58 protein-coding genes and 3 pseudogenes are annotated in these 52,144 nt (G+C 66.9%); 32 read left to right on the plus strand and 29 right to left on the minus strand.

The features are described from left to right. Positions 1-1,162: glycoside hydrolase family 3 C-terminal domain-containing protein (locus WA944_RS12230; RefSeq protein WP_526646985.1), on the plus strand; the 1,162-nt coding region annotated here is incomplete at its 5' end. On the opposite strand, the gene WA944_RS12235 is transcribed toward WA944_RS12230, so the two are convergent. Beyond that, positions 1,147-2,184, minus strand: a complete 1,038-nt coding sequence (locus WA944_RS12235; protein ID WP_526368940.1) for a YhjD/YihY/BrkB family envelope integrity protein — start codon at positions 2,182-2,184, stop codon at positions 1,147-1,149. The genes WA944_RS12230 and WA944_RS12235 overlap by 16 nt on opposite strands. Between WA944_RS12235 and WA944_RS12240 the strand changes: the two genes are divergently transcribed. The 3 genes and pseudogenes from WA944_RS12240 to WA944_RS12250 all read left to right on the plus strand — a co-directional run bounded on the left by WA944_RS12240 (position 2,141) and on the right by WA944_RS12250 (position 3,315). Further along, positions 2,141-2,296, plus strand: a complete 156-nt coding sequence (locus WA944_RS12240; protein ID WP_526368992.1) for a hypothetical protein — start codon at positions 2,141-2,143, stop codon at positions 2,294-2,296. The two genes, WA944_RS12235 and WA944_RS12240, sit on opposite strands and share 44 nt — an antisense overlap. Further along, a pseudogene (locus WA944_RS12245) lies at positions 2,297-2,491 on the plus strand (cytochrome P450); the annotation flags it as partial. It lies immediately after the preceding gene. A 170-nt stretch (positions 2,492-2,661) separates the two neighbouring features. Continuing rightward, positions 2,662-3,315 carry an SDR family NAD(P)-dependent oxidoreductase gene (locus WA944_RS12250; RefSeq protein ID WP_526368942.1) on the plus strand — a complete coding sequence of 218 codons (654 nt, stop codon included), beginning with the start codon at positions 2,662-2,664 and terminating at the stop codon, positions 3,313-3,315. Here the strand turns inward: WA944_RS12250 and WA944_RS12255 are convergent. Continuing rightward, positions 3,312-3,971, minus strand: coding sequence for a class I SAM-dependent methyltransferase (locus WA944_RS12255; RefSeq protein ID WP_526368944.1), 660 nt, complete (start codon positions 3,969-3,971; stop codon positions 3,312-3,314). The two genes, WA944_RS12250 and WA944_RS12255, sit on opposite strands and share 4 nt — an antisense overlap. Before the next feature lie 78 nt (positions 3,972-4,049). On the opposite strand from WA944_RS12255, the gene WA944_RS12260 reads away from it, so the two are divergent. The 5 genes from WA944_RS12260 to WA944_RS12280 all read left to right on the plus strand — a co-directional run bounded on the left by WA944_RS12260 (position 4,050) and on the right by WA944_RS12280 (position 7,404). Next, on the plus strand, positions 4,050-4,613 hold the full coding sequence (locus WA944_RS12260) for an RNA polymerase sigma factor (RefSeq protein ID WP_526368946.1): 564 nt from the start codon (positions 4,050-4,052) through the stop codon (positions 4,611-4,613). Then, a complete protein-coding gene (locus WA944_RS12265) occupies positions 4,610-4,888 on the plus strand; it encodes a zf-HC2 domain-containing protein (RefSeq protein WP_179475375.1) in 279 nt (92 codons plus the stop codon). The genes WA944_RS12260 and WA944_RS12265 overlap by 4 nt, the downstream gene beginning before the upstream one ends. Next, entirely contained in the window at positions 4,885-6,318 is a 1,434-nt protein-coding gene (locus WA944_RS12270; protein ID WP_526368948.1) for a dihydrolipoyl dehydrogenase family protein, read from the plus strand. The genes WA944_RS12265 and WA944_RS12270 overlap by 4 nt, the downstream gene beginning before the upstream one ends. A gap of 97 nt (positions 6,319-6,415) precedes the next feature. Next, the gene (locus WA944_RS12275; protein ID WP_526368950.1) at positions 6,416-6,979 is read left to right on the plus strand and encodes a hypothetical protein; all 564 of its coding nucleotides are present in this window, start codon (positions 6,416-6,418) and stop codon (positions 6,977-6,979) included. A 110-nt stretch (positions 6,980-7,089) separates the two neighbouring features. Next, positions 7,090-7,404 carry a DUF427 domain-containing protein gene (locus WA944_RS12280; RefSeq protein ID WP_526368952.1) on the plus strand — a complete coding sequence of 105 codons (315 nt, stop codon included), beginning with the start codon at positions 7,090-7,092 and terminating at the stop codon, positions 7,402-7,404. On the opposite strand, the gene WA944_RS12285 is transcribed toward WA944_RS12280, so the two are convergent. The 14 genes from WA944_RS12285 to WA944_RS12350 form a co-directional block, all read right to left on the minus strand. Continuing rightward, positions 7,392-7,943 carry a peroxiredoxin-like family protein gene (locus WA944_RS12285; RefSeq protein ID WP_526646986.1) on the minus strand — a complete coding sequence of 184 codons (552 nt, stop codon included), beginning with the start codon at positions 7,941-7,943 and terminating at the stop codon, positions 7,392-7,394. The genes WA944_RS12280 and WA944_RS12285 overlap by 13 nt on opposite strands. 115 nt (positions 7,944-8,058) lie before the next feature. Further along, on the minus strand, positions 8,059-8,277 hold the full coding sequence (gene nrtS, locus WA944_RS12290; protein WP_526368954.1) for a nitrate/nitrite transporter NrtS: 219 nt from the start codon (positions 8,275-8,277) through the stop codon (positions 8,059-8,061). 52 nt (positions 8,278-8,329) lie between these two features. Then, complete coding sequence (locus tag WA944_RS12295; protein WP_526368956.1) at positions 8,330-9,190, minus strand: haloalkane dehalogenase; 861 nt, start codon at positions 9,188-9,190, stop codon at positions 8,330-8,332. After that, positions 9,187-9,576: a hypothetical protein gene (locus WA944_RS12300; protein WP_526368958.1), complete on the minus strand. Its 390-nt coding sequence runs from the start codon at positions 9,574-9,576 to the stop codon at positions 9,187-9,189. Before WA944_RS12300 ends, WA944_RS12295 begins: the two co-directional genes overlap by 4 nt. Next, complete coding sequence (locus WA944_RS12305) at positions 9,573-9,911, minus strand: DUF427 domain-containing protein (RefSeq protein WP_526368960.1); 339 nt, start codon at positions 9,909-9,911, stop codon at positions 9,573-9,575. Before WA944_RS12305 ends, WA944_RS12300 begins: the two co-directional genes overlap by 4 nt. Positions 9,912-10,153: 242 nt before the next feature. Further along, positions 10,154-11,152: an Rv1681 family radical SAM protein gene (locus tag WA944_RS12310; protein WP_526609184.1), complete on the minus strand. Its 999-nt coding sequence runs from the start codon at positions 11,150-11,152 to the stop codon at positions 10,154-10,156. Beyond that, complete coding sequence (locus WA944_RS12315; RefSeq protein ID WP_526368964.1) at positions 11,146-11,967, minus strand: Rv1680 family SBP-like protein; 822 nt, start codon at positions 11,965-11,967, stop codon at positions 11,146-11,148. The genes WA944_RS12310 and WA944_RS12315 overlap by 7 nt, the downstream gene beginning before the upstream one ends. A 14-nt stretch (positions 11,968-11,981) precedes the next feature. After that, entirely contained in the window at positions 11,982-13,109 is a 1,128-nt protein-coding gene (fadE16, locus tag WA944_RS12320) for an Rv1679 family acyl-CoA dehydrogenase (protein WP_526368966.1), read from the minus strand. A gap of 3 nt (positions 13,110-13,112) precedes the next feature. After that, positions 13,113-14,024 carry an Rv1678 family membrane protein gene (locus tag WA944_RS12325; RefSeq protein ID WP_526368968.1) on the minus strand — a complete coding sequence of 304 codons (912 nt, stop codon included), beginning with the start codon at positions 14,022-14,024 and terminating at the stop codon, positions 13,113-13,115. A 129-nt stretch (positions 14,025-14,153) separates the two neighbouring features. After that, positions 14,154-15,524: an MFS transporter gene (locus tag WA944_RS12330; protein ID WP_526368970.1), complete on the minus strand. Its 1,371-nt coding sequence runs from the start codon at positions 15,522-15,524 to the stop codon at positions 14,154-14,156. Between the two features lie 248 nt (positions 15,525-15,772). After that, on the minus strand, positions 15,773-16,819 hold the full coding sequence (locus WA944_RS12335) for an ABC transporter ATP-binding protein (RefSeq protein WP_526368972.1): 1,047 nt from the start codon (positions 16,817-16,819) through the stop codon (positions 15,773-15,775). Continuing rightward, on the minus strand, positions 16,816-17,607 hold the full coding sequence (locus WA944_RS12340) for an ABC transporter permease (RefSeq protein WP_526646987.1): 792 nt from the start codon (positions 17,605-17,607) through the stop codon (positions 16,816-16,818). Before WA944_RS12340 ends, WA944_RS12335 begins: the two co-directional genes overlap by 4 nt. Further along, positions 17,604-18,455, minus strand: coding sequence for an ABC transporter permease (locus WA944_RS12345; RefSeq protein ID WP_526368976.1), 852 nt, complete (start codon positions 18,453-18,455; stop codon positions 17,604-17,606). The genes WA944_RS12340 and WA944_RS12345 overlap by 4 nt, the downstream gene beginning before the upstream one ends. Further along, the gene (locus WA944_RS12350) at positions 18,436-19,647 is read right to left on the minus strand and encodes an ABC transporter substrate-binding protein (protein WP_526368978.1); all 1,212 of its coding nucleotides are present in this window, start codon (positions 19,645-19,647) and stop codon (positions 18,436-18,438) included. Before WA944_RS12350 ends, WA944_RS12345 begins: the two co-directional genes overlap by 20 nt. 182 nt (positions 19,648-19,829) lie before the next feature. On the opposite strand from WA944_RS12350, the gene WA944_RS12355 reads away from it, so the two are divergent. The 3 genes from WA944_RS12355 (at position 19,830) to WA944_RS12365 (ending at position 21,521) form a co-directional block, all read left to right on the plus strand. Next, the gene (locus WA944_RS12355) at positions 19,830-20,582 is read left to right on the plus strand and encodes a TVP38/TMEM64 family protein (protein ID WP_526368980.1); all 753 of its coding nucleotides are present in this window, start codon (positions 19,830-19,832) and stop codon (positions 20,580-20,582) included. Positions 20,583-20,634: 52 nt separating this feature from the next. Further along, the gene (locus WA944_RS12360) at positions 20,635-21,189 is read left to right on the plus strand and encodes a CDP-alcohol phosphatidyltransferase family protein (RefSeq protein ID WP_526368982.1); all 555 of its coding nucleotides are present in this window, start codon (positions 20,635-20,637) and stop codon (positions 21,187-21,189) included. Positions 21,190-21,257: 68 nt separating this feature from the next. Continuing rightward, a complete protein-coding gene (locus WA944_RS12365; RefSeq protein ID WP_526368984.1) occupies positions 21,258-21,521 on the plus strand; it encodes a hypothetical protein in 264 nt (87 codons plus the stop codon). A 393-nt stretch (positions 21,522-21,914) separates the two neighbouring features. Here the strand turns inward: WA944_RS12365 and WA944_RS12370 are convergent, their stop codons facing one another. From WA944_RS12370 to WA944_RS12385, 4 genes are read right to left on the minus strand one after another with little or no spacing between them, the layout of a single operon-like run. Next, entirely contained in the window at positions 21,915-22,382 is a 468-nt protein-coding gene (locus WA944_RS12370; RefSeq protein ID WP_526646988.1) for an SRPBCC family protein, read from the minus strand. Between the two features lie 15 nt (positions 22,383-22,397). Then, positions 22,398-23,555 carry a dihydrolipoyl dehydrogenase family protein gene (locus tag WA944_RS12375; protein WP_526372180.1) on the minus strand — a complete coding sequence of 386 codons (1,158 nt, stop codon included), beginning with the start codon at positions 23,553-23,555 and terminating at the stop codon, positions 22,398-22,400. Between the two features lie 58 nt (positions 23,556-23,613). Continuing rightward, a complete protein-coding gene (locus WA944_RS12380; RefSeq protein ID WP_526372200.1) occupies positions 23,614-24,447 on the minus strand; it encodes an IS5 family transposase in 834 nt (277 codons plus the stop codon). A 49-nt stretch (positions 24,448-24,496) separates the two neighbouring features. Further along, on the minus strand, positions 24,497-24,703 hold the full coding sequence (locus WA944_RS12385) for an FAD-dependent oxidoreductase (RefSeq protein WP_526372202.1): 207 nt from the start codon (positions 24,701-24,703) through the stop codon (positions 24,497-24,499). Positions 24,704-24,921: 218 nt separating this feature from the next. Between WA944_RS12385 and WA944_RS12390 the strand changes: the two genes are divergently transcribed. The 11 genes from WA944_RS12390 to WA944_RS12440 all read left to right on the plus strand — a co-directional run bounded on the left by WA944_RS12390 (position 24,922) and on the right by WA944_RS12440 (position 34,638). Continuing rightward, entirely contained in the window at positions 24,922-26,499 is a 1,578-nt protein-coding gene (locus WA944_RS12390) for a radical SAM protein (protein ID WP_526372204.1), read from the plus strand. Beyond that, positions 26,496-27,284, plus strand: coding sequence for a class I SAM-dependent methyltransferase (locus WA944_RS12395; RefSeq protein ID WP_526646989.1), 789 nt, complete (start codon positions 26,496-26,498; stop codon positions 27,282-27,284). The genes WA944_RS12390 and WA944_RS12395 overlap by 4 nt, the downstream gene beginning before the upstream one ends. A gap of 177 nt (positions 27,285-27,461) precedes the next feature. Further along, a complete protein-coding gene (gene lysE / locus WA944_RS12400; RefSeq protein ID WP_526372208.1) occupies positions 27,462-28,070 on the plus strand; it encodes an L-lysine exporter in 609 nt (202 codons plus the stop codon). A 46-nt stretch (positions 28,071-28,116) separates the two neighbouring features. Then, on the plus strand, positions 28,117-28,671 hold the full coding sequence (locus tag WA944_RS12405) for a hypothetical protein (protein WP_526609172.1): 555 nt from the start codon (positions 28,117-28,119) through the stop codon (positions 28,669-28,671). Positions 28,672-28,693: 22 nt separating this feature from the next. After that, the gene (locus tag WA944_RS12410; protein ID WP_526646990.1) at positions 28,694-29,650 is read left to right on the plus strand and encodes an ABC transporter substrate-binding protein; all 957 of its coding nucleotides are present in this window, start codon (positions 28,694-28,696) and stop codon (positions 29,648-29,650) included. A 12-nt stretch (positions 29,651-29,662) separates the two neighbouring features. Then, entirely contained in the window at positions 29,663-30,352 is a 690-nt protein-coding gene (locus WA944_RS12415) for a queuosine precursor transporter (RefSeq protein ID WP_526372214.1), read from the plus strand. Positions 30,353-30,437: 85 nt separating this feature from the next. Continuing rightward, positions 30,438-31,106 (plus strand): 5-oxoprolinase subunit PxpB, encoded by a 669-nt coding sequence (gene pxpB / locus WA944_RS12420; RefSeq protein ID WP_526372216.1) that lies wholly within the window; start codon positions 30,438-30,440, stop codon positions 31,104-31,106. Positions 31,107-31,126: 20 nt separating this feature from the next. Next, positions 31,127-32,032: a 5-oxoprolinase/urea amidolyase family protein gene (locus WA944_RS12425; RefSeq protein WP_288077088.1), complete on the plus strand. Its 906-nt coding sequence runs from the start codon at positions 31,127-31,129 to the stop codon at positions 32,030-32,032. Positions 32,033-32,088: 56 nt separating this feature from the next. Next, entirely contained in the window at positions 32,089-32,643 is a 555-nt protein-coding gene (locus WA944_RS12430; protein ID WP_288077091.1) for a GNAT family N-acetyltransferase, read from the plus strand. Between the two features lie 115 nt (positions 32,644-32,758). Next, positions 32,759-33,901: a uroporphyrinogen-III synthase gene (locus tag WA944_RS12435; RefSeq protein ID WP_526372218.1), complete on the plus strand. Its 1,143-nt coding sequence runs from the start codon at positions 32,759-32,761 to the stop codon at positions 33,899-33,901. Continuing rightward, complete coding sequence (locus WA944_RS12440) at positions 33,898-34,638, plus strand: sirohydrochlorin chelatase (protein WP_526646991.1); 741 nt, start codon at positions 33,898-33,900, stop codon at positions 34,636-34,638. Before WA944_RS12435 ends, WA944_RS12440 begins: the two co-directional genes overlap by 4 nt. Positions 34,639-34,644: 6 nt before the next feature. On the opposite strand, the gene fdxA is transcribed toward WA944_RS12440, so the two are convergent. From fdxA to WA944_RS12460, 4 genes are all read right to left on the minus strand, one after another. Then, the gene (gene fdxA / locus WA944_RS12445; protein WP_526369790.1) at positions 34,645-34,998 is read right to left on the minus strand and encodes a ferredoxin; all 354 of its coding nucleotides are present in this window, start codon (positions 34,996-34,998) and stop codon (positions 34,645-34,647) included. A 129-nt stretch (positions 34,999-35,127) separates the two neighbouring features. Next, positions 35,128-35,475: a nitrite reductase small subunit NirD gene (nirD, locus tag WA944_RS12450; protein ID WP_526369792.1), complete on the minus strand. Its 348-nt coding sequence runs from the start codon at positions 35,473-35,475 to the stop codon at positions 35,128-35,130. Then, positions 35,472-38,030: a nitrite reductase large subunit NirB gene (gene nirB, locus WA944_RS12455; RefSeq protein ID WP_526369794.1), complete on the minus strand. Its 2,559-nt coding sequence runs from the start codon at positions 38,028-38,030 to the stop codon at positions 35,472-35,474. Before nirB ends, nirD begins: the two co-directional genes overlap by 4 nt. Positions 38,031-38,247: 217 nt before the next feature. Then, positions 38,248-39,006 (minus strand): isocitrate lyase/PEP mutase family protein, encoded by a 759-nt coding sequence (locus tag WA944_RS12460; RefSeq protein WP_526369796.1) that lies wholly within the window; start codon positions 39,004-39,006, stop codon positions 38,248-38,250. Positions 39,007-39,113: 107 nt separating this feature from the next. On the opposite strand from WA944_RS12460, the gene WA944_RS12465 reads away from it, so the two are divergent. Genes WA944_RS12465 through WA944_RS12485 form a run of 5 tightly spaced genes read left to right on the plus strand, consistent with a single transcriptional unit; the run spans position 39,114 to position 43,230 of the window. Continuing rightward, the gene (locus WA944_RS12465; RefSeq protein ID WP_370329105.1) at positions 39,114-39,410 is read left to right on the plus strand and encodes an Rv0250c family protein; all 297 of its coding nucleotides are present in this window, start codon (positions 39,114-39,116) and stop codon (positions 39,408-39,410) included. A gap of 60 nt (positions 39,411-39,470) precedes the next feature. Next, on the plus strand, positions 39,471-40,289 hold the full coding sequence (gene sdhC / locus WA944_RS12470) for a succinate dehydrogenase subunit SdhC (RefSeq protein WP_526369798.1): 819 nt from the start codon (positions 39,471-39,473) through the stop codon (positions 40,287-40,289). Between the two features lie 48 nt (positions 40,290-40,337). Further along, positions 40,338-42,257: a fumarate reductase/succinate dehydrogenase flavoprotein subunit gene (locus WA944_RS12475; protein WP_526609165.1), complete on the plus strand. Its 1,920-nt coding sequence runs from the start codon at positions 40,338-40,340 to the stop codon at positions 42,255-42,257. 2 nt (positions 42,258-42,259) lie between these two features. Beyond that, the gene (locus WA944_RS12480; protein ID WP_526609163.1) at positions 42,260-43,015 is read left to right on the plus strand and encodes a succinate dehydrogenase/fumarate reductase iron-sulfur subunit; all 756 of its coding nucleotides are present in this window, start codon (positions 42,260-42,262) and stop codon (positions 43,013-43,015) included. Further along, positions 42,982-43,230, plus strand: coding sequence for a hypothetical protein (locus tag WA944_RS12485; RefSeq protein ID WP_526371456.1), 249 nt, complete (start codon positions 42,982-42,984; stop codon positions 43,228-43,230). The genes WA944_RS12480 and WA944_RS12485 overlap by 34 nt, the downstream gene beginning before the upstream one ends. A gap of 9 nt (positions 43,231-43,239) precedes the next feature. Here the strand turns inward: WA944_RS12485 and WA944_RS12490 are convergent, their stop codons facing one another. Then, a complete protein-coding gene (locus tag WA944_RS12490; RefSeq protein WP_526371444.1) occupies positions 43,240-43,698 on the minus strand; it encodes an Lrp/AsnC family transcriptional regulator in 459 nt (152 codons plus the stop codon). Between the two features lie 61 nt (positions 43,699-43,759). On the opposite strand from WA944_RS12490, the gene WA944_RS12495 reads away from it, so the two are divergent. Then, the gene (locus tag WA944_RS12495; protein ID WP_526371446.1) at positions 43,760-45,514 is read left to right on the plus strand and encodes an acyl-CoA dehydrogenase family protein; all 1,755 of its coding nucleotides are present in this window, start codon (positions 43,760-43,762) and stop codon (positions 45,512-45,514) included. 79 nt (positions 45,515-45,593) lie between these two features. Here WA944_RS12495 and WA944_RS12500 read toward each other — a convergent pair whose 3' ends face one another. After that, entirely contained in the window at positions 45,594-46,835 is a 1,242-nt protein-coding gene (locus WA944_RS12500) for an IS110 family RNA-guided transposase (protein WP_526371448.1), read from the minus strand. 448 nt (positions 46,836-47,283) lie between these two features. Here WA944_RS12500 and WA944_RS12505 point away from each other — a divergent pair, with 448 nt between their 5' ends. Continuing rightward, complete coding sequence (locus WA944_RS12505) at positions 47,284-47,739, plus strand: rhodanese-like domain-containing protein (RefSeq protein WP_526371450.1); 456 nt, start codon at positions 47,284-47,286, stop codon at positions 47,737-47,739. A gap of 59 nt (positions 47,740-47,798) precedes the next feature. Then, entirely contained in the window at positions 47,799-47,960 is a 162-nt protein-coding gene (locus WA944_RS12510; RefSeq protein ID WP_200845907.1) for a hypothetical protein, read from the plus strand. Positions 47,961-48,002: 42 nt separating this feature from the next. Here WA944_RS12510 and WA944_RS12515 read toward each other — a convergent pair whose 3' ends face one another. Then, positions 48,003-48,506, minus strand: coding sequence for a flavin reductase family protein (locus WA944_RS12515; RefSeq protein ID WP_526371452.1), 504 nt, complete (start codon positions 48,504-48,506; stop codon positions 48,003-48,005). 70 nt (positions 48,507-48,576) lie between these two features. Then, positions 48,577-49,404: pseudogene (locus tag WA944_RS12520) on the minus strand (NAD(P)H-dependent amine dehydrogenase family protein); the annotation flags it as partial. A 279-nt stretch (positions 49,405-49,683) separates the two neighbouring features. Between WA944_RS12520 and WA944_RS12525 the strand changes: the two are divergent. Then, positions 49,684-51,519: an acyl-CoA dehydrogenase C-terminal domain-containing protein gene (locus tag WA944_RS12525; RefSeq protein WP_526371454.1), complete on the plus strand. Its 1,836-nt coding sequence runs from the start codon at positions 49,684-49,686 to the stop codon at positions 51,517-51,519. A 301-nt stretch (positions 51,520-51,820) separates the two neighbouring features. On the opposite strand, the pseudogene WA944_RS12530 reads toward WA944_RS12525, so the two are convergent. Continuing rightward, a pseudogene (locus tag WA944_RS12530) lies at positions 51,821-52,144 on the minus strand (LLM class F420-dependent oxidoreductase); the annotation flags it as partial.

Consider the following 52,144-nt stretch of genomic DNA (forward strand, 5'->3'; position numbering starts at 1 on the left):
CAGCTCGGCTTCCGACGTCTCGACCGAGGAGTCCGCCCGGCTGCGGCACGAGGCGCTCACCGCAGCCGACTCGGCCGACACCGCCGTCGTGTTCCTCGGACTCCCCGCGCGCTTGGAGTCCGAGGGCTACGACCGCGACGACATCGACTTGCCGGTTCGACAACTGGAGCTCCTCGCCGCCGTGCTGGAGGTCAACCCGAACACGGTGGTGGTGCTGTCCAACGGCGGTGTGGTGACGCTGCCGTTCGCGGCCGAGGTGCCCGCGATCGTGGAAGGGTGGCTCCTGGGACAAGCCGGCGGCGGCGCGATCGCCGATGTGCTGTTCGGAGAGGTCAATCCGTCGGGAAAGCTCACCGAGACCATCCCCGTCCGGCTCGCGGACAGCCCGGCCTATCTGGACTTCCCGGGAGAGTTCTCGCACGTGCGGTACGGCGAAGGCCTGTTCGTCGGCTACCGCTGGTACGACACCCGTGACATCGAGGTCGCCTTTCCATTCGGTCACGGCCTGTCCTACACCACCTTCGAGTACGGGACCGCCACGGCCGGCATAGACGACCACGGGGACATCGAGGTGCGCATCGTTGTCACGAACACCGGCGCCGTAGCGGGACGTGAGGTCGTTCAGGTGTACACGGCGTTACCCGGCAGCAGGGTCGCCCGGCCGCGGCGGGAGCTCAAAGCGTTCACCTCGGTGGCGCTCGACAGCGGTGAGTCCCGTGAGGTCGCCTTGACCGTCCGTCGAAACGACCTGGCGTACTGGGATACCCGCGTCGACCGCTGGGTGGTCGAGGCCGGACCGTACACCGTCGGCGTCGCCGCGTCGAGCAGGGACATCCGCTCGTCGGCCCAGGTCGATGTCGACGGTGATCCGGTGACCATCCCGCTGTCACGGTCGTCGTCGATCGGTGAGGTGCTCGCGCATCCGGTCGCAGGCCCGATCCTGCAGTCCGCGATGGCGTCGGCGATGGCCGGGGCGGGCGAGGCCGCCGCCATCATGCCCGACGGTGTCGACCTCACCCGGTTACTGGATTCGTTTCCGATCGGGCAGATCGGGATGCTGGCCGCCGGCAGCGGAGCCGAAGTCGACCCGGCGATGATCGACGCGCTGCTTGCGGCGGCAAATGCGCCAGACGAGGGGCCAACCGCTCATGCACCGGGCTGACCCGGGTCGTCTCGCTCGCGAGCGGTGCCGGTACCTGGTCTGATCTCGTCCTCGGGTTCGTCGGCAGGGTGCGGATCGTCGAAGCTCACTTGGACACGTTGAAATCCCTTGGCGCGCTGCGCCTCACTCTGTCCGGCGTACATCTTCCGGTCGGCCGCGGTCAGGTCGACATCGTCGGTGAAGGGGGTGAGCAGAGCCCGGGGGTGCAGCCGATCGACGCGCACCACGTTGATCTCCGCACACACCAGCAGTGACGTCGAAACCAGGTAGAGGAACGCCAGTAGTCCCAGAACGATGGCGAACACACTGTTGGTGACGCTTGCCGACGCGGCGACGCGAGCGACGAAGCTCGCACCGAACCACTGCAGCATCTGCCATATAAGCGCGGCGACCACCGCCCCCGGCAATACCTGCGCGTAGGTCAGGGACCTCTCGGTGGTGAGTCGGAACGCGGCCATACAGACCGCGGTGTTCAGCACGAAGGACAACACGACCACACCGCCGGTGCCCAGCACGCCCAGTCCGGTCGAGACCCTGCCCAGCGCGGTCAGCAGCGTCGTGGCGATCAGCGCCGAGCCCAACACCGTCAACAGCTTGAGGCTGCGCAGCCGGGACTTGAACGGATCGGGCCGGACATACCGGGGAACCGCCCACACGGTGTTCATCGCGTTCTGCAGGGCCTGGCCGACGCCGAGCGCGCCGTAGAGCGCACCGGCTATGCCGATCGCTACGCCGACGGCGCCGCCGCTGAGCGCTTCGGGCTGGCTGAGCTGATCGCTGAGCAGGGGAAACTGATTGACCGCAGAGTTGACGATGCTCTCCCGCCACTCCGGCCGGGCAGACAGCACCACCCCGAGCAGGGTGGTGAGCAGCAGCAACAACGGGAACAGCGAGACGAAGGCGTAGTAGGTGATGAGCGCCGCCAGGAAATGGGCCTGGTCGTCGACGAACTTGTAGACCACCGCGATGACGAAGCCCATGACGCGGCTCCTCTGCTGCAGACGATCCAGCCAGCCCACCATCGCGACCTCCAACCAGCCCCGCGGCCCGATGCCGCAGCCGGTGGAATACCCGGGGTTCGCCTACTTCAACATGCTGCCCGCGTCGACGGTGACCGGGAGACCGGTGACGTAGCGTGATCCGCACAGTTGCCCCGGTGCCCCACTCGCTCGTGCCGAGGCGAAGGTCAGCCTCAACCGCCTGCTGGACCGGACCTCCGCCATCTGGATCGATGCGGACAAGCACGGACCGCCCGGGGCCCGGCGCTACCGATACCTGCCCACGTTCATCCTGCGCGGACTCACTCGTCTGCACATCGAGTTCTCGTAGGAGTTCCGCAACAATGCCTTTCGAGAACACCACGGCGATCGTCACAGGCGGTGCGCAGGGCCTCGGCCTCGCGATCACCGAGGCGCTCGCCGTCCGCGGCACCAAGGCCGCCCTCTTCGATCTCGCCACCGCCCAGATCGATGCCGAGGTCGAGCGATTGCGAGGCCAGGGTGGCACCGTCACGGTACACCGTCGACGTTTCCGACCGCAGCCAGGTCAGGGCAGCAGTCGACCGGGTGCGGACCGACCTGGGTCCGGTGCTCATGCTGATCAACAACGCCGGAATCGAGCAGTTCGGCAAGTTCACCGAGATCACCGAGATCACCGACGAGCAGTGGGATCTCGTGATGGCGGTCAACCTGAGGGAGCCGTTCAAGCAGGGGGTGCTCGACGCAGCCCTCGCGCGCTACGAAGACGGAATGAGCGGCATCATCGCTGACCTCGAATCACCTCGCCGCGGTCTACCCGACATCGAACGGTTCGTCCGCCGGGTGCGCGCCGTGCTCGAAGACCCCAACTCCCCACGGGGCTGCTTCATGGTCAACACCATGGTGGAGGTCGGCGACGGTATTCCCGAGGTGCAGCAGCGCGTGGCGGCCTACCGCCGCAGGATCGAGCGAGCGCTCAACGGCGCTCTCGAGTTGGCGGAGGCCGACGGTGACATCGAACCGGGATCATCGCAGGACCGCGCCCGGCTGATCCAGGCAGCGCTGTTCGGCGCATTCGCGGCCTCCCGTGCGGGCGACGACGCCGCCGCAGCCCGCGCGGGCCTGCACGCGATCAGTCGCGAGCTTCGCCGATGGTCAGCAGCGGTGCGCGGCTAACACCCGTCCGAGCACGCATCAGTCGTCCGCGTCGGGACCGACCCGACCCGGATCTGAATGTGCGCCCCCCGGACCGACCGTCGTCGCACGTCGACAAGGGCCGACTCCATCGGAACCCACGGGTGTGCGTCGATGTCCGAGCCACCGAGTAGGCACGCCAACTGCGCGAGCGGACTCCACAGGCGGGCGCGCCCGACCGGCCGCTGCATGTCCACCACTGCCACCCGGCCACTCGGGCGCGTGACCGCCACCATCGTCGACAGTGCCCGCGGCCAATCCGCCATGAGAGACAGGGCATAGGTGCTGATGACGGCGTCGAAGCCGCTTGCCATGTCCAGCACGTTTGCGTCCAGTGCGGAAGCGTCGGATTCGACGAGTCGGACATTCGTCCAACCAGCGGAGCACGCGCGGCGTCTGGCCTGTTCGAGCATCTGCGCACTGGCGTCGACGGCGGTGATCGATCCGCTCGGTCCGATTCGGTTCTGAAGAAGGGGGAAGTTCAGCCCGGTACCGCAGCCGATGTCGAGGACATGGTGGCCCGGTCGCAGCGCCATGAGGTCGATCGCGGCCACGCGCCCGGCCCGGTACACGGGCCACTCCGCGGAGATCAGGTCATAGAACCTCGCCGAAGAGCGATAGCGGCCTGTTCTTGGCATCGGGGCTCCGTTCGTCAGAATCTCTGGCAAGTTGTCCGATACGGGAACACTGTCAGCCCCCCGCCGGGTTCCCTCACCGTGGACCCACCGCAGATCGGCGAGCACGACATGCAAGCGGACGCATTCCGACGCTACGTCGAACCCGAAATCGAAGTGCTGCTCAGAGTCGCGCGCACCCTCGTGGGGTCCTCAGACGTGGATGACCTGGTGCAGGAGACCCTCATGCGAGCATGGCGCGCCATGGACCGATTCGACGGCCGCTACCCCCGGGCGTGGCTGTTGACCATCTTGCGGAACACCAACATCAACATGGGTCGACGGATGCGCCCAGACAGCGTGGATGACATCGCGTCCTACACCGACGCGAAGCCGGCCTTCGGAATCACCCCTATGAGCACCGAGGAGCAGGTGATGGCCGCCTTCCTGCCCGATGATCTTGAACGTGCCGTGCAGAGCCTGGACACCAAGTTCCAGACCGTACTGCTCTTGGTCGACGTCGACCAACTGACCTACGCCGAGGCCGCCGAGGCCCTGGGTGTGCCCGTAGGAACGGTGATGTCGAGACTCAGCCGGGCACGCGAACGTGTCCGCCGGCATCTGCAGCCGAATTTCGAAGCAGCGAGCGCGGGGAGGCAACAATGATCAGGGCCGTTCGGATGATGGTGACGTGCCACTGGTCAGCACGCCGAATCCAGCGCTACCTGGACTCCGATCCCGCCGCACTGCTGGACCCGAGCGAAATCCGACGACTGGAAGCGCACCTGGCCCAATGCGACAAGTGCAGCACCGCCGCGGCCGAATTCCGTCAGATCAATTCGGCGCTGTCACGCTGGGCGCTGCGACGGATGCCCGATCGGCAAAGCGTGTCCCACATGCACGACGTCGTTGACCGCCTCGTCCGCGGTGAGCTGCAGTGACTCGTGCAGCCCACCCTGACTTGTTGGTGGTCGGTGGCGGAACCGCGGGCATCGTCGCGGCGAAGACGGCCGCCGGCTTCGGTGCAAGAGTCGTTCTGGTCGAACGCGATCGCACCGGCGGGGACTGCCTGTGGACCGGGTGCGTGCCGTCGAAGTCGTTGATCGCCGCGGCAGCCGCGGCCACAGCCGTCCGCCGTGGATCCGCATTCGGAGTCACCGCAACGGACGTGACCGTCGATTTCAACCAGGTGATGCAGCACGTGCGGGAGGCCATCGCCGCCATTGCCCCGGTCGACTCCCCGAAGGCCCTCAACGACGCCGGCGTGACGGTCGTCAAAGGATCGGCCCGATTCACCGACGACCGCACCGTCGCGATCGGGGAGCACGTCATCGCGTTCGCTCAGGCGGTGCTCGCCACCGGAGCCCGCCCGACCGTGCCAGGCATACCGGGTCTGGAGACCGTCGACTACATGACCAGCGAAACGGTCTGGGACCTCACCGAACTTCCGCGCCGGCTCCTGGTGCTCGGCGGCGGCAGTGTCGGCTGCGAACTCGCCCAGGCCTTTGCGCGGCTGGGGTCTGCGGTCACGCTCATCGAGTCAGCGCAGACCCTCGTCCCCCGCGAGGACCCGGCCGCGGCCGCCGCGCTGACCGCGTCAATGTGCTCCGACGGAGTCGAGGTGCTGACCGCTGCCACCGCGGAGTCGATCTGCGAGCACACCGTCACCCTCACCGACGGTCGCCGCGTCGAATTCGACCGTGCGCTCGTCGCCGTCGGTCGCACACCCAGGACCGATGCACTCGGCCTCGAGACGGCGGGAGTGACGCTCGATGAGCGTGGCTACGTCCACGTCGATGCTCAGCTGCGCACGTCTAACCCACGGATCTGGGCCGCCGGCGACCTCACCGGCCACCCCCAATTCACCCACACGGCGGGAATGCACGGCAGCATCGCCGCCACCAACGCGATCCTGGGCCTGCGCCGCACCGTCGACACCACCGGAGAACCCCGCGTCACGTTCACCGACCCCGAGATCGCCGTCGTCGGAATCGACCCCCGAACCGCCCGGCGCATAACAGGATTGCGCGTGCAGACCCTGTCGAACAGCCACCTCGATCGCGCCATCGCCGAGGCTGACACCGGCGGACTCACCCAACTCGTCGTCGACCGCAAGCACCGCATCGTCGGCGCCAGCATCGTCGGACCGCGGGCGGGCGAGTCGATCGGTGAAATGGTCCTGGCAGTCAAGCACGGAATGCGCACGCGCCACCTCGCCGGCGCCACACACCCATACCCGACCTACAACGACGGACCGTGGAACGTCGCGATCGCCGACGTCCGATCACAACTGGGACGGCCGACGACAGCCCGGCTGATCGGGATCCTTGTCCGGCTGCGACGGACCTGGCTCCGCTTCCGAAGCAACTAGCGAAAAACACTGGGGCCAGTCGGGAAGGGCCGGCAGCCATCACCGGGTTTCCTCCACAAGGGGATGAATTCCCCCGACACCACGAGGGAGCACCACCATGTCATCCACTACCTCAACACAGGCCGAGATCAAGGCCGGATTCGGCCGCACGCTCATCGTCGGCGCTGTCGCCGGTGTGATCGGTTCTCTGGTCATGGCGATGTTCGCCATGATGGCCGCCGCCACCTACCAGCACACCGGCTTCTTCACCCCGCTCTACCACATCGGTTCACTGCTCTTGGAACCCTCGACGATGATGGCGTCGATGGAGCAGGGCATGGCTGGTTCGAACTTCTACTTCGTGTTCGGTCCCGCCGTGGTGGGCGCACTCATCCACATGATGGTGGGCGCGATGTACGGCGTCCTGTTCGCAGTGATCGTCCGAGTGGCGAAACTACGCGGCATGACGCTGCTCCTGGCCGGAATGATCTACGGTGCCGTTGTTTTCGCCGTCAGCGCGTGGATCGGACTCCCCCTGGCCGCGACGATCTTCTCCGCCGGGGACCCGATCACCAACATGGCCGCCATGGTGGGCTACCCCACCTTCCTCGTCGAGCACATCATGTTCGGTGTCGCGACGGCGCTCGCGCTGCTGCCCTTCACACGGAGCCGCAGCGCCTAGCCGGATCTCGGGGTAGAGGGTCGGGGCGGGGGTCGAAGCCCGCCCCCTTCCCCGCCCCCGCTCTTGCGTTGAAAACCACTCGCCCACAACGAATGAGGAAGAGGACACCCGTGACCAGCGCCACCGCACGTGTCGGAGACACCGTGATAGCCAGCACTGACGATCCTGTGATCGTCGAAGGCAACGTGTACTTTCCCGAAAGCGATATCGCCGAAGGCATTCTCGTCGCGAACAAAGCCAAGAGTCTGTGCTTCTGGAAGGGGCTCGCCAGCTACTACGACGTGGCCGCAGGCGGCACCACGCTGCGTAGCGCAGCATTCACCTATCGGCACCCGTCCCCGTTGGCGCGGAGAATCAAGGGCCGAGTCGCGTTTTGGAATGGCGTCGAGGTCAGCACCGACCGGTCCGCGCGTCAGACCCCGTGACGCCGAGCCTGGTCGAGTACCTCGTCGAAGGTCCATTGGTCGTTGGCGTGAGAGCCGTACTTGCAGGCAAGGACTCGGCCGTTCGGGGGGATGAGGAAGTCGGCCGGCAGCCCGGTATGGCCACCGTCTCCGGTGTCGGACTGCGGTGGGAGATGGCGATTCCAGCCGCGGGCCGCAGCGGCCCAGGCGCGCGGATCGGCGATTGATCGCAGTGATCTCTCCACCCCGAATTCGCGGTACAGCTTCCGTTGCGGGTCAGCGATCAGTACGAAGGGCAACGTGTCCTGATATGGCGTCATCGCCTCGGTCGTCGAATGGAATACCGCGATCTCCCGCACCCCCGCGGCCTCGAGTTCGTCGTGGCGTTGGCCGAATGAGCGCAGGTGCAGATTGCAGATCGGGCAGCCCGCGTACCGCCGGAATTGCAGATGGGTCAGACGTTGCGGGTCGGGTAGCGTCACGGGCCCGGAGCTGACCGTGTCCACTTGGCGCACGTCAACGCTGTCGCCCGGTGCGATCCTGCTCGGATTTCGCGGCATCACTGACCTTCCTCTAGCACTTGTCCTGAGCGTCCAGACAATCAGCGTGGTGACCCTGACGGCTACACAATGTCAGCCCGCAGACATTCTCTATCACGGCTGGTCCGAGATCGGCCTATGAAGTGCCACCGCCGGGCGGCACACGCCGCGCGGAGAGGTATCCGACGCTGGCGACGCAGAACGGCACCAGGAAATTCACCGCAACCCGAATCCACGTCCCTCCGTCGCCGTCCCCGTGCGTGATGACCGCACCTTGGTTGACCAAGGACAGGACCGTCCCGACGAACAGCGCGGTGGGTCCAGCTGTTCGTACCGTAGACCCGCGCAGGAACATCGCCACAGCATCGCGCGGCCGACTCCACGTGCGACCGGCCGACACCGCCACGTCAGCCGAAACGGTCGATGATCGCTGCGGCGATCCGGCCGGGTTCGTCTTCCTGCATGAAATGGTTGGCTCCAGGTAGCTCGACGACCACGTGATCGGGGAAGGTGGCGCGCATCCGCGGCAGCGTCTGCGCGGGCGGAAACGCGAAGTCCTTCATGCCCCAGACGAACAGCGCCGGTTTGGACCCCAGCGTCTCGGGCACTTCGTGTTCGAGGCGTTGCAGCAGCGGTCGGGCGGCCAGGATCTGCTTGGGCAGTTCGGCTACACCCCGTCGCGCCTCCGGTGACGGTTGAACGGCCCGGTAGTGCTCCATCTCCAGCGGGGTCAGCGTTCGACTCGTCCCCACCGGAATCAGCCTCTCGACGAAGAAGTTCCGGTTCAGGATCGCGCGCTGCATCGGACGGCTGGACATCACCCTGCTGAACGCCTTCATCCGCAGTGTGTCAGCCGGCCAGAACCACGTGTTGCCCAGTACGACTCCACGCACCCGGTCAGCGCGGGCCGTGTCGACCGCCATCGTGACCGGGCCTCCCCAGTCCTGTCCCATCGACAGATAGCCGTCCAGATCCAGGAAGTCCACCAGTTCGCCCACGATGCGGGCGTGTTCCTGCACGGTGTAGCCGTATCCACTCGGGCGTTCCGATAGTCCGAAGCCCAGATAGTCCGGGGCGATGCACCGGAACCTGTCGCGCAGGCCCACGATGACGTCCCGGTAGAGAAAGCTCCACGTCGGGTTGCCATGACAGAGCAGCAGCGGTGGACCGCTGCCCTCGTCGAGGTAGTGCACCCGACCCTGCGAGCTGTCGAACCATCGCGATGTGAAGGGGTAGAGGTCGCGGTCCGGTGAGAAATCGAGTGTCATGCGAAGCCGCCGAGCCAGGTGGTCACGGCGTACAACGCTACGTACGTGCCGACCGCGACCGCGAGCACCCCCAGCAGTCGCCACCGCCGTTGACGCACGCCGGCGAGGCTGCACTGATTGCGGCGCCTCAGCGATACCCAGACGAGCAGGCCGAGGACGGCGACGCCGCCGAGGCGGAACCACCACGCGTAGTTGTCGTACAAATCGTTCGCCCACACGAACGCCGTTCCAGCACTGATGATTCCGAACACCGCGAGGACGGTGGGGCCGACACAGCACAGAATGCCCACCAGCCCGCTTGCGAATCCGATGCCCCACATCGGCAGCCCGTCCGACTTGACGAGTCGTTGCCTTCGGACAGGTACGCTCAGCGACGCTTTGCTCACGGCTTGCCGCGCAGCCATGCTCGCGCTCGGTCGGCGACCGAAGCGGCCTCGTCCCCCTCGATCCGCACTCCGCGCCAGAACGCGACGTGATCTTTGATCTGGCGTGCACGGCGACTCGGACTCGGATAGTACCACCCTGTCTCTGGGTTCACCTCACCGCTGACGGTCACCGTGTAATAGTGGGCCGTACCCTTCCACGGACACACGGTAGTCGCCGAACTTTCCGTGAGGTATTCGCGGCGGAGCGCCTCGGGCGGAAAGTAGTCGTTGCCTTCGAGGCGCACGGTGTGCACCGCCTCGGCCAACACTGCGTCGTTCCACACGGCTCGGATCATCGCGGCGACCCCCTTGGTTCGGATCCTCTGCACATCAGACGGCACGCGAGAGCCGGCGCGCGGGCAATTGTCAGCACGGTGACAGACCCGCCCGACCGCGCACCAACTCCCATTCGTCGCGACCGGATGCGCGATTCATCCACCCTGTTCAGCGCGAGCCTATGTCGGTGAAGGATCACCGTCTGGCCGGAAACCGTGAAGGGAGGCGAACGTGCTCCCGGCCTGTCGTCGCCGAGGCTGTGTCAGGCGCAGGGAAACAGTTGCGCGGCGCTGGCCTTGCGGGCCCAGAGTTCGGCGAAGGCGCGGGAGATCTCGTCCAGCGCAGGGGCGAGGGGCTCGATCCGGCGGGTGACCAAGGCGCCGTCATCGGTTGCCGCCACCGGATGCCAGTAGACGCCTTCGGCGGTGACCGTGACCTCGGGCACCAACGACTCGCGGGTGATCATCACGCCCTCGGATGCCACGCCCTCATGGGCGACCGGGCGCACCACCTGATCGTCGGGCGCGATACCGAGCTCATCGAGGATCCGGTGGAAGGCAGCCAGCTCGCCGGGAGCCGGCGCGGCCACGGTGGCGGCCACCCGCACGCGAAAACCCAGGCCGAGCGCCAGCCGGATTCCTGCCACCGCCTTGGCCCAGCTTCCCTGTCCGCGATGCGAGTCGTGCAGCTCCGGCGTCGCGGAATCGAGACTGATCTGCAGCGCCACATTGTCCCGCGGGATGGCCTCGAGCTCGCGTAACCCCCTGCCCCGAAACACCATTGCGTTGGTCAGCACGGTGGTCGGCAGCAACGCGGCGCAGCTGGCGACAATGGTGGCGATATCGGGCAGCAGGAACGGCTCGCCGCCGGTGAGAAAGATCTCGCGCACCCCCCAGGCGGCCGCCTCTTTCGTCAGCCGGGCGATCCGGTCGGCCCCGAGCTCGCGCCGCGGGGTCTGCGGCGAGGATTCCACGCAGCAGTAGTCACACGCGAGGTTGCAGTGGAAGTTGGTGTACATCCACAGCCGCGCGCCCGGCATCCGATCCGGGCCCAGAACCAGCACCGGATCGGCGGGGCGGCCGCGCCGCACCGTCAGTGTGCCCCTCCCCGACCCGTCCAGGTTGGCGTCCACCACGGTGTTACCGCTTCGTGCGCACCACTTTTCGGCGAGCTCTCGTTCCGCGGCGGACGCGACGGTGATCTCGCCGACGGCTCCGTCGGCCAAGGAGGCCATCAACCTCATCAGGTCGAGGATCACCACCGAGGGTCGACCCCCTGCTCCTCCACCGCGGCGAACAGTGGCTGGTACCCGTCCAGGTGCGGCCTCACCCAGCGCCGTAAGCCTTCGAGTTCGAGGATCCTGCGGTGTTCGGGGTTGTCCCAGTCCATCGCCAACAGCTTGTCGACCCACGGGGTGTAACGCTCGGCCGGCAGGGTGTCGAGCGCGGTGAACATGCAGTGGCAGTACCCGTCGGTCCGCCATACCTCGTCGAGGGTGCCGGGCATCAGCTCGTCGCGTCCCATCGCTTCCCAGGTGCTGCTGCCGATCGCGGCGACGTCGGCCTCACCGGCCAACACCGCCTCGATGGCGTCGAGCTCGCTGCGACCGGTGTCGCCGTGCTTCCCGATATCGGTGTCGAACCGGACGACCTGCATGTCCGAAGCCGGCACACCGGCGCGGGCGAGATAGTGCAGGGGCAGGATCGCCGCATGCGCGGAGTCGGCCGAGCCGAGCGCAAGCCGCTTGCCCGCGATCGACATCGGGCCGGACAGCCCGCTGCCCGACGCCGCGACGAAGACGGTGGTGAATCCCACGTCGGTGTCGCGCTGCGCCAGGGCGACACAATGGCCGTTCGTCTGCATCACCGTCCGTACGTAGGCCAGGTTCGTGTTCCACGCGACGTCGATGTGCCCGGCGATCAACGAGGTCACCAGCCGCCCGTAATTCGAGTAGAGGACGAAGTCCATGGCGGTGTCGGGTGCGCCTGGATCGTCGAAGTACTCGCGGATGCCCTCCCAGATCGGGACGACGTTCGGGGTGTAGGCCACGGCCCCGACGATCAGTGGGTTGCTCATCTTGTCCTCCCGCGTCAGAAGAGTGGCAGGCCGGTGGCGACCTTGCCGTAGAAGTCGTAGAGCACGTCGGCGGTCGGCGCCATCACCGCGCCCGCCCTCGCGTCCCGGAAGGCCCGTTCGATGGGCAGGTGCTTGGAGAACGCGGCGCCGCCACACACCCGCATGGCGGATTCGGTGATGGCCAGAGCGGCGTCGTTGGCGGATGCCTTGACACCGAGAACGAAGTCGAGCGTCTCCTCACCCGGTGCGCTGACGCTGGCGGCGGCGCTGTGCAGATAGGCGCGCTGCGCCGCGAGAGTCGTTCCCATTCTTGCGATCTGCGCGCGAATCGTCGGCAGCGCCGACAGCGCCTCGTCGCGGTGCTCCAGCCTCGCACCGCCGACATGCGAGACGGCGGCGGCGTAGGCGGCGCCGGCGAGTCCCAGCGAGACGGCGGCGTTGCCGAGGTTGAACCACGGCAGCACCGTCTGCATCATCATTCCGAACCCGGCGGCCTGTTCTCCGAGCCGCAAACCGACAGGCAGCGTCGTATCAACCGCCATCGGCGAGGATGCGTTACCGCGCAGGCCCATTCCGGTGAACGGCGCGACGATGGACAGTCCGTCGACGGACTCAGGTACCGCAAAGAGGTCGACCTCGCCGGCGACTCCCGAGGTGGATCCTGCGGACACGACGTACACGTCGGCGTAACCCGCCGACGTGACCCAACTCTTGTCGGCGCGCAGCTTCACCGAGTCACCGTCGTCGGACATCGCGCCTATCGACACCGGCGCCCAGAAGTGCGAACGGGAGCCCTTCTCGCTGAACGCCAACGTCCCCAACGCCTCGCCAGAGGCCATGCGGGACAACACCTCCGGAGCTCCAGGGGGCGGCGCGGCGGCGATGCACACGGCCGCGGCTGTGTGCATGAGATAGATCATCGCCGTGGATCCGCAGGCGGTCGCCAACGCGCCCACCACATCGACGAGCTCCGTCGGGCCGGCGCCGAGTCCGCCGGCCTCCTCGGGAAGGACCAGTCCCAGCAACCCGCTGCCGCGCAACGCATCGACTGTTGCCGAGGGAAACGAACCCTCGGCGTCGACGTGATCGGCATTTGCCGCGGCGACCGTGGTGACCTGATTCAACGCGTTGGTCGAATACATGACTCAAGACGATACGCGAAGAGGGCGCGCGCCGACGGCGATTACCGAAGCGCACACGAAAACTGCTGCAGTACTTGGATTTCCGCCCAGCCATACCGCGGTGCGTCCGAGTTGCACGTAGATGGACAACGCCGCGAGCGCAGCGAGGACCGCCGCTACCAGAGCCAGCACCGGCATGCGGGTGATCGCCGCGGCGAGCATCAGACCCGCGACGCCGAGCAGCACCAGTGCGGCGAGCATGTTGTAGTCGCCGAGGAACAACTGCAGTGGCGGGTAGCCGACCCCCTGGCCGCGCGGCGCGAGAAACTCCTCACCGAGCGACTTGACTGCGGCGATGATCGCGATGAGCGCGAGGATCACACCCCACCCGCCGAGTAACCGCCTGGCCACCGGCGCCGGGTCTCCGCCGATCCGGGCGGCGCGGACCGCGTCCACCGCGGCGTACTGCGCACTCGGCGCCAGCAGCAGCACCAGGTGGATGCCGAGCATCATCGCGTACGCCCAGGGCCATTCGTTGGGCGCCTGCGCCACCGACAACCCGATCGCCAACGACTGACCGATGCCGATCAACGCAGCCAGCCGAACAGCGGTTCCGGTCAGCAGCAACACCGGCAGCAGCGTCTCCACCACCAGCACCAGCCACCCGAACGGAGTGAAGTTCGGCAGCACAAGGTGTTCGACCAGCCAGCTGTACGGCGGGAACACCGGATGATCCACCGCCAGGTGCGTCCAGAACCAGAGCCCGGTGCGGCGCCCTTCGCCGAAATCAGGGGGCACCTTCCACCACACGTGCGCCAGCCACAACAACCCCGCCACGACCCGCAGCACCGCAAGGCCGACACCGCCGGCCCTGGCGGGTGGGGGTATCGGCGAGAAGACTAGGTCAAAGGCCCTGCGCGGGCTCGCTATGGTCATACGATCAGTCTCACCTTCGTTCGCGGCTCGCGGGCAGGTTTGGCACTGACACCCTTCTGCCCACTCAAGCGGTCTCCAGCCGCCGCGGGCCGTCAGACTGTCATCGCGATGACAGTGTCCGTGTGCGATTCACCTCAACCAACCACCGCGCGCCTCGGCGCTCCGCACGCCAAGGACATCGACCGACAGCCCGCGTGCCTCGATCCCCTTGACCCACCACAGTGCCCCGGCGACCGCGCCGATCAACCAGAACAGTCCGAGCACGACGAACACCGTAGTCAGGTTGAAGACCACCGCGACCTCGGCGAGCAGGATCTGCCCCATGACCGCGCCGATCCGGCCGACGGCGACCGAGGCGCCGATCCCCGTGGCCCGCAGCTCGGTGGGAAAGATCTCCGAGAAGGTGGGATAGGCAGACACCCACGCGCAGGTCGCGACGAAGGCTGCAACGGTGAAGGCCACCAGGACAAGGGTTTTCGAGCCCGTCGAGGCGGCTGCCGCGCATCCCAACATGCTTGCGGCCGCAGCGGCGTAGGAGACCGTGACCGTGGGGCGCCGCCCGACGGCGTCCAGCGCCCACGACACCAACAGACCGCCGAAGAAGGCTCCAACGTTGGCGGTCAGAAAATAGTACGGCAGTGCGCTGTCACTGATCGGAACCGCACCGGTGGCCGAGGAGAACACGAAAATGCTCATCGCGGTGAACAAGCCGTAGTAGCCGGCCGCCTCGGAGAAGTCCAAGGCCATCCCGAAGAACAACTTCGGCCTGTGGTTGACCCACAGTTCGCTGAGCGCCGAACGGGTCCCGCGAGGCGGACCGGCCACGATGTAGCCATCCGCACTCGTCACGCCGGTGATCGCGGTGACCACCGTGTCGGCCTCATCCAGGCGCCCTTGTGCGGCGAGCCAACGCGGCGACTCGGGTATGAGCCTGCGGGCGATGACACCGTAGACAGCGCTCAGCACCCCGAAGAGCATCGTGTAGCGCCAACTCAGTCCGAAGGTGGAGATGACGAGGATGGAGACCAGGCTCGCGAGGATCCCGCCGATCGCCCAGAAGCTCATCACGAGCCCATTGCTGCGGCCCCGACTGCGGGACGGGGTGAACTCGGCGATCGCCGAGGTGATGGCCGAGTACTCACCGCCCACGCCTAGCGCGGTGATGAAGCGGAACAACACGAAGATCTCGTAGGACGGGGCGGTAGCGGTCGCCACCGCGGCGAGCGAGTACAAAATCAGGGTGGCGACAAACAGTTTGCGCCGTCCTACACGATCCGCCAGATAGCCGAATCCCAGCGCGCCCAGCGCGATCCCGGCGAACCAGACGATGTTGATCAGCACAGCCTGCCGGCCGTCGAGATTGAACTCGGCCTGGATTCCCGGGATGACCGAGCCGATGATCTGCACCTCGAATGCGTCCAGCATCCATCCGATACCGAGCGCCGCGGCGATGCGGGTGTGCATTGGCCGCCAATCGGACTCGTCGAGCCGTCGTGCCATCGGATCCTCCCGCCGCCAGGGTCGACGCCACCCTAATCACGGCGTGTGAGGCTTCTCCCCGATGTGGTCAGCGTGCTGACAATGTTGAGGACGGACGGCGGCTGAGTGTGATGACGGCCTTCCCGCCAGAGAACCCTTGCGCAGCCGACAACGTGCCGCCGAATGAGTTCAACGCTCAAGCTCAGCGTTGTCGTGCTTGGGGTGGCTCGCAAGTCCTACCTGACAGACGCTTCGCCCTCCATGTGGAGCTACAGGGCCGTGCTGATCGCATGGAGCGCACCGGCGGGAACCTCCACCCCGACGTCGGCGCCGACGGTGAGATTCACCTGAGGTTCGAGTTCGACGAACACCGACGACGAACCGACGCGCACACAGGCCAGGCACCGGATCCCGGACGGCTGCAGCGAGGTGATGGTGCCGGTGACAGGTACATCGGTCGCGGAGGTCAGGCGCACTATCTCGTGGCGAAACACCAACACGGCAGCTCCGTCGGGAATGCGCGCGGCCGCCGGCAGCGCATGCGGACCCAGGTCGGAGTGGTGTACCCCGGTGGCGACGCAGCCGTGAATCTCGTTGAGCCCGCCCATCAACCGGTGTACCGCCAGGGTCGACGGCCGTACGTATGCGGCCTGCACGTCGGAATGGTGTTCCAGTACACCGCCGATGAGCACCGCAATGGAATCGGCGACCATGGCCGCTTCGGACTGGTCGTGGGTCACCAGGACGATGGTGGGGTCGAGTTCGTCCCTCACCGCTCGCAGAAGGGCATACATATCACTGCGCAGCGCGCTGTCCAGCGCGCCGAACGGTTCGTCGAGTAGCAGCACCTTGGGCTCGGCGGCAAGCGATCTGGCCAGCGCCACCCGCTGAGCTTGTCCGCCCGAGATATCGGCGACAGAACGGCTCGCGAAGTCGCTGAGCTGGACCAGGTCGAGGTACCGCCGCGACGCCGCCCGGGAGTCCCGGCGGGAAAGCCCCGCCGCACGCGCAGCGAAGGCGACGTTGTCGATGACCGACAGATGCGGAAAGAGCAGTGGCCGTTGGAAAACCATCGCGATGCCGCGCTTCTCCGCTGGTGTGTCCGTCACATCCTCGCCATCGAGAAGCACGCTGCCACAGGTGGGTGTATCCAGTCCGGCGATCAGCCTCAGCGCCGTGCTCTTTCCGGATCCCGACGGGCCGAGCAGCGCCAGGCATGCACCGCCGTCGACGTCGACGTCGAGCCCATGCAACGCCGGTACCGGCTGGCCCGGGTGCCGGCGAGTGAGGTCACGCACCCGCAGTCGGGTACTCATGCCGGGTTCTGCGTTCGGCGTCCGGCGCGGGCGACCACCACGAGCAGTATCAACGGCGGAACCACCGCTGCCAGGGACAGCGCCGCGACGACGGCATCGTTTCCGGTGCCTGCGGCGAACGACCCCACCAGGATCGGAACGCTCACCACTCGTCCGCCCCCGATGAGCAGGGTCACCACGTAGTCACTCCATCCGACGAGGAACGCCAGGAACGCCGCGCCGGACAGCGCCGGCGCCAGCAGCGGGATCTGCACCCGAAGCAACACGGTCGTGCGGGATGCGCCCAACGTGCGCGCCTCCTCCTCGAAGCCGATGTCGTAGGCGCCGAAGGCGGCCCGCATCAGATAGGTGGTGTACGGGATCGCGGCCACCGACAGCACGGCGACGACGGCGAGGGGACTCGGAACTCGGGTACGCAGGACCAGCACGTCCAAGCCCATCGCCACCGCGAACGCGGGCAGGACCAGCGGCGCGAACAGCACGGCTTCGGTCAGCCGTGGAAAAGGCAGCCGGCCAGAGGCCAGGGCGCGGGCCGCGAGTGCACCGGCAGGGGTGGCGATGGCCGCGACCGCGAGCCCGATGGCCGTCGAGACGACGAACGCGTGGGGGGCGCCCGCGGCGAGGCCGCTACGCACCCCGTCCAGACCCCACTGCTGCGGCAGCAGATCCGGAAAGGGCCAGCGATTCGCGAACGCCCACAACAGCATCGGGACCAGGGGAAGGAGAAACCACAGCGTCAGCGCTGCGCGCACGCCTCGTCCCGTGGCGGTGCGGGTCCAGCCGATCACCGCCAGATCGCCGATCGCCGCAACATCGTCAGTGCGCCGGCCACCGCGAGCAGCGCCAACGCCGCGGTGACGACGGCCGCCGCGGCTGCCTGGGGCCGGGTGGCGAGGTCGATCGAGGTGAACAACCGGATCGCCATCACCGGGAGCGGTTCCGGATACGCCCGGCCGAGCAGCAGAGCCACCTCGTAGGAGCCCAGGGTGTAGGTGAAGCTGATGGTCGCCGCGGCCACCACGGCGGGACGGATCAGCGGAAACGTCACCAACCGCAGTCGGGCACGCCGCGAGGCTCCGAGCATGGCGGCGGTCTCGTCATAGCCGGCGACGCGGGTAGCCAGCACCGACGCCACCACCAACGCGATGAACGCGGACTCCTTCCAGGCGTACTCAAGGACCACAGCGATCCACCATCGGCCGCCGACCAGAGCAGGCCAGCCGCCGTCGGACAATCCGAACACCCTCGCCAACAGGCCGGAGTCGGCGAGAAGCAGACCCATGGTCGCGGCGCCGATCAGGTGCGGGACGGGGACGGTCACCGTTGCCGCCCACAGTGCCGCGCGACGACCGCCCACCGCGGTCAGGGCTGTGGCGACCCCGATCAGCACGCCGATTACCGTGGCCGCGGTGGCGATCGCGACGGACAACGCTGCGGACGTCGCCATGTCGTCGGCGTTGGCGCGGTAGGCGTCGACTGTCAGCGCCGGCGCACCGACGAGCGGCATCAGGCCCAGGCTCTGCAACAGCGCCGACCCCAGTCCGCCGATGAGGACGGCCACAACCGGGACCACCGCCGGCAGTACCCACAGCGCAGCGCGCCAGGACGCTGCCGACTCAGCCGGCCGCGAGGACATTGCGCCGCCATCCCTCGTCGAGCGGTGCCACCCACTCGGCGGCCAGTTCCGCATGGGCGTTTCGGGCGAGCACGTCGTACGGCGGCACCACCGGTGAGGCGGGCAGCGCGTCGAATACGCCGCGGTCCGCCGCGGACAGCCGGTTCGGGTCCAGGACGGTGAATTGGCCCCACACCTCGGGCTTGGCCTTCTCCAGTTGCTGTTCCGGTGACAGCGCCAGGTTGGCGACGACCCGCGCCCCTGCACTGCTGCCGGAGGTGGACGGGATAGCGAGGAAGCTGGCATTTCCGACCGTCCCGTCCGTCAGGGTCAGGACCTTGGTTTGCGGGGGATAGGTGCCGTCGGCGACAAGTTCGGTCAGGGTGGCGGGGCCGTAGGTCATCGTCATGTCGACCTGGCCGCCGGCGTAGAGATCGTTGAGCTCTGAGGACGTCTGCGGGTAGGTGGCTCCCGCCCGCCACAGAAACGGTCTCAACGCGTTCAGTCGCTCGAACAGGGGCGGCGCCAGCCGGTCGTAGTCCTGTAGCGAGAACTCCAGGGGAACGTTCCGGGGGCCGCCGGAGACGGCGATGAGCGCCTCGCGGATGAACACCGACCCGGTGAAGTCAGGGGGCGCCGGGTAGGTAAACCGTCCAGGGTTGGCCTGCACCCAGTCCAGCACGCCGAGAAAATCGGTCGGCGGGTCCGGAACTCTCTCGGCGTTGTACACCAAGGTGAACTGCGCCTTGTGCCAGGGTGATTCGCACCCATCGACGGGGGTGCCGAAGTCGTTGGTCAACAGTGGGTCGTCGGGATCGGTCAGCGCCATGTTGGGCAGCGACTCCGTCCACCCGCACAGCCAGGCACCCGCCTGCTTACCGGTCCCGAAGTTGTCCCCGTTGACCCACACCAGGTCGACATCACCGTCGGTGACGCCGGCCTGCCGCTCGGCAAGGATGCGGTTCAGCGCGTCACCGGTGTCGGCGATCGGTACCCGACGCAACGTCACTCCGGCCTGCTGGGCGGCCGGTGCCAGTACGTCGTCGACGTAGGTGTTGCCCTGCTCGTCACCGCCGTACATCCACAGCGACACCGTCTGCCCCCTCGCCTGGTCCGCAATCTCGGACCACGACGCAGGCGCTGCCTGAACGGGGTCGGGATCCGGGGCGGCGCACGCGGCCAATGTGCACACCACGGTCACCAGGGACGCCACTGTGTATGGTCGCCGCCGTGTGGTCATAATCCGTACGTTGGCTGGTGCGACACGAGAACTCCTCTTGACAGGCGGGCCACCCCACTGAGCGGCCGCGCAGTTTCGACGCAATCTTCGCCTAGGGGAACACAGTGAGGCTCTCGAAGCCTTCCCATCGTGAATACCGACGACGATGGAGCCTGATGCAGACACCAGAACGCGACGCAGCGCCACCGCGGACGCGGATCGACTACCGACTCAAGGCGGCGATCCTCGCCCTTCTCATCGGGGGCGGGATCACGTTGGCACTCACCACCGAGCTGCCCGATCCCGCTTCGCTGCGCGACCAAGTGGCCGCCGCCGGAGCGTGGGGGGTGGTGGCCTTCGTAGCCGTGTACGCCGGAGCGACCCTGACGCCGTTCCCTGCCAGCGCCCTGACCATCGCCAGCGGACTACTCTTCGGCCTAGTGGTCGGGGCCGCGGTGGTGGTATTCGCCGCGACGCTCGGCGCATGGGTGGCCTTTCTGCTGGCCCGTTTTTTGGGCCGCGACGGGGTGTCACGCATCCGGTGGGCCCGCATCGCCACGATCGATGCCATGCTCGAACGTCGCGGTCTGATCTCGGTCTTGCTGGTGCGCCTGGTGCCGCTGTTTCCGTTCATGGCGGTGAACTACGCGGCAGGTCTCAGTGCGGTGCGCCAGCGCGACTACCTTCTCGGGACCGCCGTGGGCATCGTCCCCGCGACCGTCGGCTACACGGCGTTGGGCGCGTACGGGACGTCACCGCTGTCCTGGCCCTTCGCCGCCGCGGTGCTCGCGGTGGTGATCGTGACGGTGGTCGCCGGATACGCTGCTCGACGGCTCAAGAACAGCTCCGCTGTCGGCGGCGATCCGCTGGATTCGGGCGACGACCAAGTAGAGGGTGACCCGACCGATGTTCGACAATTACCTTCGTAGGCACCTGGAACGACCGCTCGCCCGTGTCGCCGAACGAGGCGCCCAAGTTGGCTTGACCGCAAACCGGCTCACCACTGTAGGCCTGGTCCTGGGTCTCGGCAGCGCCGCGGCCGCAGCCGCCACCTGGTGGTGGGTGTCGTTGGCACTGTGGCTTCTGTCCCGCCTCGCCGACGGACTCGATGGGCCGGTGGCGCGAGTGCGGAGATCACGCGACCGCGACGAATCCGATTCCGGTGCAGGGGGTTTCTTCGACATCACCGCCGACTTTCTGGTCTACGGCGCCACGGTGGTCGGGGTTGCCTTCGGCGCCAACACGGCCCACGGGGCGCCGTGGTGGCCCTTTCTACTGGTGCTGTTGGCGTACTACATCAACGGAACGGCGTTCCTCGCCTTCTCGTCCATCGCCGAGAGATCAGGCCGGACCCTGGACGACGGACGATCGCTGTCCTTCCTCGGTGGACTGGCCGAAGGTGCGGAAACCATTGTCGTGCACAGCCTATGGCTGATCTTCTCCACCGTGGCATGGCAGATTGCCGTGCTGTGGGCAGGCGTCGTGGCGATCAGTGCGGTGCAACGGATGGTGGCGGGCTACCGATCCTTGAGATGAGACCGGCACCCGGGGTGTGCAGATGGACCGCCGCCCGCATTGCCGGCGGCACTGTATGGGTGTGGCCCGTGGCTGACTGTGCCAGGAAGTCGCGGCTCAGCTTCAGCGCACGCTCGGTCAGGGCGCTGCCGTGCACTCTCGGCATCGGCGGTGTGTTCTCCTCAGTCACCGTTGCCGAATTCCACATCACCGTCTACGCCGCGCAGGCCGTATTCGGGGCACTGCTCGGCGTACTCGTGCATCGTTTCGGTGCACGCATCCCTCCACTATGGATTCTGGTGCGCAGTGTCCTGCGAGCCCGCAGCGATCGTCGACCGCCCGACATCACATGATGTCGTCGACGAACCCAGACACGTGTCACAACAGTGGAGAACACGCTATGCACGTCCATGGCCTCCGTTGCCGTCATGCGTACCGTCATGCGCGGACAGCCCGACGTTCAGGCCGTGCGCTCTCGACGACGCCGTTGTAATGCGGGCCAGTATCGTCACCAAGCTGACAATCGTTGCGGGGGTCACACACCGAGCAGTGTTTCACTCATATGGACATTCTCGGTTTGAGCTACTTTCTTCTGATCCTGTCGATTTGGTTCTTCGGCATCTGGCGCGCACACGCTGAGCGTGCGACGCATACTCCGCGAAGACCCCGCTAAATTCAGGCCCCACGAACTACCCGCGCGAAATGCTCAGCGGCAGAACACAACGCACACGCAGTCGCACCGGGCCTCAGTTTCCTGATTCGCAGTACATCTTCAATCCGCGTAGGCCGTCTTCGATCGCCGGGCCCAGCGTGCCGGCGACCTCATCCGGGTCGATCTCGGTGCTGTAGATCACCAAGCTTCGATCCCCCTGATCGAGGACGTCGATCGTGCCCAGGTGGAACGCGACGGGTAGTCCTCCACCGACGATCCGATACTGGAACCGACACAGCTCGTCGTCGCTGGTGACGATCTCCTCATCGAGCGGGGCCCCTCCAGCGAGGACGCAGTGCCGCTCCCCGCCGGCGGCTTCCGACGTCTGTACTGACGGGAACCAACAGGAGGTGTGCCGGCGTCGCTGACGACAGCCCAGACGGCATCGGCCGGGCGGTCGATAGTCAGGTGCGTGCGCATTGTGGCCATGAATGGTTCTCCTTCGGGGTTGGGGGTCGTTTCGAGCACACCGAGGCGGCACGGGCCTCGTGAGTGTAAACACGGTGACGGTGTCTGCTTAATCGGCCTGATCGCCAAGATCTTTCAGTGCCGCTGCGATGGCGCCGTGAAAGGTCGGGTAGGCGAAGATCATGTCGCGCAAGGTCCTTACAGGCACTTCGGCGTGAATGGCGACCGCCAGCGCGCCCAGCACCTCGCCGCCGGCCGGACCGACCGAGGTCGCGCCAACGAGCACACCGCGGTCGGCGTCCTCGATCAGTTTGATGAACCCGTCATTACCCGCCTTGTGTATCCAGCCGCGCGACGACGGCGGCACCCGAGTGATGCCAGTCCTCACCGACACCCCACCGGCACGTGCCATCGCCTCAGTGACACCCACCGTTCCAACCTCCGGGTCGGTGAAGGTCACCCGCGGTACTGCACGATAGTCCGCCGCTCGGGTCGCCGCACCGAGGATGTCGCTGGCGGCGATATCCGCCTGATACATCGACATGTGGGTGAACGCGCCGCGACCGGTCACGTCACCGATGGCCCACAATCTGTCGCCCGCCCGCATCCGCTCGTCGACCTCGATCGTCGGCGACTGCTCGTCTATACCGAGGTTGCCCACGCCAAGAGCCGCGAGGTCCGCGCGCCGCCCCGTCGCGACCAGTAGCTGCTCGGCGTGGTGCACGACCCCGTCGTCGAGCGAGACGGTGAAGCGTCGACCATCATGCGTCACCCGCGTCACCGAAACGCCGGTGCGCACGGCGACGCCCTCAGAGGCGAGAACTTCCCCCAGAGCCTCGCCAGACTCGGGCTCATCGTGCGACAGCAAACGGCTGCGCACCAGCATGGTGACCGAACTTCCGAACCGCGCGAACACCTGGGCGAATTCACTGGCCACCGGGCCGCCGCCGAACACGATCAACGACGACGGAACCTCCTTGACTGCCACTGCCTCCCGGTTCGTCCAATACGGTGTGTCCGCAAGCCCCGGGATCGGCGGTACGGCCGGCTGCGTACCGGGATTGAGGACGATCCCCTGCGTTGCCTGAAAGACCCGCGAACCCGTTGCCGTGTCGACCGTGACCTCGCCGGGAGCGCTAATCCGGGCCCAGCCCCGCACAAAGCGACCACCGGCCTTCTCGAATCGGGCAACCGCCACCGCGTCGTCCCAATCATCCGTCGCCTCGGCGCGAATTCGACCCGCCACATGACCCCAGTCAGGGCGCACCGCCGCTGAACCCGCCAGAGCGCCGACACGGCCGGCCTCAGAACGTGTTGGGAAAGTCTCAAGCTGCGGTTGTGGCGCTCTGCCAGGGACGCCGCCCGGGTGCCGGTTCGAGTCGGCGCACCATCAGCCCGATCATCGCCCATTTGATCATCGCCTCGCTGGTTTCGGGCAGCCGTTCGTAATCGTGGTCGAGGCGGCGGCATTTGGTGATCCAAGCGAATGTGCGCTCTACTACCCAGCGCCGCGGCAGCACCTGGAATGTCTTGATTCCCGGGGGTTTGCGCACGATCTCGACGGTGATGTGGGCGATGCGCTCGGCCCAGTCGACCAGCTTGCCGGCGTATCCGCCGTCGGCCCACAGCAGCGACAGCGACGGCATGGCCATCTTGACCTTCTCGATGAGCGTGCGCGCCCCGTCGCGGTCTTGCACGCCCGCCGAGGTGATCACCACCAGCAGCAACAGGCCCATCGTGTCGACGACGATGTGGCGTTTGCGGCCGTTGACCTTCTTGCCCGCGTCAAAGCCGCGCACCGCCGCGCCGACGGTATCAGCGCCCTTGACCGACTGGGCGTCCACGCAGCCCGCCGAGGCCATTGGATCTCGGCCCTGCGCGTCGCGAACCCGGTCGCGCAGCGCATCGTGGCACCGGTCCACTACACCGTCTTGACGCCAGCGCTTGAAGTACCAGAACACCGTTGCCCACGGCGGAAAGTCGTGCGGCAGTTGACGCCACGCGCACCCGGTGCGGTTCACGTACAGGATCGCATCTACGATCCGGCGCCTGGGGTGCACCGCGGGACGACCACCCGAGCGCGGTTCAGGCACCAACGGTTCGATCAACTGCCACTGAGCATCGGTTAGATCCGATGGGTAGCGCTTGCTCTCGACCACGAGTACACACTGACAACTCAAGTCACATCAATCACGTAGGCACGCCGAGTCACTTTCCCAACACGTTCTCAGCCAACGTGTTCGCCGCCCGAATCATCATCTTGGTCGGCACACACGCGTAGTACGGACACTCGCCGCCGACCAAACGCCCCTCCACGCCCAGCACCGTCAAGCCCGCGCAGGACAACCTCGTCGCGGCGGCCTCACCGCCAGGTCCCATTCCGATCACCACTACGTCAAATGTGTCGGCTGTCATCGAAGCTCCATTCAGTTGTTGGTCCACATGCGGCAACCCACAACACCGCATCGGGAAACACCGACTGTCAGCGCCATGACAATCCCGACAGCCACCCGCGGATCGACACCGTTGGCCCCAAGGGTGTCAGCGCGCTGACCTTTTCACCACGCAGCGGTATCGACCGGTCGAGAATCACCCCGAGAACAAGGGTTGACCGAGCGAAGGGCGTGACTGGCGTGATCGATGCGAAGAAGGACCGGGACGAGGTATTCGTCGAGTACACCAAGTCGATCTGCCCGGTGTGCAAGGTCGTGACCGACGCGCAGGTCAACATTCGTGACAACAAGGTCTATCTGCGCAAGAGATGCCGCGAGCACGGCGAATTCGAGGCACTGATCTACGGCGATGCGCAGATGTATATGGACTCCTTGAGGTTCAACAAGCCGGGCACCATCCCGCTTCGATTTCAGACCGAGGTCCGCGACGGTTGCCCGTCCGACTGCGGCCTGTGCCCTGACCACAAACAGCACGCCTGCCTCGGTCTGATCGAAGTGAACACCAACTGCAACCTGGACTGCCCGATCTGCTTCGCCGACTCCGGACACCAGCCCGATGGCTACTCGATCACACTCGAACAATGTGAGCGGATGCTCGACACCTTCGTCGACGCCGAAGGCGAGCCCGAAGTGGTGATGTTCTCCGGCGGTGAACCCACGATCCACAAACACATCCTGCAATTCATCGACGCTGCACAGGCTCGGCCGATCAAAGCAGTCAACCTCAACACCAACGGGATTCGGCTGGCAACCGACCCACGCTTCGTTGCCGAACTCGGCGCCCGCAACCGCCCTGGACGTCCAGTCAACATCTACCTCCAGTTCGACGGATTCGATGCCAAGACCCACCTCGACATCCGAGGACGAGACCTGCGCGACATCAAACGCCGGGCCCTGAACAACTGCTCCGAGTCAGGTCTGACCGTCACCTTGGTCGCCGCCGTCGAACGCGGCGTCAACGACCACGAACTGGGCGCCATCATCCGATACGGCATCGCGCATCCCGCCGTGCGTTCAGTGGCGTTTCAACCTGTCACCCATGCCGGCCGGCACCTCGAGTTCGACCCCATGACGCGGCTGACCAACCCCGACGTCATCCACGGCATCGCCGCGCAACTCCCCGACTGGTTTCGCGCCGACGACTTCTTCCCCGTACCGTGCTGCTTCCCCACCTGCCGCTCGGTCACCTACCTGATCACCGACGGTGAGCACGTGGTCCCGATCCCGCGACTCCTCGATGTCGAGGACTATCTGGACTACGTGAGCAACCGGGTGGTCCCCGACTACGAGATCCGCACAGCCCTCGAAAAGCTCTGGAGTGCATCAGCGTTCATGGGTACCGACGCCACCGCCGAGCACCTGAGCCGGGCCGCGCAGGCCCTGGACTGCGCCGACGCGTGTGGGGTGAACCTACCTGAAGCGCTTGCGAACATCACCGACTCCGCGTTCATGATCGTCGTACAGGACTTCCAGGATCCCTACACCCTGAACGTGAGACAGCTCATGAAGTGCTGCGTCGAGGAGATCACACCGGACGGTCGGCTCATCCCGTTCTGCGCCTACAACTCCGTCGGCTACCGGGAACAGGTGCGATCCGACATGACCGGGGTGCCGGTTCCCGACGTAGTCCCGAACGCGACCCCGCTGCAGCCCATCCTGGGCCGATCACCGCACGGCTCGAAACTGGCCGATCCGGGCCGCAGTGACGCCGTGGCACCCGATACCACCAACATCGGTCGGAAAGCCGTTCGTCGATGAGCCTTCCGGAGGACGCCAAGTCGTGTTGCGCGGCGGTCTACTCATCCGACGCCGTCGCTCTGCTCCTCGGCGATTCATACCACCCCGGCGGCGCGGCATTGACCCGAAGGCTGGCGGGATTGGTGAAACTTCGTCCCGGTCACAGGGTCGCCGACATCGCCTCGGGACCCGGTGCCACCGCATGGCTGCTGGCCACCGAGTACGACGTCGCCGTCGACGGAGTGGACTTCGCAGCGCCGGCCGTGCAGCGGGCCGAACGCATGTCCAAACGCCTTGGACTCTCCGACAGAGTCCGGTTCCACGTCGGGGACGCCGAGCGAATACCTCTACCCGACAATAGCTTCGATGCCGTCCTCACCGAGTGCGCGTTCTGCACGTTCACGGACAAAGCGACAGCCGCCGGGGAATTCGCTCGGATACTGCGGCCGGGTGGTCGTGTCGGCCTGGCCGATGTCACAGTTGGCGACAGTGGACTCCCCGACGAACTGAGCACCTCAGCGGCCTGGGTCGCGTGTGTCGCCGACGCCCGAAGCGTCGGCCAGTATCGTGCGATTCTCGACGGCGCCGGACTGGCGACCATTCATGCCGAGTCGCATGACACCGCTCTGGTACGGATGCTCGACCAAGTCGAGGCGCGAGTACACCTGATGCGGATGACCCAGAAGGAACGCATCGTCGCTGCCGGCATCAACGTCGACGACGTACTGAACTTCATGGATATCGTCCGGCGCGCCATATCCGATGGACTGCTCGGCTACGCGCTCATCGTCGCGGAGAAAGGATAGAGACCCCCAAGGGGTTGCTCGGCATCGACGCCCTCCCCTCCAGGCCTGTCGAATGCCGCCCGGTTAAGGGTCAGGCGCCGGTAGCACCCACAGCGCGAGCAGCCACATCAGATTCACTAATCGACCTGAAGAATAATTAGATGTACTGATTCAGCAGCGCTGCCTAGCGTGAGTCGGGTGAACACCGCCTACCTGGTCGTACTGACCGGCTTCGCCACCACGATGGCACTCATCGCGGCCATCGGCGCGCAGAACGCCTTCGTGCTGCGTCAGGGCATCCGCGGTGAGCACGTGCTGCCGGTCGTCGCGCTGTGCGCGGTCTCGGACCTGGTGTTGATCTTCGCCGGCATCGCCGGCTTCGGGGCCCTCATCGCGGCGCACCCCGACGTCGTCTCCGTCGCCAAGTACGGCGGGGCCGTCTTCCTGGTCGGCTACGGACTGCTCGCGGCCCGGCGCGCGCTGCACCCCGGAACATTGACGCCGTCGGATGCCACACCGGCCCGGCTGGGTGGTGTGCTGGCGACCTGCCTGGCGCTGACCTTTCTCAACCCGCACGTCTACCTGGACACCGTCATCCTGTTGGGCGCACTCGCCAATGAACACCAGGCCGGCAGGTGGCTGTTCGGCGTCGGCGCGGTGACCGCGAGCGTGGTGTGGTTCAGCGGCCTCGGGTTCGGCGCCAGGAAGCTCAGCCGATTCTTCGCAACCCCCAGGACGTGGCGCATTCTCGACGGGCTGATCGCCGCGATGATGATCGCTCTGGCCGTCGTGCTGGCGCTGGGCTGAGCCTGAAAAGTAACGCCTTCGCGCTCAACCCGATAGCCTTCGTACCATGGCCGCCACGTCCCGTATCAAGACCATCGTCATCGGCGCGTTTGTCGCCGGGGGCGCTCTGGCCCTCGCAGGCCAGGCCGGTGCGCAGCCGGCACCCGTCGATCCCGCACTGCCACCCGCGCCGGGTGTCGCCGCACCGGTGCCCGGTGCACCCGGTCCCGCGCCTGCGCCCAATCAGGTCTTCACCTACACCCCCATCGCGGAGGGCGCTCCCATCCCGGGCCCGGCAGCACCTCCGCCGCCGCCGGGCACCGCGCCCTTCATCCCGCCGGTGCAGAACGGCGATTTCAACAACACCGGCCAGATGAGCTTCCTGCGGGAACTGTGGAACATGCGCGGAACCGAGGAGCTCTACCAGACCCTGTATCCGTCGCAGATGGACCCGGCGATGGCCGACGCGATGGGTGTGCGGCAGATGCCGATGCTCCCGCCCGGCACGCTCCCTCCGGGCACCGTCTCCCCCGAAGCGCCTCCCGGTGCGCCGGCCGCCCCGGCCCCCGCGCCGCCGCCGGTATGGCCGCCTGCCGGCATGGTGCCCATCCCCGTTCCGTAGACCCAGTCGGTTGGCTACGCAGGTGCCCACCAGGTGGTCCCGGCGCAGTTTCCTGACGATGTCGGCCGGAGCCGCGTTGGTGGCCGGCTGCGGATCAGATGAGCCAGGCACCGTCGCCGACGACGGGTCGGTGACCGTCGCGCATGCGTTCGGTGAGACGCGCGTCCCTGCGCCTCCGACCCGGGTGGTCGGCGCCGGGTTGACCGACGCCGACGACCTGCTCGCCCTCGGCGTCGTCCCGATCGCGGTGACCGACTGGTTCGGCGGCGAACCGTTCGGGCTCTGGCCGTGGGCACTGCCGCGGCTGGGTGACGCGCAACCGGTGGTGCTCTACCTGACCGACGGTGTGCCGGTCGAGCAGATCGCCGGCCTGCGACCGGATCTGATCGTGGCGACCGACGCCGGACTCGACCAGGACACCTACACCCGGCTGTCGGCCGTCGCGCCGACGATCCCACAGTCGGGACGCGACGCGTTCTTCGAACCCTGGCGCGACCAGGCCGGCGCCATCGGCCAGGCAGTCTTCCGCCACGACGACATGACGCAGCTGATCGCCGACGTCGACGCGAAATTCACCGCGGTCAAAGAGGCAAACCCGCAGTTCACCGACACGACCGTGCTGCTGCTCGGCGGCACCCTGCACCGCGACAGTGTGCAGGTCCAGGAGCCGGACTGGCGCCGCGAGTTCCTGGCCCAGATGGGGTTGACCGTCCTCGACACCGACGGACCGCTGCTCCCGCGCGACACCATCGCCACGGTCCTCGACTCGGCCGACGTCCTCATCTGGACCACCGAGAGCGACGAGGAACAGGCGGCGCTGCTGGCCGACCCGACGATCGCCGGTCTGTCCGCGACGGCCGAACAGCGCAACGTCTTCACCGGCAAGGAGCTCGCCGGGGCCATCGCCTACGCCTCGACACTGTCCTACCCGGTCGTCGCCGAGAAGTTGCCGCCGATGATCGCCGCTGCCCTGGGCTGATCTAATAGCCCGGTGACCAGCCAGACCACCGACCAGGACACCCACGCCGCGTTCGCGAAAGTGGGCTCGGCCTACTACCCGGTCCTGGTCGCGGTGTTCACCGCGCTGGTCATCATCTCCAACGTCACCGCGACCAAGGGCGTGGAGTTCGGCCCGATCATCACCGACGGCGGGTTCATCGTCTTCCCGCTGACCTACGTGATCGGCGACGTGCTCTCCGAGGTGTACGGCTTCCGGGCCGCCCGACGGGCCATCCTGACCGGGTTCGCGATGAACGCGCTCGCCGCCGCGGCCTTCTGGGTGACCGTCTATCTGCCGGCGGCGGACTTCTACGAGAACCAGGAGCACTTCGAGAACATCGCGGGGGCCTACACCGGACTGATCGTGGCGGGCCTGGCAGGTTTCATCGTCGGCCAGACCCTCAACGCCTGGGTGGTGGTGCGGATCAAAGAGCGCACCAAGGAGAAGCACCTGTGGGCGCGACTGATCGGGTCGACGTTCGTCGGCCAACTCGGCGACACCGTGGTGTTCTGCGCGATCGCGGCCGGCGTCATCGGCATCACCAGCTTCGGCGACTTCGCCACCTACACCGCGCAGGGCTGGCTGTACAAGACCGCCATCGAGATCCTCGTGCTGCCGATCACCTACCGGGTGATCTCCTACATCAAGCGCCGCGAACCGACCTACCGACCCGCAGTTTGAGCCGACTTTAAGGCACCTCTGGCAAGGCCCAAAGAGCTTCAGAAGAGTACGAGCTTTCAAAGCTACTGCCCGGTAGCTTTGGGACATGAGCGTGACAGTGGATGCGACGGCCGCGCTTCGCGCCGGTCGCGCGAGCAGCATTCTGGACTACGGCGACCGCGCGCTGCTCCTCGAGTTCGACGGCACCGCCGAGGTTCTGGCGTGGACCGAGGCGCTGCGTACCGCCGGCCTGCCGGGCGTGGTGGACATCGTGCCCGCAGCCAGCACCATTCTCGTGCAGCTCGACGGTCACCGGTACCAGGCACCCACCCGGCAGCGGCTGAACCAGGTTGAGCCGGACGCGAGCGCGCTGGCCGAGACGCCGGAATCGGTCGACGTCGTCATCGACGTCACCTACGACGGCGAGGACCTCGACGAAGTGGCCCGGTTGACCGGACTGTCGGCGCGCGAGGTCGTCGCGGCACACACCGGGCAGCCGTGGCGCGTCGGGTTCTGCGGCTTTGCACCGGGTTTCGGTTACCTGGTCGGCGGTGACGAGCGGCTCGCGGTGCCCAGGAGGGCGGACCCGCGCACCAAGGTGCCCGTCGGCTCCGTCGGGTTGGCCGGTGAGTTCAGCGGGATCTATCCCCGTGAGTCGCCCGGCGGCTGGCAGTTGATCGGGCGCACCTCCGCGGCGCTGTGGGATGTCGAGCGGGACAACCCGGCGCTGCTGACGCCCGGCACGTGGGTCCAGTTCCGGGAGGTCGGGTCATGAGCGGAGCGAATCAACAGCAAATGCGCGGAGCATCGCTGGAAATCCTGAAGACGGGGCCGCTCGCGCTGGTCGAAGACCTCGGCCGGCCGGGTCTGTCCCACCTCGGCGTCACCCGGTCCGGCGCGGCCGACCGACGCTCGCACACCCTGGCCAACCGGCTCGTCGCGAACCCGGGCGACCGGGCGACCGTCGAGGTGATGCTGGGCGGTTTCACCGCACGGGTGCGCGGTGGCGGCAAGGACGGCGTTGCCATCGCGGTGACCGGCGCCGACACCGACCCGGCCGTCGACGGAGTTCCGTTCGGCACCAACAGCATCCACTACGCCCAGGACGGCGAGGTGATCTCACTGAGCCCGCCTCCGTCGGGGTTGCGCTCGTACCTGGCGGTGCGTGGCGGCTTCGACGTCGAACCGGTGCTTGGGTCACGAAGCTACGACGTGATGTCGGCGATCGGGCCGGGACCACTGCAGCCGGGAGACGTGCTGCCGATCGGCGAGCACACCGACGACTTTCCCGAACTCGACCAGGCGCCGGTCGCGGCCATCGCCGACGACGTCCTCGAACTCAGGGTGGTGCCGGGTCCCCGGGACGACTGGTTCGTCGACCCGGACATCCTGGTGCGCACCAACTGGCAGGTCACCAACCGCAGTGACCGGGTCGGGATACGGCTGATCGGAATGCCGTTGGAGTATCGCAACCCGGACACCCAGCTGCCCAGCGAGGGCGCCACCCGGGGCGCGATCCAGATCCCGCCGACCGGTTTCCCGGTGATCCTCGGTCCGGACCACCCGGTGACCGGGGGTTACCCGGTCGTCGGCGTGGTCGTCGACGATGACATCGACAAGGTCGCCCAGGCGCGTCCCGGGCAGACGGTGCGGCTGCACTGGTCGCGGCCCCGCAGGCCGTTCGAAGACGCCGGCGGCTGACACGGCGCGACCGCTGAGGGCAGCCGTGGCGCGGCCGCGGTGGTAGAACCGGAGGTGTGCGTGCCCGTCTTGTCCACACGTCCGATCTCGACGACGAGACCCGCGAGCACGCCCGCTTGATGGTCACCGACGCCTTCCGCGGATCTCCGGACGGCGAGTTCACCGACGATGACTGGGAACACGCCCTCGGCGGGATGCACGCGGTGATCTGTCAGCGCGGCGCGCTGATCGGGCACGCCTCGGTCGTACAACGTCGGCTCCTGCACGGCGGTACGGCACTGCGCTGCGGATACGTCGAGGGTGTCGCGGTCCGGGAGGACCACCGCGGACAGGGTCTGGGCACCGCACTCATGGACGCCGTCGAACAGGTGGTCCGGGGCGGCTACCACCTGGGGGCACTGGGTGCGACCGATCTGGGCCGACCGGTGTACGAAGCCCGGGGTTGGCTGCCGTGGCGCGGGCCGACGTCGGTGCTGTCCCCCGAAGGGCTGGTCCGCACACCCGAGGACGACGGCTCGGTGTTCGTGCTGCCGGCCCAACTTCCCGCCGCCGTGGACCTGGACGTCGACGCCGCGATCACCTGTGACTGGCGCGACGGCGACGTATGGTGACCTCACAGCGGCGACGCCGCGCCGGTGAGCGGAAATTCATTCCCTGAGCGGGGGTGACACGCTCACGCAACGGCTGCTTAATCACCGCGAAACACGACCTGAATAGACAGAGAGCATGAGTGAGCCGGACTGGTCGCCGCTCACCGGATTCCGAGTCGCGGTGACGTCAGCGCGGCGCGCCGACGAACTGAGCGCGTTGCTCAAGCGCCGCGGTGCGACCGTCACCAGCGCCGCGGCCATCGAGATGGTGCCGCTGCCCGACGACGACGAACTTCGTCAGCGCACCCGTTCGTTGATCGACAACCCGCCCGACATCGTCGTCGCCACCACCGGCATCGGCTTCCGCGGCTGGATCGCGGCGGCCGACGGCTGGGGGCTGGCCACCGATCTGACCGCGGCGCTGGCCAAGGCCCGGGTGGTGTCCCGCGGACCCAAGGCCACGGGCGCGCTGCGCGCGGGCGGGCTGCCCGAGGAGTGGTCGCCGGATTCGGAGTCCTCGCGCGAGGTGCTGCACTACCTGGTCGAGGGCGGCATCTCCGGAGCGCGCATCGCCGTACAGTTGCACGGCGCCACCGCCGACTGGGACCCGTTCCCGGAGTTCATCGACGAATTACGCTCGGCCGGAGCCGAAGTGGTGCCGATCCGGGTGTACCGCTGGCACCCGGTGCCCCGCGACGGCGAGTTCGACCAGCTGGTGGCGGGAATCGCGGAGGAGAAGTTCGACGCGGTGAGCTTCACGTCCGCGCCGGCGGTGGCGGCGATGCTGCTGCGGGCCAAAGACATGGGTATCGAGGCCGAGGTGCTCTCGGCGCTGCGCAGCAACGTGCACGCGATGTGCGTCGGTCCGGTCACGGCGCGTCCGCTGGTGCGCCTCGGGGTGCCCACCTCGGCACCGGAGCGGATGCGGTTGGGCGCTCTGGCCCGCCACATCACCGACGAACTACCGCTGCTGCAGGCGCGCACGGTCCGCGTCGCAGGGCATATGCTCGAGATCCGCGGCAATTGTGTGCTGGTCGACGGCGCGGTCAAGGCGTTGTCACCGGCCGCGATGGCCACGGTGCGGGCGTTGGCACACCACCCCGGTGCGGTGGTGTCGCGCGCGGACCTGTTGCGCGCCCTTCCCGGGAGCGGCACCGACACCCATGCAGTCGAGACGGCGGTGCTGCGGCTGCGAACCGCATTGGGAGACAAGAGGATGGTGTCCACAGTCGTGAAGCGGGGCTACCGGCTGACCATCGACGAGGCACACGCATCATGAGTTACCTGCTGGTGGCCCACGGAACCCGCAAACAACAGGGGGTGTCGCTGATCGGGGACCTGGCGGCGCAGGTCTCCCAGACACTGGACCGGCCCGTGCACGTCGCTTTCGTCGACGTGCTCGGCCCGACGCCGAGCGAACTGCTGGCCGCGACCCCTGACCGGGCGACCGTGCTGGTGCCCGCCTTCCTGGCGCGCGGCTACCACGTCACCACCGACATCCCCGCTCATGTAGAGGCCAGCGGACACCGGGACGTGACCGTCACCCGGGCTCTCGGTCCCGACCCGGCGCTGGTGCGGGTTCTCGTCGATCGGCTCATCGAATCCGGCTGGCGGCCTGACGATTCGGTGATCCTCGCTGCGGCGGGCACCTCGGATCCGGCGGCCATGACGGATCTGCACACCACCGCGACCTGGTTGTCGGCGATGGTCGGCTCGCGCGTCGAGCTGGCGTTCGCCGCCACCGGTGAGCCCAGGGTGGCCGACGCGGTCTCGGCGATTCGCGAACCTGGCAGACGGGTGGTCGTCGCGTCCTACCTGCTCTCCGAAGGCCTGTTCCAGGATCGGTTGCGCGACAGCGGTGCCGACGTGGTGACCGAGCCGCTGGGCACCCATCCCGGGGTGGCACGGCTGATCGCCAGCCGCTTCCTGCGCGCGCGGGTAGCCCACCCCGCCGGAACGGTAATCCAGCACAGCGTCACTCGCAGATTGGCTGCTGGAATACCGTTCCGGCGATAGGGGGCGCTAGGGATGTGGCTTGGTTGACGGCGGCAGGCCGGCCACCAGCGGGGTGTCTGCGCCGACGCGTCCCAGCTGCAGCGCGCCGCCCGGGTCCCCGAGAGGCGCGTCGCGGCCGGGCAGCGTCAACGTGAAGAACGCGGCGTTGTCCTCGAGGAACTGCGTTTCCTCGTCGGGCAGGTCCGTCTCGTAGTAGATAGCGTCCATCCGGCACGCGATGCGGCAGGCGCCGCAGTCCACGCACTCGTTGGGGTTGATGTACATCGCCCGGTCGCCTTCGTAGATGCAGTCCGCCGGACACTCCAGCATGCAGGACTTGTCGACGACGTCAACGCACGCACTGCCGATCACGTAGGTCATGGCTACGACGGTATGGGGCGCGGCCGCCGAAGTCGTGGGCCGAAAGTCCCTACTTAGGTCACGACGAAATATCATTCCGGGTCGTGGTCGAGGCCCTCAGCACAGCCCGGAATGATATTTCGTGGCGGATCAGGAGCCGACTTGGACGTCGCCGTTGGGGGTGATCCGCGTCGCGTAGACCGGCAGCGAGACGTCCGGGTCGTCCAGGCAGCTGCCGTCGTCGAGCGCGAAGGCCTGCTTCTTCAACGGGGACTGCACCGTGGCGCGTCCGCCCCGGTCGCCGACGATGCCCCGCGACATCACCGCCGCGCCGGAGAACGGGTCGATGTTGCCGACCGCATGCAAGGTGTCGTCCTCGAGCCGGAACAGCGCGGCCTGCGCACCCCCGGGCAGTAGCACCCCCACCCCGCGGCACGGCTGCAGGAAATCGTAGGCACACGCCGTGGTCCACACCGCGATGTCGTCGAGCAGCGTCATCGCGGACTCCCTCCTACCTTCGGCATACCGATCGGCACCTTGCGCCCGGAACGCTCGGTGAACTCGACCGTGGGATCGGGAACGTCCGGGGCGTTGACGAACGACACGAAGCGCGACAGCTTGTCCGGATCCTCGAGCACGCCCTTCCATTCGCACGCGTAGTTCTCGACGTGCCGGGTGATCGCGGCCTCGAACTCGCCGGCCAGGCCCAGCGAGTCCTCGCACACCACTTCGCGCAGGTGCTCCAGCCCGACCTGCTCCACCCAGGGCGCGGTGCGTTGCAACCGGTCGGCGGTGCGGATGTAGAACATCAGGAACCGGTCGACGTAGCGCACCAGGGTGTCGTCGTCGAGGTCGCCGGCCAGCAGTGCGGCGTGCCGCGGCGTCGCTCCGCCGTTGCCACCGACGTAGAGGTTCCAGCCGGTTTCGGTGGCGATGACGCCGACGTCCTTGCCGCGGGCCTCCGCGCATTCGCGGGCACAGCCGGACACCCCCATCTTGATCTTGTGCGGGGCACGCAGACCGCGATAGCGCAGCTCCAGGTTGATGGCCATCTGTACCGAGTCCTGCTGGCCGTAACGACACCAGTCGCTGCCCACGCAGCTCTTCACGGTCCGCAGTGCCTTGCCGTAGGCATGGCCGGATTCCATTCCGCCGTCGACCAGACGACGCCAGATGTCGGGCAGCTGGTCGACCCGGGCACCGAACATGTCGATGCGCTGGCCACCGGTGATCTTGGTGTACAGGCCGAAGTCCCGGGCGATCTCGCCGATCAGGATCAGGTGCTCGGGGGTGATGTCACCGCCGGGTACCCGGGGCACGATCGAATAGCTGCCATTGCGCTGGATGTTGGCCAGGAAATGGTCGTTGGAGTCCTGCAACGACGCCTGCTCACCGTCGAGGATGTGCTCGGAGCTGGTCGACGCGAGGATCGACGCCACCACGGGTTTGCAGATGTCGCAACCCCTTCCGGTGCCGAAGCGCTCGATCAGCCCGGTGAACGTCCGGATGCCGGTGGCGGTGACGATCTCGAACAGTTCGGCGCGTGACTGGCCGAAGTGTTCACACAGCGACTTGGACTGTTCGACCCCTTCGGCTTCCAGAAGCTGTTTGAGCAGCGGCACACACGAGCCGCACGACGTGCCGGCCAGCGTGCACTTCTTCAGCTCGGCGACGTCGCAGCAGCCCGAACCGATGGCGTCGGTGAGGTCGCCCTTGGTGACGTTGTTGCACGAGCAGATCTGCGCGCCGGCCGGCAGCGACCCCACCCCCAGCGAACCGCCGGTACCGCCGTCGGCTCCGGCGGGGGCGATCAGCGCCAGCGGATCCCCCGGCAGGGGCTCTCCGACCATCGGTCGCAGGATCCCGTACGACGAGGCGTCGCCGACCAGGATGCCGCCGAGCAGGGTTTTGGCGTCGTCGGAGAGCACCAGCTTGGCGTAGGTCTGGTTGATCGCGTCGTTGACCGCCACCTCCAGGCAGTCCGGCGTGACGCCCATCGCGTCGCCGAAGCTCGCGACGTCGACGCCGAGCAGCTTGAGCTTGGTCGACATGTCGGCTTCCGGGAATTCGGCCGCCCCGCCCAGCAACCGGTCGGCCACGACTTCCGCGCTGGTGTATCCCGGCCCGACGAGTCCGTAGCACCGGCCTTCGATGGCGGCCACCTCACCGATCGCGAAGATGTTGGGATTGCTTGTGGCACAGGACAGGTCGGTGAGAACTCCACCGCGTTCGGCGATCCGCAGACCGGCGTCGCGCGCCAGCTCGTCACGTGGGCGCACGCCCGCCGCGAAGACCACGAGGCCGGCGTCGACGACTGTGCCGTCGCTGAGCGTCACCCGCATCGAATCGTCATGCGCCGACCGCCGCAGCGGTCGATTGCGTTGCGCCGGCCTGATCGACTCGGTGCCGACGCCGGTGTGCACGGTGATGCCCAACTCGCTGACCATCCTGCCCAGCAGGGCGCCACCGGCTTCGTCGAGCTGCTGGGCCATCAGGCGCGGCGCCATCTCGACGACGTGTGGCCGCAGGCCGAAGGTGCGCAGCGCGTTGGCGGCCTCCAGCCCCAGCAGGCCGCCGCCGATCACCACACCGACCGCGTCCGGGCCCGCGTCGCGGGCCCGCTGCGCGTCGGCACGGATCGCGTCGAGGTCGTCGAGGGTGCGATAGACGTGGCACGCGGGCAGGTCGCGACCCGGAACCGGCGGCACGAACGCATACGAGCCGGTCGCCAGCACCAGTGCGTCATAGTCGATCCACGAGCCGTCGGCCGTCCTCACCGACTTGATCGCCGGGTCGACCTCCATGACCCGGCTGCCGAGCCGGACGTCGACGAGCGCGTCGCCGAGATAGTCGTTGCCGGGCAGAGCCAGCAGCGCCCGGTCCCAGTGGTCGGTGTAGCCGGTGAGGCCGACACGGTCGTAGGCCGCGTCGAGTTCCTCCGCAAGGACGGTCACCCGCCACTGTCCGCCGGTGTCGCGGGAGCGCAGAGCCTCGACGAACCGGTGACCGACCATGCCGTGACCCACGACCACGACGTGCGATGTTGGCGTCATGCCGCACAGGTTATGGAGCCGATATTGCCTCCGTGTCGCCTCGTGTGAAGCGCCCATCACGGTGTCCTCACTCGCGCCGGCGCCCCGTTGTGAGCCTGTTCGCTCGCGACGAACAGCCTGGCGGAACATGAGCGTGGTCGACTCAAGTTCGCTCTGTGTGGACGAGCCGGCACGGAGCCCCCCTGGAGGGCTGACCGGTTCTGCGCGTCGGGCACCCTCACGCCCAGCGGGCGAGGATCTCCTTGCCGCGGGCGGCCAACGCGGCCTGGAGGAACGGTCCGAAGCTGACCCGCGCGACTCCCAGCGGCCCGAAGGAGGCGGGGTCGTCCTGATCCGGCACGCCGATCGCGTTCACCGGCAGCGGCAGCTCGGACGTCAGGCGCTGCAACATCTCCGGCTGATGCCGGCCCACCGGGTACAGCACGTCGGCCCCGGAGTCGGCAGCCTGGCGCAGCCGCGCGATGGCCCGGTCCACCCGGTCGGACTCGTCTCCGTCCTGGCGCAGGAACAGGTCGGTGCGCGCGTTGACGACGACGTGCACCCCGGACGCATCGGCGGCCGCGCGCAACCCCCAGACCAGCTCGGCATGCTCGTCCGCAGAACGTAGCCGACCGGATTCGCTGTGCACGGTGTCCTCGATGTTGAGCCCGACCGCACCGACCGACAGCAGGCCTTCGATGAGGCGGGCCGGGGTCTCGGCGTAGCCCGACTCGACGTCCACCGAGATCGGCACGTCCACCGCCGCGGTGATCTGCCCGACGCGGGTGAGGACGTCGTCGAACGTCATCCCCTCGTTGTCGGGTTTGCCGACGGAGTCGGCGACCGGGTGGCTGCCCACCGTGAGCGCAGCGAAGCCCGCATCCACGGCCAGCCGCGCAGACCAGGCGTCCCACACCGTCGGCAGGATCACCGGATTTCCCGGCTGATGCAGCTCGAGCAGCGCCGTCGCGCGACCCTTCAAGTCGTCATCGGGCATGGATTCCTCCGCTTCTGAACGTGATCTGTCTCACCATCACATTGGTGTTGTGACTAGCATCGATCGCATAACGTGATCCATGACACCCTTCAGCCCAAGGAGGTCACTTGTCCAGCACCACCGAACTCGCCGAACTGCATGACCTGATAGGAAGCCTCAGGCGGTGCGTGACGTCGCTCGCTTCGCAGTACGGGAACAGCCCAGCAACCCGTCGCATCGTGAACGACGCCGAACGCATCCTCAATGACATCGACCGACTCGACATCGACGCCGAAGAGCTCGAACTTGCTCGTGGCGTCAGTGGACACCAACATGTAGGCGAGCGCATTGCGATTCCGGATACCCAGTACGACAGGGAATTCTGGCGCGGCGTCGACGACGAAGGTCTCGGCGGGACGCGATGAGCGCCGCGTGCCGTGAATCACGGACCGCGACCGGTGGCATAACAGCATAGAAAGGCAACCGTGAGCGCACCTACCGCCGACCGCAAAGCGACCGGCGTTTTTTCGCCTGGACGCGCGCAGATCTCCAAACGCACACTGCGCACAGACAACTGGCTCAAGTCCCCCATCATCACCGATCTGGGGTTCGCCGCGTTCATCATCTACGCGACGGTTCGGGCGTTCATGCAGGACCACTACTACGTCGCCGACTACCACTACCTGACGCCGTTCTACTCACCGTGTGTCAGCACCGGGTGCCTGCCCGAGGCCAGCCACTTCGGCCAGTTCCTGCCCGACGTCTGGTGGTTGCCCTACGCGGCGATGTCGCTGCCCTTCCTGCTGCTGTTCCGGCTGACCTGCTACTACTACCGCGGCGCCTACTACCGGACGGTGTGGCAGGCCCCGACTGCCTGCGCGGTCGCCGAACCACACGCGAAGTACACCGGCGAAACCCGCTTCCCGCTGCTCATCCAGAACGCTCACCGGTACTTCTTCTACCTCGCCGTGATCATCTCGCTGATCAACACCTACGACGCGATCCGCGCGTTCCACTCGCCGTCCGGTTTCGGCTTCGGCCTGGGCAACGTGGTCCTGGTCACGAACGTCGTCCTGCTGTGGGCCTACACGATCTCCTGCCACTCCTGCAGACACGTCGTTGGTGGCAGGCTCAAGCACTTCTCCAAACACCCCGTCCGTTACTGGACGTGGACCCAGATCAGCAGGCTCAACGTCCGGCACAAGCAGTACGCCTGGATCACGCTGGGCACGCTGATGCTGACCGACTTCTACGTCATGGCGGTGTCCGCGGGATGGTTCTCCGACCTGAGATTCATTGGCTGACAGTGGATTCAGAGACATTGATGCAGAGACTTAGTGAGGTTTACACGGATGAGTGACCTGGAACGGCACGACTACGACGTCGTCGTGATCGGTGCCGGTGGTGCGGGTCTGCGTGCGGTGATCGAAGCCCGCGAGCGGGGCCTGCGCGTGGCGGTGGTGACCAAGTCGTTGTTCGGCAAGGCCCACACGGTGATGGCCGAGGGCGGTTGCGCCGCAGCCATGCGCAACGTCAACACCAAGGACTCCTGGCAGGTGCACTTCGGTGACACCATGCGCGGCGGCAAGTTCCTCAACAACTGGCGGATGGCCGAACTGCATGCGCAGGAAGCCCCCGATCGCGTCTGGGAGCTCGAGACCTACGGTGCGCTGTTCGACCGCACCAAGGACGGCAAGATCAGCCAGCGCAACTTCGGCGGCCACACCTACCCGCGCCTCGCCCACGTCGGCGACCGCACCGGGCTGGAGATCATCCGCACCCTGCAGCAGAAGATCGTCTCGCTGCAGCAGGAGGACAAGGCCGAACTCGGCGACTACGAGGCCCGGATCCGGGTCTTCCACGAGTGCGCGATCACCGACCTGCTCAAGGACGGCGACAAGATCGCCGGGGCGTTCGGCTACTACCGCGAGACCGGCAAGTTCGTGCTGTTCGAGGCGCCCGCCGTGGTGCTGGCCACCGGTGGCATCGGCAAGTCGTTCAAGGTCTCGTCGAACTCGTGGGAGTACACCGGCGACGGTCACGCCCTGGCACTGCGGGCGGGTTCCGGCCTGATCAACATGGAGTTCATCCAGTTCCACCCGACCGGGATGGTCTGGCCGCTGTCGGTGAAGGGCATCCTCGTCACCGAGGGCGTGCGCGGCGACGGCGGGGTGCTGAAGAACTCCGAGGGCAAGCGGTTCATGTTCGACTACATCCCCGACGTGTTCAAAGGCCAGTACGCCGAGACCGAAGAAGAAGCCGACCAGTGGCTCAAGGACAACGACTCCGCGCGCCGCACCCCTGACCTGCTTCCCCGGGACGAGGTGGCCCGCGCCATCAACACCGAGGTAAAGGAAGGCCGCGGCTCGCCCCACGGTGGCGTCTACCTCGACATCGCCTCCAGGATGCCGACCGAGGAGATCCGCAGGCGGCTGCCCTCGATGTACCACCAGTTCATCGAGCTGGCCGAGGTGGACATCACCAAGGACGAGATGGAGGTCGGCCCGACCTGTCACTATGTGATGGGCGGCATCGAGGTCGACCCGGACACCGGCGCGGCGGCGACACCGGGCCTGTTCGCGGCGGGCGAGTGCGCCGGCGGCATGCACGGCTCCAACCGGCTCGGCGGCAACTCGCTGTCGGACCTGCTGGTGTTCGGCCGGCGAGCCGGGCTCGGGGCCTCCGACTACGTGCGGGCCCTGCAGGAAGAACGGCCCAAGGTTTCCGAAGAGGCTCTCGACGAGGCGACGAAGATGGCCCTGCTGCCCTTCGACTCGACCGAGGATCCGCAGAACCCGTACACCTTGCACGCCGAGCTGCAGCAGTCGATGAACGACCTCGTCGGCATCATCCGCAAGGAAGACGAGATCAATGAGGCACTCGCCAAGCTCGAGGAGCTCAAGGAGCGGGTGCACCGGGTGACGGTCGAAGGCGGCCGGGTGTTCAACCCGGGCTGGCACCTGGCGCTCGACATGCGCAACATGCTGCTGGTCAGCGAGTGCGTGGCCAAGTCTGCGCTGCAGCGCACCGAGAGTCGCGGCGGGCACACCCGCGACGACTACCCGCAGATGGACAACACGTGGCGCAACAAGCTGCTGGTGTGTCGCACCAGCGAGGCCGCCACCGGTGACGCCCTGGTTCCCGGAGTCACCGTGACCGCCGAAGAACAGCCCCCGATGCGGGCCGATCTGCTGGAGTGTTTCGAACTGTCCGAACTCGAGAAGTACTACACCGACGATCACATCGCCGAGCACCCGGAACGGAAGGGCTGACCATGGCTCCCTACAACGCAAGCTTGCGGGTCTGGCGGGGCGACGTCAGCGGTGGCGGTCTGCAGGACTTCACCGTCGAGGTCAACGAGGGTGAAGTGGTGCTCGACATCATCCACCGGCTGCAGGCCACCCAGACACCCGATCTGGCGGTGCGCTGGAACTGCAAGGCGGGCAAGTGCGGATCCTGCTCGGCCGAGATCAACGGCCGACCGCGGCTGTTGTGCATGACGCGGATGTCCACCTTCGGTGAGGACGAGACGGTGACGGTGACGCCACTGCGGACCTTCCCGGTGATGCGCGATCTGGTCACCGACGTGTCGTTCAACTACGAGAAGGCCAGGGAGATCCCGTCGTTCACGCCGCCGAAGGACCTGCAGCCCGGCGAGTACCGGATGCAGCAGGAGGACGTGAACCGCAGCCAGGAGTTCCGCAAGTGCATCGAGTGCTTCCTGTGCCAGAACGTCTGCCACGTGGTGCGTGACCACGAGGAGAACAAGGAAGCGTTCTCCGGCCCGCGCTACCTGATGCGTCAGGCCGAGCTGGACATGCATCCGCTGGACACCAAGGACCGTCGCGCCGAGCAGGCCCAGGAAGAAAACGGCCTGGGCTTCTGCAACATCACCAAGTGCTGCACCGAGGTGTGCCCCGAGCACATCAAGATCACAGACAACGCGCTGATCCCGATGAAGGAACGCGCGGCCGACCGCAAGTACGACCCGGTGGTCTGGCTGGGCGACAAGATCTTCCGACGCAAGTAGCCGCGGTGGCGGACTCGGCAGCGGTCGTCCGCTCGGGAGAGACCGCGAACAGCTATGCCGTCGCGGGGTCGATAGCGACGTCGGGAAGCGCCGCTGTCGCCGGGTCGATCGCCACCGCGGGCAGTGCGGCGGTCGCGGGCTGCATCGGCTGCGTGGGCTGTGTGAACTGCTCGGGGCTTCGAGGCGCGGTGGGCATGCGCGACGTGCATGCCTGATCATCGCCTTCAGGCCGGGGAGAGCCGACGCCCGGTGAGCGGGCTCGAGTAGACGACGCTGGTGGTGATCGTCCCCAGCGTCGCGATCCTTCCGGTGATGCGCTCCAGGTCGGACATCAAGCGCGCGAGCACCTTCATGATGAAGCAGTCGTTGCCCGTCACGTGGTGGGCCTCGATGACCTCCGGGGTGACGTCCAGCAGGTCGTGCAGCGGTTTGTAGTTGCCCGACAGGTACGCGAGCCGGACGAACGCCGTGATCGGGTAGCCCAGCGCGGGGGCCGCGACCTTGGCCACATAACCGGTGATCACCCCGGCGTCGACGAGCCGCCGGACCCGATCGGCCGTCGCGCTCGCCGACAGCGACACGGCGCGCGCCAGGTCCGCGGTGCTCATCCGGCCGTCGGTCTGCAGCGCCTGAAGGATCGCCTCGTCGGTACGGTCCAGCGCAACCTGTTGAACATCTGGCATGTCGCCGATGATCCCACCGATACGGCGGTTCGGCTCCGGGCACAGGCGCTAGGTTCGACGCATGCCGACCTCCAGCGGACTGCTGCTCAACCCGAACACCTTCGACCCGGCGCACCTCGATCCGCAGTCCCGGCGTCAGCTGCGCGCCCTCATCGACTGGTTCGAGGATCGCGGGAAGGTCAGGCTGCTCCGTGACGACCTGGAAGCGACCTGGGTCAGCGACTTCCTGGACTTCGTCAAACGCGAGCGGCTGTTCGCCACCTTCCTGACCCCGTCGGAGTTCGCCGACGGTGATTCGAACAAGCGCTGGGACACCTCGCGCAACGCGGTGCTGAGCGAGATCCTCGGGTTCTACGGGTTGTCGTACTGGTACGCCGAGCAGGTCACGATCCTCGGGCTCGGACCGATCTGGCAGAGCGACAACGTCAAGGCCAAGGAGAAGGCGGCCGCGCAACTCGAAGCCGGTGGTGTGATGGCGTTCGGGTTGTCCGAACGCGAACACGGCGCCGACATCTACAACACCGACCTGCTGCTGATGCCGGGCCCGTCCGAGGAAGGCAGCGCGTCGCCGGAAGGGCCGGCGTTCCGGGCTTCCGGCGAGAAGTACTACATCGGCAACGGCAACGTCGCCGGGATGGTGTCGGTTTTCGGGCGCCGCACCGACGTCGACGGCGCCGACGGCTACATCTGGTTCGTCGCCGACAGCGGCCACGAGAACTACGAGCTGATCGACAACGTCGTCCATGGCCAGATGTTCGTCAGCAACTTCCGGCTCAACGACTACCCGGTGTACGAGGAGGACATCCTGTGCACCGGTCCCGAGGCTTTCTCGGCGGCTCTGAACACCGTCAACGTCGGCAAGTTCAACCTGTGCAGCGGCTCGATCGGGATGTGTGAGCACGCGTTCTACGAAGCGATCACCCACGCCAACAACCGCATCCTGTACGGCAACCCGGTGACCGACTTTCCGCACGTGCGCGCGAGCTTCGTCGACGCCTACACCCGGCTGATCGCGATGAAGCTGTTCAGCGACCGGGCGATCGACTACTTCCGCAGCGCCGGCCTCGAGGACCGCCGATACCTGCTGTTCAACCCGGTGACCAAGTCCAAGGTCACCTCCGAAGGCGAGAAGGTCATCACGCTGCTGTGGGATGTGCTGGCCGCCAAGGGTTTCGAGAAGAACACCTACTTCAGTGAGGCGGCCCGCCTGATCGGGGCGCTGCCGCGCCTGGAGGGCACGGTGCATGTCAACGTGGCGCAGATCCTGAAGTTCATGCCGAACTACATGTTCGACCCGGCGGACTACCCGGAGATCGGCACCCGCCACGATCGGGCCGACGACGTGTTCTTCTGGTCGCAGGGCCCGGCCCGTGGTGCGTCGAAGGTGCGGTTCGCGGACTGGGCCCCGGTCTACGAGAGGCACTCCGATGTTCCGAACGTCGCCCGGTTCTACGAACAGGCCAACGCGTTCAAGGCGCTGCTGACCGCTGCTGCACCCGACGCCGACCAACAGGCAGACCTGGACTTCGTCCTGGTCGTCGGGCATCTGTTCACGCTGGTGGTCTACGGCCAGCTGATCCTGGAGCAGGCCGAGCTGACCGGGCTCGATCGTGACCTGTTGGACCAGATCTTCGACGTCGCGGTCCGCGACTTCTCGGCCTACGCCATCGCCCTGCACGGGAAGCCGAGTTCCACGCCCTCACAACAGGCGTGGGCGCTGTCGGCCGTCCGCAAGCCGGTCGCCGACCCCGACCGCTTCGGCCGGGTCTGGGAGCAGGTGCGCGGTTACGACGGCGCCTACGAGATGCGCCCCTGACACGAAAATATAGGTGACCACAAGCTGGTGAGCGCAGGTTTCGGTGACCCGCCGACGGTGGGTTGGAGAGCCTGTGTGGTTATGCGGTGTCGGCCAGGGGTTGCAGGGTGACGCGGTAGCCCAATGATTCGAGTTGTCCGATCGCGCGTGCTTTGGTTTTGGCGGGGACATGCCGGGTGAAGTAGTCGGCGCCGGGGTCGCGGTAGTACTCGCCGTTGCGCAGCATGTTCCAGGCGGCGACGAGCATGGCGTGTTCGACGGCGACGAGGGCTTTCATCGGACCGCGACGGGGGGCGATCCGCTTGTACTTCGCCGAGAAGTAGGTTCCCTTGGACCGCGAGGCCGCCAATGCCGCGATGCCCAGGGCGCCCTTGAGGTAGCGGTTTCCGTGGCGGGTCTTGGTCGATTTCACCTTGCCGGCGGACTCGTTGCAGCCAGGTGCGGTGCCCGCCCACGACGCCAGATGCCCGGCGGTGGGGAACACGTTCATATCGGCGCCGGTTTCGGCCACGAACACCTCAGCGATGGTTGTCGAGACGCCCGGGATGCTGCACAACAACTCCCGGGCTGCGGCAAAAGGTTGCATCGCCTCCTCGATGCGCGACGAGAGACGTTCGATGTCGGCGGTGTGGGCGTCGATGCGGTCAAGAAACAGTTGGGCCATGAACGCGTGGTGCGCGGTGAAGTGCCCGTTGAGGGCCTCGCGCAGTGCAGGGATCTTCGAGCGCAGCCGACGTTTGGCCAGATCGGCGATCACTGCGGGATCGTCGCGTCTGTCGATCAGAGCTGCCAACATCAACCGCCCCGACACGCCGGTGATGTCGGTGGCCACCGACGACAGCTTGATCCCGGCGTCTTCGAGGAGCTTTTCGAGGCGGTGGATCTCCCGGGTGCGTTCCCCGGTGATCACAGTGCGGGCCCGGGTCAGATCGCGTAGCGCCCGGATCGGTTCTGGCGGCACGAACGAAGCCCGCACCAACCCATGGGCGCCCAGATCGGCCAGCCAGGCGGCATCAGAGACATCGGTTTTGCGTCCGGGCACGTTCTTCACGTCACGGGCGTTGACCAGCATCACCTCGACATGTTCTTCGAGCAGATAGTAGAACGGTCGCCAATAATCGCTGGTGGCCTCCATCACCACACAGGTGATGTTCTGTTCGATCAGGTGTTCACGCAGGGCCAGGATCTGGTTGGTCATCGCACCCCAACTCGTCACCGTCGACGCGGTGCGTCTCTTGCCGACTCCCTGGATCCGCACGCACACCTTCGCGTCACGCTTGGAGATATCGATACCCGCACATCGCGGATGCACCACATCCATCACAAACCACCGTTCCCGGACTCACGTCCGAACTCGCTTGTATAGGAACGTGTTCCGGGGAGGGCGGGGTGAAACAGGATTCTGACACGCGTGCTCAACAGGCAACAATCCACGGCTCCCGCGGATGTCAAACATGCCCTCCGCCACCAAACTAGCCCGCAGGCTCACCGGCACCATAGAGCGTCCGGGGTCGACCGAAACACCACACCAGTGTTCCCCCAACCAGGCAATCCCACCAGGGCTCTCAACGATCACCAGCACGACGGATGCCAAGGTGAGTCGCGACCAAATTTTCGTACACCACGGCGGGGCACCGCCCCTGGGGAACTAGCCTGGAACGTCGATCCGCCGGTCTTCGGCCCGATATTCCGTCGATATCGCGGCGGCCGGACCGAAATCGCGGACGACGCCCGTTCTCCCGGTCGCTTCGCCGTTGTTCGATGTCTTCATGACCGATACCACTGCCGACCGCGGGTTGTCGGCTCGCGCGTTCTTCACCGCCAAGCTCGCCCATGAGATCGACTCCGCCGACCTCGCCGCGGCCCGGGCAGCGGGCCGAGCACCGATGGTGGTGGACACCCGGTCAGCGGCGGCGTGGGACCGCGGCCACCTGCCAGGCGCCCTGCACATCCCCGGCGCCGAGCTGGCGCAGCGCGCCGGCACCGAGCTGCCCGACCGTGGCGCCGACATCGTCGTCTACTGCTGGGGGCCTGGATGCAACGGCGCCACCCGGGCCGCACTCACGCTGAGCGAGATGGGTTACCAGCGGGTCCGGGAACTCATCGGCGGTTTCGAGTACTGGGCCAGGGAAGGGTTCTCGATCGTCGACCGGCAGGGACGTACCCGCCGCCCGGTGGACGATCTGACCGCGCTGCCGAAGACAGACGGCCATGCAGGCATATAGACCCGCGGTGCGGGGGTAGTCTCCAGGAAGCAGCCAATCACTGGAGAAAGGCAGCTCATATGTCGATCCGAGAGCCCCAAAGCATCAACGACATTCGCACCGCGATCCGCGAGCTGAGCACCCGCGCCGAGCTGGCCCGCAGGGAGGGCCGCAGCGCAGACGCCGCCGAACTGGATCAACGCGTCACGCATTACCGCGAGGAACTCGGCGCCCGGCCCTAGCCGGGCGGTGTCCGATGCGCCTCAGGCGGTGTCCGACGCGCCTCAGGCGCCGAGCCTGCGGAACGTGCTGCGATGGAACACGATCGGCGGCACGTCCGGATGCACGGTGATGTCGCTGACCCGCAGAATCACGATGGTGTGGTCGCCGGCGGGGATCAACTGTTCGATGGCGCTTTCCAACCACACGCTGGTGCCGTGCACGAACACCGCGCCGCGTTCACTGGATGCCGTTTCCAGGCCCGCGAACCGGTCGCCGGTCTTGGCAGCCAAGGCCCGCGCGGTCGCGTCGTGCGACTCCCCGAGCACGCTGATGCCCAGGTAGGGCACCTCCTGCAGGCGGGGCCACGTCGTCGAGGTGTTCTGCACGCAGAACGACACCAGCGGCGGATCGAGGGAGACCGGCACGAAGGTGCTGGCCGCCAAGCCCACCCGGATGCCGTCGACCTCGGCGGCGATCGCGATGACGCCGGACGGGAAATGCCCGAACGCCTCCCGCAGGGACGACGGGCTGAGGTTGGTTCCCGAATTGGTGTGTGAACCGGTCATCGCCTCCATCATCACACGCCGCAGTCAGCGTCGGCCGGGGACGGTAACGTGACGCCGGTGGTGGCCGACACCCCTCATCGGGGTAGGGCCAATCGGGTGCGCAGGATTCATGGATCCGGGTGATTGTGGTCGATGACGATGCGCTCGCGTCCGTCGGACCACCCGATCACCTTGAGCCAGAAGGCGCCCTGGGTGCCCTTGTCGAACCGGCCCATCACGGTGTCGACGGACTCTTCGAGCGGGCGGCGCTGCACCTCCTCGGTGATGTCATCGATCTCCAGCCCGAGGCCACGGCCGATGAGCCTCAGGTTGCCGCCCCAGACCATCGTCGGGATGGACGGCAGCAGCATCATCGGCACTGGGTCATCTGGGCCCATGGGCGTCCCGAACCACACGACACCTTCACCGCGTAGGGCTGGTCATAGGTGGAGTAGTCGAAGATCTCCTGACAGTGGATCGATTTGATCCTGGTGCACAGTCCCGCGGCGGTCACCGCCAGCGCGTCGTTGCCCCAACCCGGGTCCACGCCGCTGACCAGCAACGTCACCCCTCCCTCCTCGGCGGCAGCGGTGAGGCGTTGCACCCACTCCGGCGGCGCGGAGCGCGGGTCGTACAGCGAGTACAGCGACGGCGTGACGACAAGCGAGCCGGCGCGCAGGCACCGTTCGATGTCGGCGACGGCCTCGTCCGGACGGATGTCGCCGGAGGCCATGTAGGCGACGGCGTCACAGCCGTTCAGAACCGCATCGATGTCGGTGGACGCGGTGACCCCGGTGTCACCCTCCACACCGGCGAGGACAGCAGCGTCGACCCCGGCCTTGTCCTGCGACGACGTGATGACACCTGTCAACCGGAGCCCGGGAAAGGCCGTCAACGACCGGATCGAGGTCGCTCCCATATTGCCTGTCCCCCACACCGCGACCCCGATTGCCGTCTGTATCCGAACACCCTATCGAGCCAGGACGTGACCATCATCACAGCAATGGATAGCTGCAGCTCAGAGGTCGAAACCGTGGCGAATGGGGCGCCCACCCAACTGCCGGGTCGGGTGAGGGCCGGAAATTGCTCACAGTCGCTTTGCGTTGAAGTTACCGAGCGGTATAGTCGGACACAGTTACTGGTGGGTAACTTAGCCGAAGTACCCAACCGCATGTGGCGTTCTCATCGAGGAGGAATAGTGGGCCACTACAAGAGCAATGTCCGTGACCAGGTATTCAACCTGTTCGAGGTCCTCGGAGTCGACAAGGCGCTGGGTCAGGGCGAGTACGCCGACCTGGACGCCGACACCGTGGTCGAGATGCTGGGCGAGATGGCCAAGCTGGCGGAGGGCCCGGTGGCGGAGTCGTTCGCCGAGGGCGACCGCAATCCGCCGGTGTTCGATCCCCAGACCCACAGCGTGAAGCTGCCCGAGGCCTTCAAGAAGTCCGTGCGCGCCGTGACCGACGGTGGCTGGGACAAGCTGACGATCAGTGAGGAGCTCGGCGGAACGCCGATGCCCAGCGCGCTGTCCTGGGCGCTGCAGGAGCACATCCTCGGCGCCAACCCCGCGGTGTACATGTACGCGATGGGCGCCGGATTCGCCGGGATCTTCCACAACCTCGGCACCGAGGAGCAGAAGAAGTGGGCCGTGCTGGCCGCCGAACGCGGCTGGGGCTCGACGATGGTGCTCACCGAGCCGGACGCCGGCTCCGATGTCGGCGCCGGCCGCACGAAGGCCGTCCAGCAGCCCGACGGCACCTGGCACATCGACGGCGTGAAGCGGTTCATCACCTCGGCCGATTCCGACGACCTGTTCGAGAACATCATGCATCTGGTGCTGGCCCGCCCCGAAGGCGCCGGCCCGGGCACCAAGGGGCTGTCGCTGTTCTTCGTACCGAAGTTCCTGTTCGACCCCGAAACCGGCGAGCCGGGTGAGCGCAACGGCGTGTTCGTCACGAACGTCGAGCACAAGATGGGCCTGAAGATCTCCACGACGTGCGAGCTGTCGCTCGGCCAGCACGGCGTCCCGGCCAAGGGCTGGCTGGTGGGCGAGGTGCACGACGGCATCGCCCAGATGTTCGACGTCATCGAGCAGGCCCGGATGATGGTGGGCACCAAGGCCATCGCCACGCTGTCCACCGGCTATCTCAATGCACTGGAGTACGCCAAGGAGCGGGTGCAGGGCGCCGACCTGACCCAGATGACCGACAAGACCGCGCCCCGAGTGACCATCACGCATCACCCGGACGTGCGTCGCTCGCTGATGACCCAGAAGGCCTACGCCGAGGGCCTGCGTGCGCTGTACCTGTTCACCGCGACCCATCAGGACGCGGCGGTGGCCAAGGAACTGCACGGCATCGAGCCGGAGCTGGCGGTCAAGGTCAACGACCTGCTGCTGCCGATCGTCAAGGGCGTGGGCTCGGAGCAGGCGTACGCCAAGCTCACCGAGAGCCTGCAGACCTTCGGCGGTTCCGGATTCCTGCAGGACTACCCGATCGAGCAATACATCCGCGACGCCAAGATCGACTCGCTTTACGAGGGCACCACTGCCATCCAGGCGCAGGACTTCTTCTTCCGCAAGATCGTCCGCGACAAGGGTGTCGCCCTGGCGCACGTCGCCGGCCAGATCGAGCAGTTCGTCAAGGCCGAGGCCGGCAACGGCCGCCTCAAGGCAGAGCGTGCCTTGCTGGCGACCGCGCTGGAAGACGTCCAGGGCATGGCGGCCACCCTGACCGGCTACCTGATGGCCTCGCAGGAGGATCCGCAGAGCATCTACAAGGTGGGTCTGGGATCGGTGCGCTTCCTGATGAGCGTCGGGGATCTGGTCATCGGCTGGCTGCTGCAGCAGCAGGCGGCGGTGGCGATCGAGAAGCTCGACGCCGGCGCCACCGGCGACGACCGCGCGTTCTACGAGGGCAAGGTCGCGGTGGCGTCGTTCTTCGCGAAGAACTTCCTGCCGCTGCTCACCAGCACCCGGTCCATCGTGGATAACCTCGACAACGAGGTCATGGAACTGGACGAAGCCGCCTTCTAGGCTCGTCGCCGTACACAAGACGCCCCCGGACTCTTCCCGGGGGCGTCTTGCATTGGGGGCCCTGTCGCACCGGCGAGCAGACGCAAACTTGCGCCGGTTGCGGGTGAAGCACACGACTTTGTGTCTGCTCGCGGGCTGAACCCGGACATAAGGGCGGGTTCGGGAGGACTATTGGGTGCGTTTTCTTCGTCTCACGCGGCCGACTCTCATCCCTTGCCGGCTCTTTGGATCAGTCACTCCCGAACCCGTCGTGGAACCGATGCTACGCCTGTGAGTGATGTCACACCAGCCCGTTTTTCGGTCAGCTCTCCTTGGTACGGATCAGCGCGCGGGTGCGTGCACGGCCTTCGGCGGACTCGTCGAACGGGGCCCCGACGAACTCGTCGACACCGGCCGCCGCCAGCTCGTCCAGGCGCTGCGAAACCGTCTGCTCGTCACCGATGATCGCCGCGTCCTCCGGCCCCGCGTAGCCCTCGCGGTCCAGCATCGCGCGGTAGGACGGCAGCGTGCCGTACATCGCGAACTGCTCGGCCGCTTGGCGACGCGCGGCATCGACGTCGTCGGTGACGGCCACCGGAAGAGCCGCGACGACCCGCACCGCGCTCTCCGGCCGGCCCGCGTCGGC

Origin of the sequence: Mycobacterium sp., assembly GCF_049683355.1 — a bacterium.
GTDB lineage: Bacteria > Actinomycetota > Actinomycetes > Mycobacteriales > Mycobacteriaceae > Mycobacterium.

Excerpts from the sequence above, each read along its gene's own strand:
- WA944_RS12240 (WP_526368992.1), top strand. The coding sequence starts at position 2,141 with ATGACGCGGCTCCTCTGCTGCAGACGATCCAGCCAGCCCACCATCGCG.
- WA944_RS12235 (WP_526368940.1), bottom strand. The coding sequence starts at position 2,184 with ATGGTGGGCTGGCTGGATCGTCTGCAGCAGAGGAGCCGCGTCATGGGC.
- WA944_RS12255 (WP_526368944.1), bottom strand. The coding sequence starts at position 3,971 with ATGCCAAGAACAGGCCGCTATCGCTCTTCGGCGAGGTTCTATGACCTG.
- WA944_RS12265 (WP_179475375.1), top strand. The coding sequence starts at position 4,610 with ATGATCAGGGCCGTTCGGATGATGGTGACGTGCCACTGGTCAGCACGC.
- WA944_RS12275 (WP_526368950.1), top strand. The coding sequence starts at position 6,416 with ATGTCATCCACTACCTCAACACAGGCCGAGATCAAGGCCGGATTCGGC.
- WA944_RS12285 (WP_526646986.1), bottom strand. The coding sequence starts at position 7,943 with ATGCCGCGAAATCCGAGCAGGATCGCACCGGGCGACAGCGTTGACGTG.
- nrtS (WP_526368954.1), bottom strand. The coding sequence starts at position 8,277 with ATGTTCCTGCGCGGGTCTACGGTACGAACAGCTGGACCCACCGCGCTG.
- WA944_RS12295 (WP_526368956.1), bottom strand. The coding sequence starts at position 9,190 with ATGACACTCGATTTCTCACCGGACCGCGACCTCTACCCCTTCACATCG.
- WA944_RS12305 (WP_526368960.1), bottom strand. The coding sequence starts at position 9,911 with ATGATCCGAGCCGTGTGGAACGACGCAGTGTTGGCCGAGGCGGTGCAC.
- WA944_RS12315 (WP_526368964.1), bottom strand. The coding sequence starts at position 11,967 with ATGAGCAACCCACTGATCGTCGGGGCCGTGGCCTACACCCCGAACGTC.
- fadE16 (WP_526368966.1), bottom strand. The coding sequence starts at position 13,109 with ATGTATTCGACCAACGCGTTGAATCAGGTCACCACGGTCGCCGCGGCA.
- WA944_RS12325 (WP_526368968.1), bottom strand. The coding sequence starts at position 14,024 with ATGACCATAGCGAGCCCGCGCAGGGCCTTTGACCTAGTCTTCTCGCCG.
- WA944_RS12330 (WP_526368970.1), bottom strand. The coding sequence starts at position 15,524 with ATGGCACGACGGCTCGACGAGTCCGATTGGCGGCCAATGCACACCCGC.
- WA944_RS12335 (WP_526368972.1), bottom strand. The coding sequence starts at position 16,819 with ATGAGTACCCGACTGCGGGTGCGTGACCTCACTCGCCGGCACCCGGGC.
- WA944_RS12345 (WP_526368976.1), bottom strand. The coding sequence starts at position 18,455 with ATGTCCTCGCGGCCGGCTGAGTCGGCAGCGTCCTGGCGCGCTGCGCTG.
- WA944_RS12355 (WP_526368980.1), top strand. The coding sequence starts at position 19,830 with ATGCAGACACCAGAACGCGACGCAGCGCCACCGCGGACGCGGATCGAC.
- WA944_RS12385 (WP_526372202.1), bottom strand. The coding sequence starts at position 24,703 with ATGACAGCCGACACATTTGACGTAGTGGTGATCGGAATGGGACCTGGC.
- WA944_RS12395 (WP_526646989.1), top strand. The coding sequence starts at position 26,496 with ATGAGCCTTCCGGAGGACGCCAAGTCGTGTTGCGCGGCGGTCTACTCA.
- WA944_RS12405 (WP_526609172.1), top strand. The coding sequence starts at position 28,117 with ATGGCCGCCACGTCCCGTATCAAGACCATCGTCATCGGCGCGTTTGTC.
- pxpB (WP_526372216.1), top strand. The coding sequence starts at position 30,438 with ATGAGCGTGACAGTGGATGCGACGGCCGCGCTTCGCGCCGGTCGCGCG.
- WA944_RS12425 (WP_288077088.1), top strand. The coding sequence starts at position 31,127 with ATGCGCGGAGCATCGCTGGAAATCCTGAAGACGGGGCCGCTCGCGCTG.
- WA944_RS12435 (WP_526372218.1), top strand. The coding sequence starts at position 32,759 with ATGAGTGAGCCGGACTGGTCGCCGCTCACCGGATTCCGAGTCGCGGTG.
- WA944_RS12440 (WP_526646991.1), top strand. The coding sequence starts at position 33,898 with ATGAGTTACCTGCTGGTGGCCCACGGAACCCGCAAACAACAGGGGGTG.
- fdxA (WP_526369790.1), bottom strand. The coding sequence starts at position 34,998 with ATGACCTACGTGATCGGCAGTGCGTGCGTTGACGTCGTCGACAAGTCC.
- nirD (WP_526369792.1), bottom strand. The coding sequence starts at position 35,475 with ATGACGCTGCTCGACGACATCGCGGTGTGGACCACGGCGTGTGCCTAC.
- nirB (WP_526369794.1), bottom strand. The coding sequence starts at position 38,030 with ATGACGCCAACATCGCACGTCGTGGTCGTGGGTCACGGCATGGTCGGT.
- WA944_RS12460 (WP_526369796.1), bottom strand. The coding sequence starts at position 39,006 with ATGCCCGATGACGACTTGAAGGGTCGCGCGACGGCGCTGCTCGAGCTG.
- WA944_RS12475 (WP_526609165.1), top strand. The coding sequence starts at position 40,338 with ATGAGTGACCTGGAACGGCACGACTACGACGTCGTCGTGATCGGTGCC.
- WA944_RS12480 (WP_526609163.1), top strand. The coding sequence starts at position 42,260 with ATGGCTCCCTACAACGCAAGCTTGCGGGTCTGGCGGGGCGACGTCAGC.
- WA944_RS12490 (WP_526371444.1), bottom strand. The coding sequence starts at position 43,698 with ATGCCAGATGTTCAACAGGTTGCGCTGGACCGTACCGACGAGGCGATC.
- WA944_RS12495 (WP_526371446.1), top strand. The coding sequence starts at position 43,760 with ATGCCGACCTCCAGCGGACTGCTGCTCAACCCGAACACCTTCGACCCG.
- WA944_RS12500 (WP_526371448.1), bottom strand. The coding sequence starts at position 46,835 with ATGGATGTGGTGCATCCGCGATGTGCGGGTATCGATATCTCCAAGCGT.
- WA944_RS12505 (WP_526371450.1), top strand. The coding sequence starts at position 47,284 with ATGACCGATACCACTGCCGACCGCGGGTTGTCGGCTCGCGCGTTCTTC.
- WA944_RS12510 (WP_200845907.1), top strand. The coding sequence starts at position 47,799 with ATGTCGATCCGAGAGCCCCAAAGCATCAACGACATTCGCACCGCGATC.
- WA944_RS12515 (WP_526371452.1), bottom strand. The coding sequence starts at position 48,506 with ATGACCGGTTCACACACCAATTCGGGAACCAACCTCAGCCCGTCGTCC.